The following is a 47696-nucleotide window of genomic DNA, read 5'->3' as shown; positions in this document are numbered from 1 at the left end:
CAACACCCCCAGAAAGTGCCTCGGCTTCCGTACCCCCGCCGAGGCATTCCAACTGTTGCACTTCGAATGTGAATCCACATGCTGACTTCCGTCAGCATGACGAAGGGTGAGATGTGGGTAGCGCCGCTGTCTCCGTTACCCAGCCGCGGCTCGCAATTTCGCTACCCACCTGCGTCATCCTGACGAAAGTCAGGATCCATTGCCGCAACGCTAAAGAGTCTCCGAGCCTATCGCCTCCGGAGCGACGCCGCAGCGCCCCCTCACCCCACCGCGGCGGCGGCCTCGATGATCGGCACGAACTTCTCCGCGGTCAGGCTGGCGCCGCCGACCAGCGCGCCGTCGACGTTCTCCACGCCCAGGATCGCCGACGCGTTGGCGCCGGTCACCGACCCGCCATAGAGGATGCGGATGCGGTCGGCGGCGTCGCCCACCATCATCCGCAGCTTGGCGCGCGCGATCGCGTGGATCGAGGCGATCTCGTCGAGCGTCGGGGTGCGGCCGGTGCCGATCGCCCAGCGTGGCTCATAAGATAGCGTGAACCAGTCGCCGTCGGCGTCCTCGGGCACCGACTTCTCGATCTGCGCCTGGACAACGCGTTCGGCGCGGCCAGCGTTGCGCTCGGCCTCGGTCTCGCCGACGCACAGGATCACGTCCATCGCCTGCTTGCGCGCCGCCGCCGCCTTGGCCCAGGCGTCGTGGCTGGTCTCGTTCTGGTCGGAACGCCGCTCCGAATGGCCGACGATCACCATCTGCGCCCCCACCTCGACCAGCATCGCCGCCGAGACGCAGCCCGTGTGCGGGCCATGTTCGTTCTCGTGGACGTCCTGCGCGCCGATCCGCACCGTGTCGGCATGCTCGACCGCCGCGGCGATCAGCGTCGCGGGGACGCACAGCGCGACGTCGACGTCCGGGTGGGCCGCGGCCGCCGCCTCGATCGCGGCGATCTCCTTCAGCTGGGCGCGTAGCCCGTGCATCTTCCAGTTGCCGGCCACCAGCTTGCGTCGCGTCACGCCCGTCTCCTCATGTCCCTGCCGCAGGCGATACCAACCCTTGCGTCGGGCACAAGCTTGAAGCCGCGCGACGGCCGCCCTAAAGCCACGCATTCTTTCTTCCGGCAGGACCAGCTCTTCGATGCTCGCATTCGTCAGGCGTCTTCTCAATTCGACCATCGGCAAGGTCGTCGCGCTCGCGTTTCTCGTCGTGATCGCGCTCGCCTTCGCGGCCGGCGACATCACCGGGCTGCGGCCGGGCGGCGCCACCAGCGACGTCGTCGCCAAGGTCGGCGGCTCGGCGGTGCGCGACACCGAACTCACGAAGCAGGTCCAGCAGGAGCTGCAGTCTGCCCGCCAGCGCAGCCCGAACGTCGACATGGCGCAGCTGGTCGCCGCCGGCGGCGTGGAGAACATCCTCCAGCGCATGATCACCTCGATCGCGCTCGAACGCTACGCCAACAAGGTCGGCATGGCGGTCAACAACAAGCTGGTCGACGGCCAGATCGCGAGCATCCCGGCGTTCCAGGGCTTCGACGGCAAGTTCGACCAGGCGACCTTCGAGCGCGCGATCGCCCAGCGCGGCATGACCCCGGCGGGTCTGCGCGAGGCGATCGGCCGCGATATGCTTGCCCAGTGGCTGGTCAGCCCGACCGTCGGCGCCAGCCAGCTGCCCGAGCAGCTCGCGCTCCCCTATGCCTCGCTGCTGCTGGAGAAGCGCGCCGGGCAGATCGTGCTGATTCCCGCCGCCGCGGTGCCGCAGGGCACGCCGCCGAGCGATGCGGAGCTTACCGCCTATTACGCCAAGAACCGCGCGCGCTACACCGTGCCGGAGCGCCGCGTGATCCGCTACGCGATCGTCTCGCCGACCGGCCTCGCCGCGCAGTCGACGCCGACCGACGCCGAGATCGCCCAGGCGTACCGCGCCGCGGGCAGCCGCTTCGCCGCCAGCGAGCGCCGCAGCGTTCGCCAGGTGGTGGTCGCCGACCAGAACGCCGCCAACCAGCTCGCCGCGCGCGTGAAGGGCGGCACCGCGATCGATGCCGCCGCGCAGGCCGCCGGCCTCGAAGCGGGCAGCTTCGCTGACCTCGACAAGGCCGGCCTCGCCGCGCAGACGAACCAGGCGATCGCCGACGCGGCGTTCGCCGCGGCCGAAGGCGGCGTCGTCGGCCCGGTTCGCTCGCCGCTCGGCTGGCACGTGCTGCACGTCGACAAGGTGACCAAGGCTCCCGCCAAGTCGCTCGAACAGGCGCGCCCCGAACTGGTCGCCGAGCTCAGCCGCAGCAAGGCGACGAGCGCGATCAACGACGCGCAGGAGCGGATCGACGGCGCGATCAACGACGGCGCGACCTTCGAGGAAGTCGCCAAGGAGGCCAAGCTCGACGCGAAGGCCACCGCCCCCGTCACCGCGGCGGGGATCGATCCCGACCAGCCGGGAAGCCCGGCCGATCCGGCGCTCGCGCGGGTGATCGAGGCGGGCTTCACCGCCGAGCAGGGCGACGCGCCGCAGATCGTCCAGCTGGAGGACGACGGCACCTTCGCCGTGGTCGGCCTCGAGCGGGTCGTGCCGGCCGCGCCGCGTCCGATCGCCCAGATCCGCGAGCAGGTGCAGAAGGCGTTCGTCGCCGAGCGCGCGCAGCAGGCCGCCCGCAAGGCGGCGGCGGCGATCCTCGCCAAGGTCAACGGCGGCACCCCGCTGGCGCAGGCGGTTTCCGCCTCCGGCCTGAAGGTGCCGGCGCCGACGCCGCTCACGGCGACGCGTGCGCAGCTCGCCGCGCAACAGGGCAACGTGCCGCCGCCGGTCGAGCTGATGTTCGCGATGGCGGCCAAGAAGGCGCGGCTGATCGCGGCGCCGAACAACGGCGGCTGGTTCGTGGTCTATCTCGACAGCATCACGCCGGGCGATGCGAGTGGCGACAAGCGGGCGATCTCGTCCGCGCGCGCCGGGCTCGCCCAGGGCGTCGGTGCCGAATATGCCGAGCAGTTCGCGGAGGCCGTCCGTCGCAACGTCGGCGTGAGCAAGAACGACGCCGCCGTCGCCCGCGTCCGCAGCACGCTGGCGGGCCAGGGCGGCGCCGCAGCCAACTGATGATCGAGGGACGCGACGCGGCGCGGGCGGCGCTGGCCGGAGGCAAGCCTGCGCTGCTGTGGCAGCGGCTGGTCGCCGATACCGAAACGCCGGTCGCCGCTGCGCTCAAGCTGATCGAGCCCGGTCGCGGCGACTTCCTGCTCGAATCGGTCGAGGGCGGATCGGTGCGCGGGCGTCACAGCCTGATCGGGCTGGCTCCCGACCTGGTGTTCCGTGCCCGCGGCAACGACGCCGCGCTCAACCGGGAGTGGCTCACCGACCGCGAGGCGTTCGCGTCCTGCGCCGAGCCGGCGCTCGACGCGCTGCGATCGCTGGTCGCGTCGTGCCGGATGGACGTGCCGGAGGCGCTGCCGCGCGCGCTCGCCTGCCTGGTCGGCTATTTCGGCTACGAGACCATCGGCCTGGTCGAGAAGCTCGACCGACCGGCGGCCAACCCGCTCGACCTGCCCGACATGATGTTCGTGCGGCCGACGCTGCTGATGGTGTTCGACCGCCTGTCCGACGCGCTGTTCCTGGTCGCGCCGGTCTGGCCCGACGCGGCCGATGCGGCCGATGCGGACGGCGCGATCGCGGCGGCGATGGGCCGGATCGAGGACGTCGCCGCGCGGCTCGCGCGCACGCCGCTGCCGGAGCCGGTGCGCGCAGTGCCGCAGGAGATCGCGCTCACTCCGACCCTCGCCCCCGGCCGCTATGCCGAGATGGTGGCGAGCGCCAAGGAGTACATCGGCGCCGGCGACATCTTCCAGGTGGTGCTGGCGCAACGTTTCACCGCGCCGTTCGCGCTGCCGCCGTTCGAGCTCTATCGCGCGCTGCGGCGCGTCAATCCCTCGCCGTTCCTGTACCATCTCGACCTTCCGGGCTTCGCGCTGATCGGGTCGAGCCCCGAGATCCTGGTGCGCGTGCGTGACGGCGAGGTGACGATCCGGCCGATCGCCGGCACCCGGCCGCGCGGTGCCACGGCCGTCCAGGATGCCGAGAATCGCGAGAGCCTGCTCGCCGACCCCAAGGAGCGCGCCGAGCATCTGATGCTGCTCGACCTCGGCCGCAACGATGTGGGCCGGGTCGCCGAGGCCGGCAGCGTGCGGGTGACCGACAGCTACGGCATCGAGTTCTACAGCCACGTGATGCACATCGTGTCGAACGTCGTCGGCCGGCTCGCGCCCGATCGCGACGCGCTCGACGCGCTGTTCGCGGGCTTCCCTGCCGGCACCGTCAGCGGCGCGCCCAAGGTGCGCGCGTGCCAGGTGATCGCCGAACTGGAGGAGGAAACCCGCGGCGCCTATGCCGGAGGCGTCGGCTATTTCTCGCCGGACGGATCGATGGATTCGTGCATCGTGTTGCGCACCGCGGTGGTGAAGGACGGCACCATGCACGTCCAGGCCGGTGCCGGCATCGTCGCCGACAGCGACGCCGCCTACGAACAGCGCGAATGCGAGGCCAAGGCCGGCGCGCTGTTGGCAGCGGCCCGCGAAGCGATCGCGCGGGCGGGCGAGGCAGGGTTCGGCCAGTAGCAGCCGTCCCTGTCCAGGCTCCTGCGCAGCCGGGCGCCCGCTCTTACCGAAGCCACCAACTCGTCGTCATCCTGACGAAAGTCAGGATCCATTGCCGCTCCGTCTGGGATCGCACGCGTAGCGCGAATGGATGCGGACCTCCGTCAGCATGACGAAGAAGGGGGGCGAGCGCCGCCGCCCCCCGCTACCCCAGCCTCAGTCCCCCTGGCCGGGATACTGTTCCGCTTCCTTCTGCGCCTTGCGCTCCAGATACCATTGGCGGAGCATCTGCTGGGTGCAGCCGGTCTGGCCGCCGCTGCCGACCGGCGAGCAGCTGTTGGGCAGTCCGACCTTGTTGACCTCCATCATCGTCTCGGCGCGGTTGGCCCAGCTCTGCGCCGCGGCTTCCTGCGACGGGGGATCCCGCAGTTCCTTGGGGATGCGGAAGCGCTCGCTCTCGTCCTTGCGCGCGCAGACCACGACCTCGTTCTCGGACTCCGCCTTGGGGCAGGCCTCGTCGCCATAGACGGTGACGCTGCGGGTGCGCTGGGGTGGCGCGTTGCTCGCCTGCTCGGCCTGCGGCTGTGCCACGGCCGGCGATGCGGCGAGCGCCGCGACGAGAAACCAACGAACCATACCAACCTCCTGAACGCAAAACACGGTGCCACCAACGATCGGGCGCGGGACAGCGTTGCGCCAGACTGCGGCGGCGCTATGGCAAAGCCATGATCCTCGTCATCGACAATTACGACAGCTTCACCTGGAACCTCGTCCATTATCTGATGGAGTTGGGCGCGCCGGTGAAGGTCGTGCGCAACGACGCGCTGACCGCAGCCGAGGCGCTGGCCAGCAATGCGGCGGGCTTCCTGATCTCGCCCGGCCCCTGCACCCCCAACGAAGCGGGGATCTCGCTCGATCTGGTCGCCGCCTGTGCGGAAGCCGGACGCCCGCTGCTCGGCGTGTGCCTGGGCCATCAGGCGATCGGCCAGCATTTCGGCGGCAAGGTGGTGCGCGGCGGACTGATGCATGGCAAGACCTGCCCGGTCGAGCACGACGGCACCGGGCTGTTCAAGGGGCTTCCCTCCCCGTTCACCGCCACCCGCTACCATTCGCTGATCGTCACCGACGCGCCCGACGCGCTGGTGGTCAACTGCACCGCCGGTGACGCGAGCGTCATGGGCTTCCGCCACGCGACGCTGCCGATCCACGGGGTGCAGTTCCATCCCGAAAGCATCGCCACCGAGCACGGCCATGCCATGCTCGCGAACTTCCTGACGATCGCGGGCCTGACCCCGCAGGCACGGGCGGCGGCATGACCACCACCGTATTGCTGCCCTCCACCGAATCGCCGCTGTCGCGTGAAAGCGCGGCCGAGGCGTTCGCGGCGATCCTGGACGGCAAAGCCTCGGAAGAGGCGATCATCGCCTTCCTCGTCGGCCTCACCGAACGCGGCGAGACCAGCATCGAGATCGCCGAGGCCGCGCGCGCGCTGCGCCATCGGATGCTGCCGATCGACGCCCCTGCTGGCGCGATCGACGTCTGCGGCACGGGGGGCGACGGCCATCACACGCTCAACGTCTCGACCGCGGTCAGCCTGGTGGTCGCCGCCGCCGGCGTGCCAGTCGCCAAGCACGGCAACCGCGCCGCCTCCAGCAAGGCGGGCGCCGCCGACACGCTGGAGGCGCTCGGCCTCGACATGGCCCGCGCCGGGGCGCTCGCCGAACAGACGCTCGCGGACATCGGTATCGCCTTTCTGTTCGCGGGCAACCACCATCCGGCGATGCGGCGCATCCAGCCGATCCGCCAGAAGATCGGCCGCCGCACGGTGTTCAACCTGATGGGTCCGCTCGCCAACCCCGCACATGTCGAGCGCCAGCTGATCGGCATCGCCCGCCCCGACTATGCGCCGATCTATGCCGAGGCGCTGGAAAGCCTGGGCGCGACCGCCGCGGCCGTCATCTCGGGCGAGGAGGATCTCGACGAGATCTCGATCGCAGGCCCGACCCGCGTCGTGCGCATCGGCTCGGTCGCGCTGCCCGATCGCATCACGCCGGCCGACGCCGGCCTGCCGGCCAGCCCACTCGACTCGCTGCGCGGTGGCGACCCGGCGTACAACGCGCTGGCGTTGCGCCGGCTGCTGGCGGGCGAAGAAGGCGCGTACCGCGACGCGGTGCTGCTCAACGCCGCCGCCGCGCTGGTGATCGCCGACAAGGTGCCCGACCTAGCCGAGGGCGCCACGCTCGCCGCCAACACCATCGATTCCGGTGCCGCCCGGCGCCTCCTCGACGCATGGATTGCCTACGCATGAGCACGATGCTTTCGAAGATCCTCGACACAAAGCGGGTCGAGGTCGCCGCGCGCAAGAGCCTGGCGGGCGTGCAGGAACTCGACCGCCGCGCCACCCAGCAGACGCCGCCCCGTGGGTTCCGCGCGGCACTGGACGCGCGTCCGGGTCCGGCGCTGATCGCCGAGATCAAGAAGGCGAGTCCGTCGAAGGGGCTGATCCGCCCCGACTTCGATCCGCCCGCCCACGCCCGCGCCTATCAGGCGGGCGGCGCCGCCTGCCTGTCGGTGCTGACCGACGAGGAATATTTCCAGGGCTCCGACGCCTATCTGGTCGCGGCGCGTGCCGCCTGCGAGCTGCCGGTGCTGCGCAAGGACTTCACCATCGATCCGTGGCAGGCGGCCGAGGCGCGCGCGCTGGGTGCCGACGCGATCCTGCTGATCGTCGCGGCGCTGGAGGATCGGCAGATGGCCGAGATCGAGGCGGCGGCGCTGGAGCGCGGGCTGGACGTGCTGGTCGAGGTTCACGACTTCCCCGAGCTGGAACGCGCGCTCAAGCTCAAGACGCGGCTGGTCGGCGTCAACAACCGCGACCTGCGCGACTTCTCGGTCAGCTTCGAGCGGACCTACGAACTGGTGTCGCACGCCCCGGCGGACTGCACCTTCGTCGCCGAAAGCGGCATCACCGGCCGTGCCGATCTCGACGCGATGGCCGAGCACGGCATCCACTGCTTCCTGGTGGGCGAGGCGCTGATGCGGCAGGACGATGTCGAGGCGGCGACCCGCGCGCTGATCGGATGAGCGGCCTCACCCACCTCGATGCCGGGGGGCATGCCCGCATGGTGGACGTGGGCGCCAAGGCGGTGACCGCGCGCCAGGCGACCGCGACTGGTCGCATCGCCATGTCGGCCGAGGCGTTGGCGGCAATCCGCGACGGGCTGGTGAAAAAGGGCGATGTGCTCGCCGTCGCGCGCGTCGCCGGGATCATGGCGGCCAAGCGCACCAGCGATCTCATCCCGCTGTGCCACCCGCTTCCCCTCACCCGCGTGGCGCTCGACCTCGCGATCGAGGGCGACGGCATCGCCGCCACCGCGACCTGCGCCACCGAAGGCAAGACCGGCGTGGAGATGGAGGCGCTGACCGCCGTCTCGGTCGCGCTGCTCACCGTCTACGATATGGCCAAGGCGCTCGACCGCGGCATGGCGGTCGAGGGCGTGCGGCTGCTCGCCAAGTCGGGCGGCAAGTCCGGCACCTGGCGCGCCGAAGACCCCGCGTGAGCCTGCTGCCGCTCGAAGAGGCCCAGGCGCGGGTGCTGGGGCTCGCCGGCCCGGTTGCGGGCGAGACGGTGCCGGTGCACGACGCGATCGGCCGCTGGGCGGCGCGCGACATCGTGGCGCTGCGCACCCAGCCCGATCGCGCGCTGTCGTCGATGGACGGCTATGCGATCCGCTTCGCCGACCTGCCCGGCCCGTGGGAGGTGATCGGCGAGTCCGCCGCCGGCCGGCCGTTCGCCGGCCAGGTCGGCGCGGGCCAGACGACCCGCATCTTCACCGGCGCGGCGCTGCCCTCCTGCACCGACACCGTGCTGGTGCAGGAGGAAGCCGCGCGCGACGGCCTGCGGCTGACGCTCGCCGGCGAAGGCCCATCGGGTGTCGGCAGCAGCGTACGCGCCGCCGGGCTGGACTTCTCGGCGGGCGACCGGCTGGTGGCCGCCGGGGCGCCCATCACGGCTGCGGCCGCCGCGCTGCTGGCAGTGGGCGGGCACGGCGCGGTGCCAGTACGACGCCGGGTCCGCGTCGCGGTCGCCGCGACCGGGGACGAGCTCGTGCCCCCCGGCTCTCCGCCCGACGCGGGTCTTCCCGAATCCAACGGCGTGCTGCTCGCCGGGCTGCTGGCGCGGCTCCCGGTCGAGCGCATCGACCTCGGCATTCTTCCCGACGACCGCGCGGCGCTCGCCGCCGCCTTCGCCGCCGTTCGTGCCGACGTGCTGGTCACCACCGGCGGCGCTTCGGTGGGCGACCACGACCTCGTCCGCCCGGCGCTCGAAGACGCCGGTGCTCGCATCGATTTCTGGCGCATCGCGATGCGGCCGGGCAAGCCGATGATGGCGGGGCGGCTCGGCGATGCGGTGGTGCTGGGACTTCCCGGTAACCCGGTCTCCGCCTTCGTCACCGCCACGCTGTTCCTGCTGCCGCTGGTGCGCTTCCTTGCCGGTGCCGCCGATCCACTGGCGCGCCGGAGGCGGGTACCGCTCGGCGCCGCGCTCCCCGCCAACGATCGCCGCGCCGATCACCTGCGTGCCGAACTGCGCGACGGGCGCGCCTGGCCCGCGCCCCGGCAGGACAGTTCGATGCTGCGCACGCTGGCGCACGCGGAGTGCCTGATCGTGCGTCCGCCGCACGCCCCTGCCGCCGCCGCGGGCGACTCGGTGGAAATCCTCGATATCGGTTGACAAGGCCCGTCAGCGTTTCCTAAAGGTTCCACGTCTGTTCCGACGGAGGACCGCATGCTCACGCGCAAGCAGCACGAGCTGATCTGCTTCATCGACGATCGGTTGAAGGAAACCGGCGTATCCCCCTCGTTCGAGGAGATGAAGGAGGCGCTCGACCTCAAGTCCAAGTCGGGCGTCCACCGGCTCATCAGCGCGCTGGAGGAACGCCAGTTCATCCGCCGCCTCCCCAACCGCGCGCGCGCGCTCGAAGTGCTGCGCATGCCCGAGCGGGGCGAGACGACCAAGAAGCCCGCCCGCGCCACCGCGCCGCGTCCGGCCCCGACGCCGCCGCCCGCCCCGGCCAACGACGTCCTCGAAATCCCGCTGCACGGCCGCATCGCCGCCGGCGTGCCGATCGAGGCGCTGGAGGGGCAGCAGATGCTGTCGGTGCCTGCCGCGCTGCTCGGCTCGGGCGAGCATTACGCGCTCGAGGTCGCCGGAGATTCGATGGTCGAAGCCGGCATCCTCGACGGCGACTATGCGCTGGTCCGCCGCACCGACGCCGCCCGCGACGGTGAGATCGTCGTCGCGCTGATCGAAGAGAATGAGGCGACGCTCAAATATTTCCGCCGCGAGGGCGCGATGATCCGGCTCGACCCCGCCAACCGCAGCTACGACCCGCAACGCTATCGCCCGGATCAGGTGCGGGTACAGGGCAAGCTGGCCGGGCTGCTGCGGCGCTACTGAAGTCGGCGGCGGGTTTCGGAGGCGGTCGGCAGGGTTTCGCAATCCTGCCGGAAGGTTCGACCGGCAGGCGGGCGCATCCCCCTACCTCGTCATGCTGACGGAAGTCAGCATCCAGATGCGCTACGCCGGCGGGGCGCGGCACATCGGGGTTGGATGAAGCCGTCCCACGGTGTGAGTACGGCGTTCCTCGCTGTGCAACAGGGGCGGATGTTCAGACACACCACAGCCGCGATTACCCGCAAAACAATGTTCGGCGGAGAACTCCAGCAGGACTGCCCCACCTTCTTCGTCATGCTGACGAAGGTCAGCATCCATACACGCCACCTTCGAGGCTTTGAGCGAGACGATGGCGGATACTACTTTTTTGGCATGACGCCGCCGCACCAGTTCGCCGAGCGGAGCGGAACCGCGCCCCGAGTTCCTCGTGGCTCAGAGGCGTAGCGGCAATGGATCCTGACTTCCGTCGGGATGACGAGTGTACCGGCGAGTGTGCGGCTTCCCCGCAGACGAAAAGCGTTCGCCCGACCGCGACGCGAGAATTACCGGCGACGATAATTGCCTTCTTTACGCGCCCGCTGCTGCCACCGCACGTTCGGCGTCGTCGTCGGCATCATCCACGGGTGCCGGTCGCCCGCCGGGCGGACGCGGCGGACTTCGGGCGGATCGAAGCGGATCGCGAGGCCGCCCGTCTTCTCCAGCGCCGGCCGGTCGAGCCGCAGCCAGCGCGGGGTGCAGCCGCGCGGCAGGCGGCGGTCGCTCACCACGATGTCGGCGCTGCGGCACGCCGCGATCAACTCGGCGGCGGGAAGGAGATAGCCGCTGCGCGTCGCGAGGATGCGCCAGCTGCGCCCTCCCCCGGCGACGTCGGCCAGGCAGACGTCGGCGGTACAGCGCGCATGGCGCTGTTCGGCCAGCGGCGGCAGTTCGCCGGCGACGCCGCCGCCCTCCCCCAGCGTGTCGCGCACATAGTCGCCGGCCCGGTCGCGCAGGATCGCCATGCCGCCGTCCGGCGTCCGCACCGCGAGATGCCGCCCGTCCCCGGTAACGAGCAGGTCGGGCGCTGGCGTCACCACCGCCCAGCCGGCGCCGACGAGGAACGGCGCCAGCCCCAGCAGCCGCAGCCGTGTTCGCCACAATGCCAGCCACAGCCCGCCCACGACCATCAGCGCGAATGCGCCCGTCGGCATCGACGGCAGCGCCGCGACCGACCCGGGTGCCGCGGCGGCGATCTCCGCGATCCACAGCAGCAGCGCCAGCGACCGCTCGACGATCCACCACAGCGGCGCACCGAGCCCCGCCACGTCGAGCAGCAGCGCCAGCGCCTCGGCCGGCATGACGACGAAGGTGGTGAGCGGGATCGCGACGAGGTTGGCGAGCGCGCCGTACAACCCCGCCTTGTGGAAGTGGAACAGGCCGATCGGCATCAGCACCGCTTCCACCGCGACCCCCGTCAGCAGCAGCGACCCGAGCCCGCGCAGCAGCCGCAGCCCCCAACTCTCGTCGCGCGCCTGGAACCAGCGGCGCACCGCCGGCTGCTCGTGCAGCGCGACGATTGCGGTCACCGCGGCGAAGCTCAGCTGGAAGCTCGGTCCGCTCAGCGCCTCGGGCAGCACCAGCAGCACCAGAAAGGCACCGGTCGCGACCAGCCGCAGCGTGATCGCCTCCCGCCCCATGGCCAGCGCGGCCAGCACCAGCAGCGCCGCGACACACGAGCGGACCGTCGGCACCTCGGCGCCGGACAACCAAGTATAGCCGATCGCCGCCAGCGCCGCGCCGCCCGCCGCCACCAGCGGCAGCCGCACCCGCAACGCCAGCGCCGGCACCAGCGCGAGCAGCCGGAGGAGGAGCAGCATCGTCGCGCCGACCACCGCAGTAACGTGCAGCCCGCTGATCGACAGCAGGTGGGCGAGGCCGGCGCGGCGCATCGACTCGTCCGCCGCCTCGCCGATCGCGCCACGGTCGCCGGTCACCAGCGCGGCGGCGACCCCGCCGGCGCTGCCCGCGACCCGCGCCTGGATGTGCGCGGTCAGCCGGTTGCGCAGGTCGGCCTCGGGTGCCGCCGCCGGACGGACCAGCGTCACCGGCGCGAACCCGCGCCCGGTCGCGCCGATCCCGGCGAACCAGGCGGTGCGGGTGAAGTCGTAGGCGCCGGGCACCGCGGGCGGGGGCGGCGGCACCAGCCGCGCGCGCAGCCGCAGCACCGCGCCGGGCGCGACGCCCGCGGGCACGACCGCTTCGGCCAGATTGACCCGCACCATCGGCGGCAGCGCCGGTGCCGCGATCGGCGCCAGCCGCAGCCGGACGAGGCCGCGTGCGGGCAGCGGCTCGACCCGCACGACTCGCGCGGTGAAGGCGAACACGCCCGGCCGGGCCAGTACCGGTGCCGCCACCCGCTCCGCCCGCCACCACACCAGCGCGCAGCCGAGCGCGGCGAGCAGCCCCGCCGCCATTATCACGCGTCCCAACCGGCCGGCCGCCGGCAGCGCCGCCCCCGCGAACGCCGTCCCCAGCGCCGCGAACAAAAAGGCGATCCACTGCGTCGGGTTCGGCAGCACGAACCAGGCGGCGATGCCCGTCCCCAGCGCCACCGGCATCCACAGCACCAACTGGTCGCGCTCCGCCTCCAGCCAGCGCTCCACCGCCGGCAGTAATTGCACCCGCCAGTGGATTTGAAGCCCCGGGAGGGGCGTGCTAGGGGCGGGCGCGGCTGACGTGGCCATGATCGATCGAGCTTGGGAGCAGGCGCTGTTGCGCGCAACTATGGATACCGGAACCTCGCCTGAAGGCGCTGTCGTCACGCGCTTCGCCCCCTCCCCGACGGGGTTCCTGCACATCGGCGGCGCGCGCACCGCGCTGTTCAACTGGCTCTATGCGCGCCATCACGGCGGCAAGTTCCTGCTGCGCATCGAGGACACCGACCGTGTGCGCTCGACCCAGCCCGCGATCGAGGCGATTCTCGACGGCATGCGCTGGCTCGGGCTCGACTGGGACGGCGACGCCGTGTTCCAGTTCGCGCGCGCCGACCGCCATGCCGAGGTGGCCCACCAACTGCTCGCCGCCGGCCATGCCTACAAATGCTTCGCCACGGCCGAGGAACTGGCCGAACTGCGCGAGCGGCAGCGCGCCGAGAGCAAGCCGATCCGCTACGACGGCCGCTGGCGCGACCGCGATCCCGGCGAAGCGCCCGCCGGCGCGCCTTACGTCGTCCGGCTGAAGGCGCCGAAGGACGGGGCCGTGACGATCGAGGATCGCGTGCAGGGTGCGGTCACCGTCGCCAACGCCGAGCTCGACGATTTCGTGCTGCTGCGCTCCGACGGCACGCCGACCTACATGCTCGCGGTCGTGGTCGACGATCACGACATGGGCGTCACCCACGTCGTCCGCGGCGACGACCACCTCAACAACGCCTTCCGCCAGCTCGCGCTGATCCGCGCGATGGATGCGGTCGAAGGCGGCTGGCCGGATCCGGTCTACGCCCACGTCCCGCTGATCCACGGCGCCGACGGCGCGAAGCTGTCGAAGCGCCACGGCGCGCTGGGCGTCGACGCCTATCGCGACGAACTCGGCATCCTGCCCGAAGCGCTCAACAACTATCTGCTGCGTCTCGGCTGGGGGCATGGCGACGAGGAGATCATCGCGCGCGACCGCGCGGTCGAGCTGTTCGACCTGTCGGGCGTCGGCCGCTCGCCGGCCCGCTTCGATCTCAAGAAGCTGGCGCACGTCAACGGCCACTATATCCGCGAGGCGGACGATGCGCGAATCGCCGATCTGGTCGCGGCGCGCCTGTCGCCTGCGCCCGACGCTGCGGGCGTCGATCTGCTGCGCCGCGCCATGCCGGCGCTGAAGCCGCGTGCGGCCGATCTCAACGAGCTTGCCGACAACACCGCCTTCCTCTTCGTCGCCCGGCCCCTGCCCGTCGAGGAGTCGGCGCAGCCGCTGCTCGCCGGCGAGGTGTCCGCGCTGCTTTCGCAGCTGCACACGGCGCTTGACGCGGTCGAGCGGTGGGATACGGAGACACTAGAACATGCGGTACGCAGCGTGGCGGACGCAGCCGGGGTGAAGCTGGGCGCAGTCGCGCAGCCGCTTCGCGCCGCTCTGACGGGTCGCCGCACCTCCCCCGGCATCTTCGACGTGCTCGAGCTGCTCGGCCGCGAGGAAAGCCTGGGCCGCATCGCCGACCAGATGGCCGTTCCGGCCAACCACTGAACGAAAGGACGACACCGATGAGCGATACTGCCAAGCTGCAGCTAGCGGGCAAGGACGGTGATTATCCGGTGCTCTCGGGCACGGTCGGGCCGGACGTCATCGACATCCGCAAGCTCTATGCGCAGACCGGCGCCTTCACCTACGATCCGGGCTTCACCTCGACCGCGAGCTGCGAGTCGGGCCTGACCTACATCGACGGCGACCAGGGCATCCTGCTCCACCGCGGCTACCCGATCGACCAGCTCGCCGAGCAGTCGAGCTTCATGGAAGTCAGCTATCTGATGCTGAACGGCGAGCTGCCGAACCAGGACGAGCTCGACCAGTTCACCCGCACCATCACGCGCCACACGATGGTGCACGAGCAGCTGGCGACCTTCTACCGCGGCTTCCGTCGCGATGCGCACCCGATGGCGATCTTGTGCGGCGTCGTCGGCGCGCTGTCCGCCTTCTACCACGATTCCACCGACATCACCGATCCGGTGCAGCGCAAGATCGCCAGCCACCGCCTGATCGCCAAGATGCCGACGATCGCGGCGATGGCGTACAAATATTCGGTGGGTCAGCCGTTCCTCTATCCGGACAACAAGCTGTCCTACACCGGCAACTTCCTGCGCATGACGTTCGGCGTGCCGGCCGAGGAATATGAGGTCGATCCGGTCATCGAATCGGCGATGGACAAGATCTTCATCCTCCACGCCGACCACGAGCAGAACGCCTCGACCTCGACCGTGCGTCTCGCCGGTTCGTCGGGCGCCAACCCGTTCGCGTGCATCGCGGCCGGCATCGCCTGCCTGTGGGGCCCCGCGCACGGCGGCGCCAACGAGGCGGCGCTCAACATGCTGCGCGAGATCGGCACCCCGGACCGCATCCCCGAGTACATCGCGCGGGCGAAGAACAAGGACGATCCGTTCCGCCTGATGGGCTTCGGCCACCGCGTCTACAAGAACTTCGATCCGCGCGCGAAGGTGCTGTCGCAGGCGGCGGCGGACGTGCTCGACAAGCTGGGCATCAGCGATCCGGTGCTCGACACCGCGCGCGAGCTCGAGCAGATCGCGCTGAAGGACGACTATTTCATCGAGAAGAAGCTCTACCCGAACGTCGACTTCTACTCGGGCGTCATCCTGTCGGCGATCGGCTTCCCGACCGAGATGTTCACCGTGCTGTTCGCGCTCGCCCGCACCGTCGGCTGGGTCGCGCAGTGGAACGAGATGATCTCGGACCCCGCGCAGAAGATCGGCCGTCCGCGTCAGCTCTACACCGGTCCGACGCAGCGCGACTATGTCGCGATTGGCCAGCGCTGATGCGCCCCGCCCGACGTGCGCTCCTGATCGCCGGCGCGGTCGCGGCGTTCGTCGGGCTGTTCTGGATCGGCCAGGGGACGGGAATCGTCCGCTGGCCGACCTCCAGCTTCATGATCGACCAGTATCGCTGGACCGTCACCGGCTCCGTCGTCGCGGTCGCCGGCTTGGTCGCGATCCTCATCGCCCGTCGGATGCGCGGCTGAAAGGTCTGACGGCGGAACCGCCCTGCACCTTCTCTCTGCGCTGCCGCGCTCATACGCCGCCGGTTGAAGCCGGGTGCGATGTCTGGAACTAATGGGAAGCGGGCTGGCGCCTTCTGCCGGACAGAGCTGGAGCGGCAGTCACTTACAGCGCCAGCGCTTACGTCGTTTGATGATGTACCTCACAGTCACCACCGTGCCAGCTAACCATGTTGCCAACATCCCAGCGACGAACGCTGCTGCCGATACAACTTCTAGCCCGAGATAAGTCGTTACGGTCAGCGACATCAGGGCTGCGGCCATTGTGAGGATGCCAGCCTTCAAAAGTCGCATCGAAGGCCCTTCCGTTGGTCACACGCCACTTGGATGTAGTTCATCGAACAGCATCAGCAGATCGGCGTATACGGCCACAAGCCCGGAGTCCTTCCGGAACGTACGGAGGGCGGCAGGCGTGGCGCCGTACACGCCGCGCGGCTAGTCGAGAAAGAAAAACAGCACCGTAAGCGCCAGAGCAAGGGCGCATAGTGCACGCTCGAAGGGCAGCGACACACCCGATCGTCTCCCGGAAGACGGAGGTACGCCCCCGCCGTTGCGTCGCTGCATGTCTTCCCGATGCATCTGCGCGATGAGGATCCCGGGATCCCCCTGCGGCTCCATCCGCCCCGGCGATCCGTAGAGCAGAGGCACCTCCGTCAAGAGGTCTTTTTCCAGACCCTTCGCTGCTTCGGCCCGCCTTCTCAGATCAGCAGCGAATTCGTCCGAGTTTTCGAACGATTGCGTCAAGAGGTACTCCCGGGTTGTTTCCTGCCAAGCGGCTGATCCTGATCGGAGGCGAACAGAAATCGCAGGATGCCGCCATTATGCCGCCTGCCTTGTACATTCGCGCATGCCACAGCGGCAAACATCCAAGGGGACTTCCGACTCTGGACACCCGCGATCCCCCGCCGCCTGCTCCGACAGCCGTTCACCCATCCACCGGCAGCGTCAGCACGAACCGAGCGCCTTCGCCGACGGCACTCTCGACGGCGATGTCGCCGCCCATCGCGCGGGCGAGGCGGCGGGCGATGAACAGGCCCAGGCCGCTGCCGCCCTGCTCGGTGGGATCGACGCGCTCGAACTTCTCGAAGATGCGCGCCTGATCCTCGGGGGCGATGCCCTTGCCGTGGTCCTGGACGATCGCGCAGGCCAGCGCCCCCTGCCGCTCCAGCCGGACGCCGACGCTGCTGCCGGGCGGCGAGTAGCGCACCGCGTTGCCGATCAGGTTGACCAGGATCTGAAGCGCGCGCCGGAACTCGCCGCGCGCGGGAAGCGTCGCCTCGGGCTCGAGGCGCTCGATCGTCACGTCGGCACGTTCCGCGCGCACGGCGAGCAGCCCGGCGGCGCGGCGCGCGACGTCGGCGAGGTCGAGCGGCTCGATCGCGACCGCGAAGTCGGGATCCTCGACCGCCTGCGCGTCCTCCAGGTCGTTGACGAGCCCGGCGAGATGGCGGCCGGCGCTGGCGATATCGCCCGCGTACCCCGCATAATCCTCCAGCAGCGGCCCGTCGGCGCGTGCGCTGATGCTGTCGGCATAGGCGACGATCCGATCGAGCGGATCGCGCAAGGCCTGCCGGAGCCGCCGGCCGAATGCCGGAGGCAGTCCCGCCTCGGCCTTCGCGTCCGGCTCCGGCTCGGTGGCGTGCGCCGCGCCGCTGAAGCCCGCGAAACGCCCCCCGGCATCGGTCCGTGGCATGCCCGACAGCAGCACCATGCGATCGGTGCCGCGCAGCGTGGCGTGCTGACCCTCGAACCGCTGGTGCGACGCCATCGCCGCGAGCATCGGGAACCCGCCTTCGCCGTCGTCCGACAACTGGAAGAGCCAGGTCAGCGGCCGCCCGAGGACATCGGCGGCGTCGAAGCCGAAGCGCGCCCCAGCGCCCGGCGAGACATAGGTGAGGTGCAGCCCGCTGTCGGCATCCCAGCGCCAGTCGGCAGCGAGTGCGTCCGCCGCGTCGTCCTGCTCATCGAGCACACCGTGCTCGTCCGGCAGCCGCCACGCACCCACCGTCAGCCGCAGCCCGTCCGCCTCCGGCTCGACCTGCACCCACAGCGTGAGATCGTCCTCGCCATCGGCGACAACGATGCGGCGCGCGACCTCGATTTCCAGTCGGCGGCTGATGCGGACCAGTTCGGCCATCGCGGGGACGGCGAGCGGCTGGCCGATCTCTCCGCCGGCACGTGCATTCAACCCAGCCAGCCGTGGCTCGGCGTGGCGCAGCCGCCCGTCGCCGTCGAGCATCGCCGAGGCCGGCGGATGGTTGCGATCGAAGGCCGTCATGCCGGGCGCGCCTCGGCGAGCGCCAAGAGCGCGGCGCGATAGCCCGACGGCAGCGCCATCGCCGCGACCGTCTGCCACGCCTGCTGCAACGGCACGGCGTCGACCTCGTCGAGCAACGCCGCAAAGCGATCCAGGTCGCGCAGCGGATCGGCCTCGCACAGCGCGAAGGCGATGCGGGCGCCGGTGCCGCGCGGCAGGTCGAGCGCACGCAACAGGATGCACAAGGGCGCCGGATCGCGCTCCAGCACCAGGTCGCGGACCGCGCGCGCGCCCAGCCCGCCGGCATCGGCGAGGAGCGCGACCGCCAGCTCGATCTTGCGGTCGGCGAGCGCCTGTTCGATCAGTTCGGGGACGGTCGCCTCGTCGCGGCGCAGCGCCCGCGCGAGCCGTACGGCCGGCGGTGCATCGGCATCGCGCCCGCGCAGCTCCTCGACGGCGGACGTCAGCGCACGATCGAGCAGCGCGCCTTCCTCCACATCCTCGACCCCCTCCCGCAACGCCGCGGCGATCGGCCACCACAGCCGGTCGGCGAGCGCGGCGGTGCCGGTACCGGCATCGAGCAGCAGCCGCTTGGCCGCGTCGGCGGTCGCGGCATCGTCCGACCGGGCGAGGCGCGCGAGCAGGCTCGGCTGGTCGGGCAGGAACGGCGCGCGCACCGGAAGCCCGGTGGCGAGCAGCGCCAGTCGAGTCTCCGCGAGCAGCTCGGCAAGCAGCGTCTCGTCCCACAGCGCCGGCACGGCGACCAGCCGCTCCCACACGCCGTCCGCGTCCACCCGCATGCGCGCGGCCAGTGCCGGTGCGGCATCCGCCTCCAGCCGCGCCGCGGCGCCCTGGGCGAGCTCGTCGGCAGAGGTGCGGACCAGCCGCTCGAGTCGCTCGGTCAGCGCCGCGCGCGTGCGGTCGTCGAGCTGGTCCTGCGCCGGCACGACCAGCGCGCTCGTCGGCGGAACCGCCCGCGCCTGCGCGCGCATGCCGCGCGCCGCCGCATGGGCGCGCAGCGCTGCGGGATCGCTATCCTGTTGGGTCGAACCGGCGGCCATGCGTCCTCGCTAGCGGCGGGTGGTTAAGACCCGCCTAAGCCTTGTGCCGGATCGCCTCCACCGCGGCGGCAAGGCTGGCGACCGCGTGCAGCGTCGCCGCGGCCAGCCCCAGTGTCGCCAGCCCGACGAGCGCGAAGGGGGTGAGCAGCAGCACCTGCGACGCGGCACTGGCATACCAGGGTCGCGGCCGCACCGGCACGCGATCGGCGATGGTGTTGCTCGCCACGGCCCATAGCGCCAGCACGAACGGCGTCGCATGCCCCGCGGCGAGCGAGGCGGTGGCGCCGAGCAGCAGCGCCGACAGCATCGCGAGCAGCAGGATCCCCTTTTCCTGCTGGCTGGCGCGCAGCTTGTCGCCGCGCAGCCAGCTGAGCAGCGCCCCGGCCGACAGCAGCACCACGGCGAGCAGCGCCAGCAGCATGCCGGCGGCGGGATGCCCGAGGCCGAGCGTCAGCAGCGCGACGACGCCGGCGACCCCGCCCGCGATCGCCGTCGCCCAGGGCGGCACCTCACGCCGCACCAGCTGCGGCAGCAGGAAGCGCGTGATCGGCGTGAAGAACCAGCGGTCGGCCCAGCCGGTGCGCTGGTTGGCGAGCGCCGCGAGCACGTCGTTGCTGCGGCCCGCGAGCACGCCGGCATCGCGCTCGACGCCGTGGCCGGAGCGGCGTGCCGCCGTCGGCAGCGGAACGTGCCGCGCTCCCGCCTCCACCGCGATCCGCAACACCGTCGACTGGAAGTCGTACTCGCGCGGCAGCGCCGCGACTTCGGCCAGCCGCCGCGCGGACAGCGTCGCAACCCCCGCCCAGCACTGGCCGCGGTCGAGCCGCTCGACCGCGCCGCTCGCCTCCGCCTCGGGCGTCACCAGGATCGCGTCCGGCGCTTCGTCCGCCATCGCCAGCAGCATCGAATCGGTGGTGACCAGCCCGTCGGCGATCACCACCACGGTCGCGAGCGGATGGACCTTGGCAGACGCCTCTTCGGCCGAACGGACCAGATCGACCGCGATCTCGCGCTTGGCGATGCGGCTGATCGCGCCGAGCAGCGCGGGGGTGACCCGGCCGACCGCCACCACGATCTGGCCGACACCGGCGGCCGCCAGCAGCCGCGCCTGATATTCGATCAGCGTCATGCCGCCGAACGGCAGCGTCGCCGCCAGCGTCCCGGCGCGCCCCTCGGCGTCCTCCGTCGCGAAAATAAGCCCTGCTAGCATGGGCATCGGGTTAGGCGGCCGCGCGGGCGCTGCCAAGGGGCGCGAGGCCCGCGGACGCACGGAAATCCGCAACTTCTCGACTTCGCGCGCCCCTTGCGGCTAGGGAAGGCGCGAAAACTCCATCTTGGCCGAGCGATGACCAGCTACACTTCCGATCTTCTCCGCCTGCTCGACGAGCGCGGCTACATCCATCAGGTGACCGACGCGGCGGCGCTCGACGCGCTCGCGTCGAAGCAGATCGTGCCCGGCTACATCGGCTTCGACCCGACCGCGCCGTCGCTGCACGTCGGCAGCTTGGTGCAGATCATGCTGCTGCGCCGCCTCCAGCAGGCGGGGCACAAGCCGATCGTGCTGATGGGCGGCGGCACCGGCAAGATCGGCGATCCGAGCTTCAAGGACGAGGCGCGGCGGATGCTGACGCTCGAAACGCTCGCCGACAACGTCGCGTCGATCAAGACGGTGTTCGAACGCTTCCTGACCTTCGGCGACGGCCCCACCGATGCGGTGATGGTCGACAACGCCGAATGGCTCGACCGGCTCGAATACATCCCGTTCCTGCGCGACGTCGGCCAGCACTTCTCGGTCAACCGCATGCTGAGCTTCGATTCGGTCAAGCTGCGGCTCGATCGCGAGCAGTCGCTGAGCTTCCTCGAATTCAACTACATGATTCTTCAGGCCTACGACTTCCTGGAACTGTCGCGCCGCGCCGGCTGCCGCCTGCAGATGGGCGGGTCCGACCAGTGGGGCAACATCGTCAACGGCATCGAGCTGTCGCGCCGGATGGACGGGACCGAGGTGTTCGGCGTCACCACTCCGCTCATCACCACCGCCGACGGCGCCAAGATGGGCAAGACGCTGGCGGGCGCGGTGTGGCTTAACGACGACCAGCTTTCCGCATACGATTACTGGCAGTTCTGGCGGAACACCGACGACCGCGATGTGGGCCGCTTCCTGCGGCTGTTCACCGATCTGCCGCTCGACGAGATCGCGCGGCTGGAAGCGCTCGAAGGTGCCGAGATCAACGAGGCCAAGAAGGCGCTGGCCGACGCCGCCACCGCGATGTGCCGGGGCGACGCCGCCGCAGCCGAGGCGGCGGAGACCGCGCGCCGCACCTTCGAGGAAGGCGCCGCGGGCGACGCGCTCCCGACCCACCCGGTCGAGGGCGGCAGCATCGCCGCGGTGGACGCCTTCGTCGCGCTCGGGCTCGCCGCATCCAAGGGCGAGGCGCGCCGCCTGATCAAGGGCGGCGGCGCCCGCGTCGACGGCGAGAAGATCACCGACGAGGCAATGCAGATCGCGGTGTCGGCGCCGGTCCGCCTGTCCGCGGGCAAGAAGCACCACGGGCTGCTGACGCCGGCGCCCTGATCTCGCGGGCGATCGCACAAGCAACGTCGCCCCTTCTTCCTTTCGCGCCCCCGCCGATGCTGCTAAGTACTTGGCGCAAGGGGGCGCCATGAACGAGAAGTTCGGGCAGATCGGACCGGGGGCGGTCGACCCGTCGCAGGTCCGCGACGAAGTGCAGTTCGAGGCGCGCGGCTTCGGCCCGGCCGCGGAGGCGTTGCAGCTGCGCGTCCTCAACCTTTCCTCGCATGGGCTATCCGCCCGTACGCAGCTGGCGCTGCAACCCCGCGACCGGCTGCGGCTGATCCTGCCCGTGGTCGGCGTCATGGCGGCCGAGGTGCGCTGGGCCAAGGGCCGGCGCTTCGGCTGCGTGTTCGACGTGCCGATCGACCGGGCGAGCTATTTCGAGCTGCTCGCCGCGGTGCTGGAGCCGCTGCCGCCCTCCGGACCTCAGCCCGAGCGCAGCAGCCCGACTGCCGCGTCGCGCTCGAACAGGTAGAGCGCGAGCCGCGCCGCCTCGCCGCGGGGGCCCTGCAGTCCGCCGTCGCGATCCACCAGCAGCCGCGCGTCGCCGTTGGCCGCCGGCATCAGCTCGCCCAGCATCTCCGGCGTCGCGATGCGGAACTGCATCTCGCCCGACTGGCGCGTGCCCAGGATCTCGCCCGCGCCGCGCAGCCGCAAATCCTCCTCCGCAATCCGGAAGCCGTCGTTGCTCTCGCGCATTAGCGCCAGCCGCGCGCGCGAGGTTTCGCTGAGCGCATTGCCGCGCAGCAGCAGGCAGCGCGACGTCCCCCCGCCCCGCCCGACACGCCCGCGCAGCTGGTGAAGCTGGGCCAGGCCGAAGCGATCGGCCGCTTCGATCACGATCAGCGTGGCATTGGGCACGTCGACACCGACCTCGATCACCGTGGTCGCGACGAGCACGCCGGTACGCGCCGCCTGGAAATCGGCCATCGCCGCGTCCTTTTCGGCCGGCTTCATCCGGCCGTGGACCAGCCCGACGCGGTCGCCGAAGCGGCTCCGCAGCCCTTCCGCCCGCGCCTCGGCGGCGGCGAGGTCGCTCTTCTCGCTCTCCTCGACCAGCGGGCAAACCCAGTACGCCTGCCCACCGTTCGACAAGTGGCGGGCGAGCGCGTCGACCACCTCGTCCAGCCGCTCCTCCGACAGCACGCGGGTCTCGATCGGCTCGCGCCCCGGCGGCATCTCGTCCAGCCGGCTGACGTCCATCTCGCCATATTGCGCGAGCGTCAGCGTGCGCGGGATCGGCGTCGCCGTCATCACCAGCAGGTGCGGCGGACGCTGCGCCTTGGCCTGGAGCATCATCCGCTGGGCGACGCCGAAGCGGTGCTGCTCGTCCACCACCACCAGCCCCAGGTCGCGATAGCCGACACCTTCCTGGAAGATCGCATGGGTGCCGACCAGGATGTCGATCGATCCGTCGGCGAGCCCCATCAGCGTGGCCTCCCGCGCGCGTCCCTTGTCGCGCCCGGTCAGCACCGCGACGTGGACGCCGATCGGCGACAGCAGCCGGGTAAGCGTCTCGCCATGCTGGCGCGCCAGGATCTCGGTGGGTGCCAGCAGCGCGCCTTGCGCGCCCGCCTCGACCGCGATCAGGAGCGCCATGATCGCCACCAGCGTCTTGCCCGCGCCGACGTCGCCCTGCAGCAGCCGCAGCATCGGCTGGACCTGCGCCAGATCCCCCTCGATTTCGCCAATGGTGCGCGCCTGCGCCCCAGTGGGGGCGTACGGGAGCTTGAGCTTCGCGCGCACGCTGCCGTCGCCGGTGAGCGGCCGCCCGCGCTTGGCGCGCGCCTCGCCGCGCACCAGCAGCAGCGCCAGCTGGTTGGCGAACACCTCGTCGTAGGCGAGCCGCTGGCGCGCCTTGGCATCGGCGGGATCGGCGTGGACGCGCGCCAGCGCCTCGCGCCAGCTCGGCCAGCCGCGGGTGGAAAGCAGGCTCGGCTCGATCCACTCGGGGAGCTCGGGCGCACGTTCGATCGCCTGCTCCACCAGTCCGGCGACGCGGCGCGAGGTGAGCCCCTCAGACAGCGGATACACCGCCTCGCGCTCCGGCAGGCCGGTGGCTTCCTCCAACGGCAGCACCTGGTCAGGGTGGACGATCTGGAGCGTCTGGCCATAGGTCTCGAGCTTGCCCGACACCCGCCGCGGCTCGCCCAAGGGCAGCAGCTTCTTCACCCAGCCCGAGTTGCCGCCGAAATAGACGAGGCTGACGACATTGCCCGCCGCGTCCTGCGCCTGCACCCGCGTCGGCCCCCGTCCGGCGCTCAGCCGATAGTCGGTGGGCGTCAGCGTGATCGCGATGATCCGCCCCGCGTCGGCCATGTCCAGCGTGTCGCGCGGCAGCCGGTCGACCCAGCCGCTCGGCAGGTGAAAAGCGACGTCGACCACGCGCGACAGGCCCAGCCGGTCGAGCGGCTTGGCGACGGCGGCGCCGACACCTTTCAACGCGGTGACCTCGGCGAACAGCGGATTGAGAAGTTGGGGACGCATGACTATCTGCTGCCCCTACCGCGTTTCGGCCCGTGTCGGGAAGCGGCGTCGTACTGACCCGCCGACGGCCGTTCGCGTCCGCCGGCTCCTTGCCGTTGGAGATCCCATGGACCGCGAAACCCGCCTCAAGCGCCTGCGCTTCCGCGCCTGGCACCGCGGCACCAAGGAAGCCGACCTGATGATCGGCGGCTTCTTCGACGCGCACGGGCAAAGCTGGAGCGACGTGGAGATCCTGTGGTTCGAAACCTTCCTGGAGGAACAGGACGTCGACATCATGGCCTGGGCGATGGGAACGCAGCCCGTGCCGCCGCAGTTCGAGGGCACGGTGATGGCCGCGCTTCAGACGCTGACCTACGTGCCGATCGCCCGCTGATCCCCTTTTTGAACGGACCCTCCCGCCGCCTATGCCCGACCTCCAGACGATCCTGTCCGCCAGCCGTCCGCTGACCCTTTCGGGCGTGGCGGCGGGGTTCCTGCCCAGCCTGCTCGCCGATCTGGCACGGGCAAGCGGCGGCGGCGTGGTCTATGTGGCGCCGGACGAGGCGGCGATGCGCGCGGTGGCGGCGACCGCCCCGTTCTTCGCGCCCGAGCTGGAGGTGCTGAGCTTCCCGTCGTGGGACTGCCTCCCCTACGACCGCGCCTCGCCGACGCTGCGCGCCATGTCGGAACGGCTGGCGACGCTGCACGCGCTCCAGACCCCGGGCAAGGCGCCGCGGCTGCTGGTCACCACGGTCAACGCCGCCACCCAGCGCGTGCTCACGCCGTTCCGTATCCGCCAGCTGGTGGCGCGGCTGGCGCCGGGCGAGCGCATCTCGCTCGATCGCCTGGCCGAGCTGTTGCAGGGCAACGGCTATGTCCGCGTCGAGACGGTGCATGACGCCGGCGAGTTCGCGGTGCGCGGCGGGCTGGTCGATCTCTTCCCCTCGGGCTCCGACCAGGGGCTGCGGCTCGACTTCTTCGGCGACGAGATTGAGAGTGTGCGCACCTTCGACCCCGCCGACCAGCGCACCAGCGGCCGCATCGACGGCTTCACCCTGCTGCCCGCGTCCGAGGCGCTGCTCGACGAGGACAGCGTCAAGCGCTTCCGCGCGCGCTATCGCGAGACCTTCGGCGCGACCGCGACCGGCGACCCGCTCTACCAGGCGATCTCCGACGGGCGCCGCCTGTCGGGCATGGAGCATTGGCTGCCGCTGTTCGAGGAACGGCTGGAAACGCTGTTCGAGCACCTCCCCGCCGACGCGGTGATCGTGCGCGACGCCGGCGTGCCCGGCGCCGCCGAGGCGCGGTTCGAGGGCATCGCCGACTATCACGCCAACCGCGCCCGCGCGCAGTCGGCAGATCCGGGCAGCTACCGCCCGCTGCTCCCCAACCAGCTCTACCTCAATTCCGAGGAATGGACGCGGCGGCTGGACGAGGCGGCCGCGCATCAGGTGACGCCGTTCCACGAGCCGGAGAGCGCGACCGTGCTCGACTTCGGCGTCGACGGCCCGCGCGACTTCGCGCCCGAGCGTACCGCCGGCAACAACGTCTATGAGGCGGTGGTCGCGCATCTCGCCAAGCTGAAGCGCGAGGGCCGCAAGGCCATCCTCGCCAGCTATTCGCCGGGCGCGCGTGAGCGGCTGACGGGTCTGCTCGCCGACCACGGCCTCAAAGGCGCGATCGCCGCCGACGGCTGGCAGGAGGCGCTGGGCGCCGCCGAGCGCGGACCGGCGCTGATCGTCCTGCCGCTCGACCACGGCTTCACCGCGCCGCACATCGCGGTACTCACCGAGCAGGACATGCTCGGCGACCGGCTGGTGCGCCGGGCCAAGCGGCGCAAGAATACCGACGCGTTCCTGCAGGAACTGGCGACGCTCTCGCCCGGCGACCTGGTGGTGCACAGCGAGCACGGCATCGGCCGCTACGAGGGGCTGACCCAGATCCCGGTCGCGCGCGCGCCGCACGACTGCGTCGCACTCTCCTATTCGGGCGGCGACAAGCTCTACGTGCCCGTCGAGAACCTGGAGGTGCTCACCCGCTACGGTTCGGGCGAGGAAGGCGCGAGCCTCGACAAGCTGGGCGGCGAGGCATGGCAGCGGCGCAAGAGCCGCATGAAGGAGCGCATCCAGGCGATCGCGGGCGAGCTGATCGCCACCGCCGCCAAGCGCGCGCTGCGTCCGGCCGAGGTCGCCGAGCCCGACCCCAACGGCTACCCCGCCTTCGTCGACCGCTTTCCCTATCAGGAGACCGAGGACCAAGATCGTGCGATCGGCGACGTGCTGGAGGATCTGGGCGCCGGCACGCCGATGGACCGGCTGGTCGTGGGCGACGTCGGCTTCGGCAAGACCGAGGTCGCGCTGCGCGCCGCTTTTGTCGCCGCAATGGCGGGCATGCAGGTGGCGGTGGTGTGCCCCACCACGCTGCTCGCGCGCCAGCACCACATGAACTTCACCCAGCGGTTCGAAGGCTTCCCAATCAACGTCGGCCGCCTCTCCCGCCTGGTTCCCGCCGCCGAGGCGAAGCGGGTCAAGGACGGGCTCGCCGACGGCACGATCGACGTGGTGGTGGGCACCCATGCGGTGCTCGCCAAGACGATCGACTTCAAGCGCCTGGGACTCGTCATCGTCGACGAGGAACAGCGGTTCGGCGTCACCCACAAGGAACGGCTGAAGGCGCTTAAGGCCGACGTCCATATGCTGACGCTGACCGCGACGCCGATCCCGCGCACGCTGCAGATGGCGATGTCGGGCCTGCGCGAGCTGTCGGTGATCCAGACCCCGCCGGTCGATCGCCTCGCAGTGCGCACCTACATCATGCCGTGGGACCCGGTGGTGGTACGCGAGGCGCTGCTGCGCGAGCATTATCGCGGCGGCCAGGCCTATTTCGTGACGCCGCGCATCGCCGACCTGCCCGACATCGAGGCGTTCCTGCGCGACGAAGTGCCCGAGGTCCGCTACGTCGTCGCCCACGGCCAGATGAGCCCGAGCGAGGTCGAGGAGCGGATGTCCGCCTTCTACGACAAGCGCTACGACGTGCTGGTGTCGACCACGATCGTCGAAAGCGGCCTCGACATCCCCTCCGCCAACACGCTCGTCATCAACCGCGCCGACAAGTTCGGCCTCGCCCAGCTCTACCAGCTGCGCGGGCGCGTCGGCCGCGCCAAGACTCGTGCGTACGCCTATATGACCACCGCACCCGAGCGGCAGATGACGGAAGCGGCGGACAAGCGCCTGAAGGTGCTGTCCGACCTTGAGTCGCTGGGCGCCGGCTTCCAGCTCGCCAGCCACGATCTCGACATTCGCGGCGCCGGCAACCTTTTGGGCGACGAGCAGTCGGGGCACATCAAGGAAGTGGGCTACGAACTCTACCAGTCGATGCTGGAGGAGGCGATCCTCGACGCCAAGGCCGGGGGTCTGCGCGACGACAAGCCCAAGGACTTCTCGCCCCAGATCACCGTCGATGCGCCGATCCTGATCCCGGAGGACTATGTCCCCGACCTCGACCTGCGCATGGGCCTCTACCGCCGCTTGAACGACGTGGAGGACCGCGCCGGTATCGACGCGTTCGCGGCCGAGCTGATCGACCGCTTCGGCAAGCTGCCCGAGGCGACCGAGAACCTGCTCAAGCTGATCGAGACCAAGCTCAACGCCAAGCGCGCCTGCATCGCCAAGATCGACGTCGGCGCCCGCGGCGCGATCGTGACGTTCCACGAGGACAATTTCCCGAACGTCACCAACCTGCTCGCCTATGTCGACCGCCTGGGCGGCGCGGCGAAGCTCCGCCCCGACATGAAGCTCGCCATCTCCCGCGCCTGGCCCGACCCGGCCAGCCGCCTGCATGGCGCGCTGCAGCTGTCGCGGGGGCTGGCGAAAGCGGCGGGGTGAGCCTTGCAACGGCACGCCACCCTCCCCTTACGTCATCCAGAGGGGCTGCCTCGGATCCTTCAGTCCTGATCGCGCGTGATATCGGCCGACTGACTCGTCTCGCCCGCCGCTTTCTTCCGCTGCGTCAGCGTAACGGCGAAGATCGTCCAGAACGCGCCGACGAAGACCACGCCCAGTGCAATCCAAACTGCAGTCATGATGCCCCCGCTATACGTTCGCAGGGCCGCAATACTGGTGAGCGGAAGGCAGCCGGTCAACCCGGTGCTTAAAGGCGCTACCGCCGGCCCCTCCGCCAAGATCGGGTCTTCGGCAGAGCGAAAGCGCTCGAAATGTCGGCCCGACCGTTCCCGCGGACAACCGTCCTCACACGCCTACCCGATCGGCCCGATGCTGAACCCCCGACGATAGTTCATCGTCACCGTGATGCGGTTTGCGCCCGCTCGGACCGGCACCGCCACCTTGTCGAAGTCCGGCTCCAGCCGGAGCAGCGACAGCTTGGGGTCGCGGGAGAAGCCGCCGCCGTCGTTCCAGTCGGACTTGCCGTTGCCGTTGGCGTCGTGGCGCACCGCGACGCCATAGTCGCCCGCCCGCGGCACTGCGATGCACACGGCGATATCGCGGGTCGCCGCCGGGACTTCGACGCGGCCGATCCAGCGGCCCTTCTTCAGGAAGCCGGCACCGTCGTAGAGCTGAACCCGCACCGTGCCGGTCGCGTTCTTGAGACCGCGGATGACGACGGTCAACTTCACCGGCGTGGCGGCGGTGCAGGCGCCGGTGCGCCCGCGGTCGGTCGATTGCGCCGCGGCGGGGCTGGCGATCAGCAGGCCGCCCAGTGCGGCCGCAAGCATGGCGTTCCTCATCGTAGGGAATCTCCTGTTGCGCGGGCGCGCCGACGCCCGATGCGAAAACGGGCGCCGTTGCGGGCGCCCGTTCCGTGTCGTTGGTGAAGGGCGCCGGCGATCAGGCCGCGTCGCCGGCCTTCTGCTTTTCGGCATAGACGCGAACCGGTTCCTTGCGGCCCTCGATCACGTCCTTGTCGACCACCACCTCGTCGACGCCGTCCATGCTGGGCAGGTCGAACATGGTGTCGAGCAGAATGCCTTCCAGGATCGAACGGAGGCCGCGCGCACCCGTCTTGCGGTCGATGGCCTTCTTCGACACCGCGACCAGCGCGTCGTCGTTGAAGCCGAGCTGCACGCCCTCCATGTCGAAGAGCTTCTGGTACTGCTTGACCAGCGCGTTCTTCGGCTCGGTCAGGATCTTGACCAGCGCCTCGATGTCGAGGTCCTCGAGCGTCGCGATCACCGGCAGACGGCCGACGAACTCGGGGATCAGGCCGAACTTGAGCAAATCCTCCGGCTCGGTCTGACGCAGCACCTCGCCGGTCCGGCGCTCCTCGGGAGCGGCCACATAGGCGCCGAAGCCGATCGACTTGCCCTGCAGGCGGTCGCCGATGATCTTTTCGAGCCCCGAGAACGCACCGCCGCAGATGAACAGGATGTTCGTCGTGTCGACCTGCAGGAACTCCTGCTGCGGATGCTTGCGCCCACCCTGCGGCGGAACGGACGCGGTGGTCCCTTCCATCAGCTTGAGCAGCGCCTGCTGCACGCCCTCGCCCGAGACGTCGCGCGTGATCGACGGGTTCTCGGCCTTTCTGCTGATCTTGTCGATCTCGTCGATGTAGACGATGCCGCGCTGCGCCCGCTCGACGTTGTAGTCGGACGCCTGGAGCAGCTTCAGGATGATGTTCTCGACGTCCTCGCCGACGTAGCCGGCCTCGGTCAGCGTCGTCGCGTCCGCCATCGTGAACGGCACGTCGAGGATGCGCGCCAGCGTCTGGGCGAGCAGCGTCTTGCCGCAGCCGGTCGGGCCGACGAGCAGGATGTTCGACTTCGCCAGTTCGACGTCGGCGCCCTTCTGGCCGTGGTTCAGGCGTTTGTAGTGGTTGTGGACCGCCACCGACAGCACGCGCTTGGCCTGCTTCTGCCCGATGACATAGTCGTCCAGCACGTCGCAGATCTCCTGCGGCGTGGGAACGCCTCCGTCCTTCTTCGACACCAGCGCGGACTTGGTCTCCTCGCGGATGATGTCGTTGCACAGCTCCACGCACTCATCGCAGATGAACACGGTGGGGCCGGCGATGAGCTTGCGCACCTCGTGCTGGCTCTTGCCGCAGAAGGAGCAGTAGAGCGTGCTCTTGGAGTCACCGCCGCTGAGCTTGGTCATTCACTTCTCTCCCGCGCCCGTGGCGCGTTGCACCGCCCGCCAGTCTACACGCGGGCACCTATCCGGCAAACCATAAAACAGCTTGTTTGTCAGACCCTTGCCCGCACCGCCGGATTCCGGTGCGGGGGTCCTGCCCGGCCGCGTCAGGCGGCCGGAGCGTCCTCGGCCGGCTGCGGCCGCTTGTCGAACACCTGGTCGACCAGCCCGAACGCCTTCGCCTCGTCGGCCTCCAGGAAGGTGTCGCGGTCCATCGCCCGCTCGATCTCTTCCAGCGGCTTGCCGGTGTACTTGGCGTAGAGGTCGTTCATCCGCCGGCGGATGCGCAAAATTTCCTTCGCCTGGATCTCGATATCCGACGCCATGCCCTGCGCGCCGCCCGACGGCTGGTGGACCATGATGCGGGCGTTGGTGAGCGCGACGCGCATCCCCGGCTCGCCGCTGGCGAGCAGGAAGCTGCCCATCGACGCGGCCTGGCCGATGCACACGGTGCCGACGCGCGGACGGATGTACTGCATGGTGTCGTGGATCGCCATGCCGGCGGTCACCACGCCACCCGGCGAGTTGATGTACATCCAGATGTCCTTCTTCGGGTTCTCGGACTCGAGGAAGAGCAGCTGGGCGGTGATGAGCGACGCCATCTGGTCTTCGACCCCGCCGGTCACGAACACGATCCGCTCGCGCAGCAGGCGCGAGTAGATGTCGAAGCTGCGCTCGCCGCGGCTCGACTGTTCGATGACGATGGGGACGAGGGCGTCGTGGATGTCCTGCATTGGGTTCCCGCTTGGTAAGGTTCGAGTGCCAACATCGGCGCTTGGGACGCCCGGCGCAAGGGGCCGGTGCGCGCGCGATGCGGCGGTTGCGTTCAGTTGCCAGGGGCCGGGTGCGAGAGATAGGCGAGCCGCCGCACCTCGACCCGCCCACGCACCACCGTGTCGAGGATCAGCCCCGAAACCCCGCACAGCGACGCCAGGATCATCAGGCCGGTCGCCAGGATCGCGGTCGGGAAGCGCGGCACGAGCCCGGTCTGAAGATAGGTGAGCACCAGCGGGATCGCGAGCACCAGCGCGAGCAGCGCCAGCGCGAGGCCGACCGCACCGAAGAACCACAAGGGCCGCTCGAACCGGTAGAGCGTCGCGATGGTGCGCGCGATCCGCAGGCCGTCGCGATAGGTGCTGAGCTTGGAGTGCGAGCCCTCCGGCCGGGCGAAATAGCAGGTCTCGACCTCGGCGACCGGCATCTTGAGCTCCAGCGCGTGGACGCTGATCTCCGTCTCGATCTCGAACCCCGCCGACAAGGACGGGAAGCTCTTGACGAACCGCCGCGAGAAAACGCGATAGCCCGAGAAGATGTCGGTGAAGCTGCGCCCGAACAGCCGGGCGAGCAGGCAGGTCATCGCGCGATTGCCGAGCCGGTGGCCGCGGCGATAGGCGTCCTGATGCTGCTCGACGCGCGAGCCGACGATCATGTCGAGCTGTTCGAAGACGAGCCGCTCCACCATCGCCGGCGCGACGCTGGCATCGTAGGTCGCGTCGCCGTCCGCCATCACATAGACGTCGGCCTCGACGTCCGCGAACATCCGGCGGACCACCGCGCCCTTGCCCTGGATCCGCTCGGACCGGACGATCGCCCCCGCTTCGCGGGCGACGGCCACCGTACGGTCGCGGCTGTTGTTGTCGTAGACGTAGATCGCCGCATCCGGCAGCGCCGCGCGGAAACTCGCGATCGTCTGCACGATGGCTGCCTCTTCGTTATAGCAGGGCAGTAGGACGGCGATCTTCATTCGGGTTCCGGCGGTGTCTCGACTGCGCCTGCGCCTACCGCCGTGGCCGATGGTCCGCCAGCACAAAAGGCGCGCTCGCGCCGGTCGCCCCGTACCGCCGCGGGGCATGCACCTGCCCCTACAGGCTACGCGGCCCCATCCCCACACTCGGAAAGAATTGGCAGCACCCGCGCGTTACGCGCGTGCAGCGCCTTCAACGCGACATCCGTTCCGGTGCAACTAAAGGACTCACTCGGCCGGCGCGGTCGCGCTGCACCGTATGGCGTGGATCCCTAGTGTCTCTGCAATCCTCTTCGCTTCTGCCACCAGCCGTGCCTGCGCGTCACAGGTGCCCGTGAAGTCCAAGAACATCGTGCCCCTGCCGCTCCCTGTCAGCCCCGACGTGCGGATGCGATCGCGATCCGCCGCATGGGCCGTAAGGTCGTCCACCAGTTTCCAGCCTTGTTCCTGTGATGGTGGGTCAAACAGAAGGTAGCCATGGGGTCCACTGTCGGGAGCCGGACCGCGCGCTTCCCCGCAGGCCGTCAACAGCAGCGCGACACTTGCTAGCACCCCCGCACGCCTCACCACCCGCGCCTTGCCTCGGCACCAAGTGCGGATTGTGGCCTGACTAGCCAACATGCTTCTCCCGGCGACGCACCGTATGGCAGCACAGACATGCTACTTGAGCAAGAGGCCTTTCTCCGGCTTTTGCGTGGCGGAGCTCCTTCACCGGTCCGAGCACCTACCGACCGACACCTGGCTTATTGAATGTGCCCGCGGCGGACCGCCTTTGCCTCTGCCTACCTCTCCCTTTCAGAAGCCCGTCAGCTTTCACGCGGAGGCGCTCGAACAACGAAAAGGGCTGCAGGTCCATCGACCTGCAGCCCTCATCCCGTCCGGCTGGAACTTCCGCTTACGCGGCGTCGTCGGCCTTCTTCTTCGCAGGCTTCTTCTTCGGCGCTGGCTCTGCAGCGGCGTCGTCGGTCGCAGCCTCGGCCTTCGGCGCCTTCTTGGTCGCGGCCTTCTTCTTCGGCGCGGCGGCTTCGGCCGACGCGTCGGCGGCGGCGGGCTCGACGTCGGCGTCGGTCACTTCGGTCGCCTTGGCCTTCTTGGCTGCCGGCTTCTTGGCGGGCTTGTCCTCGGACGACCCGGCGGCCTTCTTCGCCGACTTGCGCGGCTTGGGGTCGTCGTGGTCGTGGCTGTGGGTGCTGCTGGCGAAGCCGTCCTCGCTCTCGATCGCGGCTTCCAGCTCCTCGCGGGTCACTTCGCGGTCGGTCACCTCGGCCTTGTCGAACAGGAAGTCGACGACCTTGTCCTCATAGAGCGGCGCGCGCAGCTGGGCGGCGGCCATCGGCTCCTGCTGAACGTACTGGATGAAACGCTCGCGGTCCTGCGGCGAATACTGCTGCGCGGCCTGCAGGATCAGGCGCTGCATCTCCTGCTGGCTGACCTCGACGCCGTTCGCCTGGCCGATCTCGGACAGGAGCAGGCCCAGGCGGACGCGGCGCACCGCGATCGCGCGGTAATCCTCGCGCTCGCTCTCCAGCTCGGCCTTGGCGGCTTCCGGGTCGGCCTCGTGGGTCGCTTCGTGCTCGAGCTGCGCCCAGATCTGGTTGAACTCGGCCTCGACCATCGAGGGCGGAACCTCGAAGTCGTGGTCGGCGGCGAGCTGGTCGAGCAGCTTGCGCTTCATGTGGGTGCGGGTGAGGTTGTTGAGCTCCTGGCCCGCCTGATCCTTCAGGATGCCGCGCAGCTGCTCCAGGCTTTCCAGGCCCAGCGCCTTGGCGAACTCGTCGTCGGCGACGGTCTCGCCGGCCGGCACGCGCACGTCGGTGACCTTGAGGTCGAAGGTCGCCGGCTTGCCCTTGAGCGTGTCGACGCCGTAATCCTCGGGGAAGGTGACCTCGATGGTCTTCTCGTCACCCTTCTTCACGCCGACCAGCTGGTCCTCGAAGCCGGGAATCAGGCGACCCGAGCCGATCTCGATCGACATGCCCTCGCCAGTGCCGCCCTCGAAGGCGACGTCGTCGACCTTGCCGGCGAAGTCCATCACGACGACGTCGCCGGTTTCGGCGGCGTGGCCCTCGGGCGCGTCGTTATGCTGCTTGTTCTGGCTGGCGAGCTGCTGGATGCGCTCGTCGATCGCCGACTCGTCGGCGGGAACGGTCAGCCGCTCGAGCTTGATGCCCTCGATCGCGGGGGCCGGCACGTTCGGCAGCACCTCGAGCTCGACCTTGACCTCGGCGTCCTTGCCGGGCTCGTAGCCGTCGTTGAGCGACACCTGCGGCTGCAGCGCCGGACGCAGCTTCTGCTCGGCGAGCAGCGCCTGGACGCCGTCCTGGATCGAGGTGTTGAGCGCTTCCTGGGTCAGCGCCGGGCCGTGCATCTTGCGCACCAGGTTCGCGGGCACCTTGCCGGGGCGGAAGCCGGGCATGCGGATCTGCGGCGAAACGCGCTTAACCTCGGCATCGACCTTGGCGTCGATCTCGGCCGCGGTGATGGTGAGCGTGTAGGCCCGCTTCAAACCCTCGTTCAACGTCTCGACAGTCTGCATTCTCGACAGCTTTCGTCCAATAGGATCGGGATCACGGTGTCCTCAAGCTTCGCTTGCGAGAGCGAAGCTGGTGCGGGCGAAGGGAGTCGAACCCCCACATCTTTCGATACTGGAACCTAAATCCAGCGCGTCTACCAGTTCCGCCACGCCCGCGAGCGGACACCGCCGGCACGGCGGCGTCTATAGCAGTCGTGGAGACGGGAGCAAGCGCCGTGGCAACCTCCGGCCGAGCGCGTGCGTTCATAAGGCCGAACAAGGAGACACGCCATGCCCGTAGAGCCTCCCATCCCCGCCGCCCCGCCGGAGGCCCCGCCCCCGCCGAACACGCCCGGAAACCCCGGCGTGCCCGACGCGCCGCAGCCGGAAGCGCCGCCGCAGCCGAGCGAGCCGGGCCAGCCCGACGCCCCCCCGCCGGAGATCAACCCGCCGGGCCCCGACATCGACTATCCCAACCCCGGCGGCGACCCGGCGATCACGCCGGTGCCCGGCCAGCCGGTGATGTGACCCAAGGAGACGTTTCCATGAGCGACCGCGACCGCAGCCCCCATCCCGACAGCGACCCGGCTGCCGACACCGACACCCGCACCGACATCGAGAAGGCCGTGCAGGCACGCGCCGACGACGTCGAGCGGCTCGGGTCGAACGTCGGCACCACCTCCCCGCTCGAACCGACCGGCACTCCCGACGGCGTCGGCGGCACCGGCGGCGTCACCAAGAACCAGGACCAGACGGCGCAGTAACGCGCCCGGTGCGCTTCGCGGGCTCAGCCGGCGGAGCGCACCTCCGGTGCCACGTCGCACACCGACAGATCGGCACCCTTCTGCCGCCGCGCTGCGGCCACCCGGGCGGCAAACGCCCTCCCCCGCACATCCATCACCTGCAGCTTCGGCCGTTCGCCCGCCGGCAGATCCGCCGCCAATCGCGCGCGGACGATGCGCGCCGGCTCCGGCGCGACCTCGCCTTCCTTCAATCCCCGCAGCACCGCCAGTCCGGAGAGCACCCGGCCGATCGGGGTATAGTCGTGGTCGAGCCGCCGCCCGGCGGTGCGCATCACGAACAGCTCGCTGTTGGCGGTATCGATCGCCGCCTGCCGGCCCATGCCCGCCATGCCGGGGCAATAGGCGGCCCAGCCCCGCCGGCTGCCGTCCGCACGTGTTTGGGACACGAAGGGAAGGCTGCCGATCCATCCCTCGGCAACGTCGTTCGCGCTGCGGACGGTGGTCGCGCCGGTCGACGGCAGCTCGAAGAAGAACTCGGGCGCGAGGTCGGGCAACTCGGTGTGGCCGCCGTCGCGGTTGTTCGGATTGCCCGTCTGGATCAGCTCGGGGATGACGCGATGGACGAGCAGCCCGTCATAGGTGCCGCGCTTCGCGAGCACGCGCACCCGCTGCACCGCCTCGGGCGCGATCGCCGGTGCCAGCTCGATCACCAGCCGCCCGCGGTCGAGGTCGAGCACCAGCAGCTCGGCCGGATTCGGCGTGCGCCAGTCGCTCGACGTCGAGTCGCGTGCGACCGCCGCGGGGACTGCCAGCCAGAGCAGCGCCGCGGCGGTCGCGCGGATCACCCGAGCGTCTTCTTGAGCAGTTCGTTGACCACCGCCGGGTTGGCCTTGCCGCCCATCGCCTTCATCGTCTGGCCGACGAAGAAGCCGAACAGCTTGTCCTTGCCGCCGCGGTAGTCGGCGACCTTGTCGGCGTTCTTTTCCATCACCTCGGCGATCACCGCCTCGATCGCGCCGGTGTCGCTGGTCTGCTTGAGCCCGCGCTCCTCGACGATTGTGCCGGCGCCGTCGCCGGTCTCCAGCATGATCTCGAACACCTGCTTGCCCAGCGTGTTGGAGATGGTCCCGTCGGCGATCAGGCCGAGCAGCTCGGCGCCCTGCGCGGGGCTCACCGGGCTCTCGCCGATGCCCTTGCCCAGACGATTGAGCGCGCCGAACAGGTCGGAGATCAGCCAGTTCGCCGCGGCCTTGGCGACTTCGGCCTCGCCCTTCTTCTGCACCAGCGCGCTTTCGGCGAGCAGCGCCTCGAACCAGCGCGCCGTCTCCGCCTCGGCGGTCAGCACCGCGGCGTTGTAGGCGGAAAGCCCCAGCGCCTGCTCGTAGCGCTGACGCTTGGCATCCGGCAGCTCGGGCAGCGACTGGCGGCATTCCTCAAGGAACGCGTCGTCGAGTTCGAGCGGCAGCAGGTCGGGATCGGGGAAGTAGCGATAGTCGTGCGCGTCTTCCTTGGAGCGCATCGAGCGGGTCTCGCCGCGGTCGGGATCGAACAGGCGGGTTTCCTGGACGATGCGGCCGCCGTCTTCCAGCACGTCGACCTGGCGGCGTGCCTCATGCTCGATCGCCGCCATGACGAAGCGCACCGAGTTGACGTTCTTGGTCTCGGTCCGCGTGCCGAACGGCTCGCCGGGCTTGCGCACGCTGACGTTCACGTCGGCGCGCATCGAGCCTTCCTCCATGTTGCCGTCGCACGAGCCGACATAGCGCAGGATCGTGCGCAGCTTGCGGACATAGGCGCCGGCCTCGGCGGGCGAGCGCATGTCCGGGCGGCTGACAATCTCCATCAGCGCCACGCCCGAGCGGTTGAGGTCGACATAGGAGCGCGTCGGATGCTGGTCGTGCATCAGCTTGCCCGCGTCCTGTTCGACGTGGATGCGCTCGATGCCGATCTCCTTGGTTTCGGCGTCCGGATCCTTCTCGTCCAGGCTGATCGTCAGCCGGCCCTCGCCCACCAGCGGGTGGTAGAGCTGGCTGATCTGATAGCCCTGCGGCAGATCGGCGTAGAAATAGTTCTTGCGGTCGAAGCGCGACCATTTGTTGATCTGCGCGTCGATCGCCATGCCGGTACGCACCGCCTGGCGGATGCACTCGCGGTTCGGCGTCGGCAGCATGCCGGGCATCGCCGCGTCGACCAGGCTGACCTGGCTGTTCGGCTCCGCCCCGAACGCGGTCGCCGCGCCCGAGAACAGCTTGGCATTGGAGGTCACCTGGGCATGGACCTCCAGGCCGATCACGACCTCCCAGTCGCCGGTCGCGCCACGGATGCGGTAGGTGGAGTCAGTCATGGGTTGTTTCCGGCGTGATGAGAGGAAGGTCGGGAAAATAAGAGCGGAACCGGCGCGGATCGCGGGTCAGCACGGTGGCGCCGAGCGCCTGCGCATGCCCGCCGATCAGGAAGTCGGGCAGCAGCGACGACCGTTCGCCGCCGCGCCTGCGATACTCGCGATAGGCGCGACCCGCGAGCCAGGCGCCCTCGACATCCGCATCGACGAGTTCGATCATCAGCGCCTCCAGCCGGTGCGACAGCGCGTCCGGCGAGGCGAGATAGTGCCCGAACTCGGCAGCGACCACCGGCCCGGTCACGACGCGCCCTGCGTTGCGCGCATCTTCGAGCGCTCGAACCGACCAGTCGAACCAGTCGGCGTCGCCTTCGAGTATGTCCAGGACGATGTTGGTATCGACATAGATCACACGAACGGATCATCCCCCCGCAATTCGCGCATCATCTCGTCCGTCGTCATGCCGGTGTTGAGCGTGCCCGCCACCGACCGGATGCTCGCCTCGATCCGCGCGCGACGCTCCTCAGGCGTTTCCTTGCGGGTATCCGGCAGCACCACGGCCTCGCCCCGGTCGTTGATGCCGACGCGCACGCGCGAACCCGGCACCAGACCCAGCTTGTCGCGAATGACCTTGGGCAAAAGCACCTGGCCCTTGCTGGTCATGTTGACGCGGGCTTCGTCCGTGATGCGAGTCTGAATGTTCATCATCGTCTCCAGTGTTACCGAAAGTAACACTGGAGACGATAGGGTTCAATCACCACCACGCCTCCGGCCGTGCGGTGAAGCCGGCGCGCTCTTCCAGCGCGAGACCGGCGTTGAGCACGCCCTGCTCGTCGAGCGGCTTGCCGATCACCTGCAGGCCGAGCGGCAGCCCGCCCGCGTCCAGCCCGCCCGGAACACTCATCGCCGGCAGCCCGGCGAGCGACGAGGGCACGGTGAAGACGTCGTTCAGGTACATGGCGATCGGATCGGCCGACTTCTCGCCCAGCGCGAACGCCGCCGACGGCGCCGTCGGGGTGAGCAGCAGGTCGCACTGCCCCCAAGCCTTCTCGAAGTCCTGTGCGATCAGCGTCCGCACCTTCTGCGCCTGGGTGTAATAGGCGTCGTAGAAGCCGGCGGAGAGCACATAGGTGCCGATCATGATGCGGCGCTTGACCTCGTCACCGAAGCCGGCGGCGCGGGTGGCGGCGTACATGTCCTGCAGGTTCGCGCCGTCGGGCAGCTCGCGCTGGCCGTAGCGCACGCCATCGTAGCGCGCGAGGTTGGAGGACGCCTCCGCCGGCGCGATGATGTAATAGGCCGGCAGCGCGTATTTGGTGTGCGGCAGCGACACCTCGACGATCTCGGCGCCGGCATCCTTCAGCCAGTCGATGCCCTGCTGCCACAGCGTCTCGATCTCCGACGGCATGCCGTCGACGCGATATTCCTTGGGAATGCCGACGCGCTTGCCGGCGAGGTTGGACGAAAGCCCCGCCTCCCACTGCGGCACCGCAAGATCGAGCGAGGTCGAGTCCTTCGGATCGAACCCCGACATCGCCTCCAGCATGATCGCGCAGTCGCGCACGTCGCGCGCCATCGGCCCCGCCTGGTCGAGCGACGAGGCGAAGGCGATCACCCCCCAGCGCGAGCAGCGGCCGTAGGTCGGCTTGATGCCGCTGATGCCGGTGAAGGCGGCGGGCTGGCGGATCGAACCGCCGGTGTCGGTGCCGGTCGCCGCCGGGCACAGCCGCGCCGCGATCGCCGCGGAACTGCCGCCCGACGAGCCTCCGGGGGCGAGCGACGCATTGTCGCCGCCGCCGCGCCGCCACGGCGAGACCACGTTGCCGTACGCCGAGGTCTCGTTGGACGAGCCCATCGCGAACTGGTCCATATTGAGCTTGCCGAGCATGCCGGCACCCGCGTCCCATAGCCGCTGGGACACGGTCGACTCATAGGTCGGCGTGAAGCCTTCGAGGATGTGGCTCGCCGCGGTGGACGGCACGCCCTTGGTGCAGAACAGGTCCTTCATGCCGATCGGCACGCCGGCCAGCGGCTTCAGCGTCTCGCCGGCGGCGCGCGCGTCGTCGGCCTGCTTGGCGGCGGCGAGCGCATGGTCGGGCGTCTCCACCAGGAACGCGTTGAGCTCCTTGGCACGCGACACCGCGGTCACGAACGCGTCGGCGACGTCGCGCGCGGAAAAGGCGCCGGAGCGCACGCCGTCTCGGATGCCGGCGACGGTCAGGTCGGTAAGCTCGGTCACTATTCGATCACCTTGGGCACGGCGAAGAAGCCATGTTCGGCCTGAGGGGCGTTGGCGAGCACCGCGTCGCGCACGTCGCCGTCGGTGACGACGTCGTCGCGCAGGCGCAGCGTGTTGGGGATGACGGCGGTCATCGGCTCGACCGCGCTGGTGTCGACCTCCCCAAGTTGCTCGATCCAGCCGAGGATATTGCCGAGTTCGGGCGCGAGGCGCTCGGCCTCGGCATCGGTGATGGCGATGCGCGCGAGGCTCGCCACGCGCTTCACGGTTACGGTGTCTACGGACATGGCCCGCGGCTAGCATTCCCGCACCGCGGCGACAAGCAAGGGCTCCGCGAAACTCCCCTCCCGTCGCGCCGACGGCAGTCAGCGTCCGGGCGCTCGTCGCCGAGGCCATCAGCGCTGCGGCAATGGATCGTGACTTCCGTCAGGATGACGAGAACGTGGGTAGTAACCCATCCATGTCGCGACGACCTCATATCTGAAGCGCCCTCGCCTGCGTCCGGCCGCCCCGGCGGTTGCACAACGCGCACGCTTGCCGCAGGGCAAGGCGGTTGCATCGCCGGTCGCGTTGCTGCACTGCACAATGGAGAGCCCGGGTGGCCCGCAAATTCCTCTACGGAGTGGCAATTCTGGTCATGCTGGCGATCGGCAGCGTCTTCGCGTATCGGATGTTCGGCGCGGAGATCCTGCGCTGGAGCATGGTGCCGAGCACGCGCTTCACCGCGCAGCCGGCCGCCGCGCCCGACGCCTATGCCGACGAGGGCATGTGGCTGGCGCGGCCGGACATTCGGAACAACCCGGCGCGCTGGACGCCGCCCGGTATGGGCGTGCCGCAGACCGCACCGGCGGCGGTGTTCTTCATCCACCCGACCTCGTACCTGCGCAAGAACCAGTGGAACGCGCCGCTCGACGACCAGGAGGCGAACGGCCGCGCCGAACTGTTCCTGCGCGGACAGGCCAGCGCGTTTAACGCAATGGGGGACGTCTGGGCGCCACGCTATCGCCAGGCGACCTTCGGCGCGTTCCTCACCACCGCCGACGACGCGCAGCGCGCGCTCGACCTCGCCTATGCCGACGTGCTGCGCGCGTTCGATTCGTTCCTGAGCCAGGTCGACCCGAACCGGCCGATCGTCCTCGCCGGGCACAGCCAGGGCGCGCTGCACCTCACCCGCCTGCTGAAGGATCGCGTGGCGGGCACGCCGCTCGCCCGCCGGATCGTCGCGGCCTATGTGGTTGGCTGGCCGGTGTCGCGCACCGCCGACCTGCCGGCGCTCGGCCTGCCCGAATGCGCCGCTGCCGATCAGGCCGGCTGCATCCTTTCGTGGCAGAGCTTCGCCGAGCCGGCGGAGCCGAAGCTGATCACCGACACCTTCGACGCCACCACCGGCTTCACCGGCGCGAGCCGCCGCGGCACGCCGCTGGTCTGCACCAACCCGATCACCGGCACGCCCAACGCGGCGGCGCCGGCGAGCGCCAATCTCGGCACGCTGTTCCCCGACGCGAACCTCACCACCGCCACGCTAGAGCCGGGCCGCGTCGGCGCGCGCTGCGATTCACGCGGCTTTCTGTTGATCGGCACGAACCCGCCCGAGCTCGGCGGCTATGTGCTGCCGGGCAACAACTATCACGTCTACGACTACAGCCTGTTCTGGGGCAGCGTGCGCGCCGACGCCGCGCGCCGGCTGAAGGCGTGGCAGGCACGATGACGGGGCGCGCGATGATCACCACCGACCCCGGCGTCTTCCGCGCCGCGCTCCCCGCGGGCGGCCGCCTGCTCGGGCTCGACGTCGGCACCAAGACGATCGGCACCGCCGCCTGCGACGCCGGCTGGAGCTTCGCCAGCCCCGCGCTGCTGATCCGCCGCACCAAGTTCACCAAGGACCGGGCCGCGCTCGTCGCGTTGATCGCCGAGCGGCAGACGGTCGCGCTGGTGATCGGCCTCCCGCTCAACATGGACGGCAGCGATTCGCCGCGCACCCAATCGACCCGCGCCTTCGCCCGCAACCTCCAGGATCTGGGGCAGCCGATCCTGCTGTGGGACGAGCGCTGGTCAACCGTCGCGGTCGAGCGGGTGCTGATCGAACAGGACATGAGCCGGGCCAAGCGCGCGGAAGCGGTGGACAAAATGGCCGCGGCGCATATCTTGCAGGCTGCGATCGACGCGCTGGTGAACCACTAGCCGCCCGGCTCCGCCGGGGCTCGAAGAACGAACCACAGGACGAACGACATGGCCTCCCGCAGCAGCAGTTCCGCCCGCGATTTCAGCTGGCTCGTCACCATCGACGGGGCGGCGGTCCTCGGCAGCTTCGCGCTCGCCTGCATGACGCCATTCGCCGCGATCGCGGCCGCCGCCGCGCTCACCCTGCCCCGCCGCAGCGGCGTGCTGGCGGTGCTCGGCGCCTGGGGGCTGAACCAGATCATCGGCTTCGGCTTCCTCGGCTATCCGACCGATCCCATGACGATCCTGCGCGGGGTGGCGATCGCGGTCAGCGCGCTCGCCGGCTTCGCCGTCGCCGCCACGGTGCGCGGCCACACCGGCACGCTGTCGCTCACGCGCATGGTCGCGGCGCTCGCCGGCGCGTTCGTCGCCTACGAGGTCGTGACCTACCTCACCGCGATGGTGCTGGGCGGGACCGAGAACTTCACCCCCGCGATCGTGTGGATGCTCGCGCGCAACGACGCGCTGTGGTTCGCCGGGCTTATGGCGCTGTATCTGGCGCTCACCGCCGGGCTGCCGGCGCTGTTCGGGCGCCGTCCGCAGCTTCGCCTCGCCTGATCGTCCGCAGGCACGCCTTGCGCGTGCCCGCCGCGGCCGTTAGGCGAGCGCTTCGATGCAACCTTCCGATCATCGTCCCGCCGCCCAGATCCCGGACGGCGCCGTCTTCCCGCACCGTCACCTGACCGGTATCGAGGGGCTCCAGCCGCACGAGATCCTGTTCCTCCTCGACGAGGCGGAGCAATGGGTCGAGGCCAACCGCTCCCGCGCCAAGAGCGACCGGCGCCTGGACGGCATCACCCAGATCAACGCCTTCTTCGAAAACTCGACGCGCACGCTGCTGTCGTTCGAAATCGCCGGCAAGCGGCTCGGCGCCGACGTCGTCAACATGCACGCGGCGCAGTCGAGCGTGAAGAAGGGCGAGACGCTGATCGACACCGCCGTCACGCTGAACGCGATGCGCGCCGACGTGATCGTCATCCGCCATTCCGCCTCGGGCGCGGTCAAGCTGATCGCCGGCAAGGTGGACTGCCCGGTGCTCAACGCCGGCGACGGCTGGCACGAGCATCCGACGCAGGCGCTGCTCGACGCGCTCACCATCCGCCGCCGCACCGGCGCGATCGCGCACCGCAAGGTCGTGATCTGCGGCGACATCCTCCACAGCCGCGTCGCGCGCTCCAACATCCTCGCGCTCACCGCCCTCGCCGCCGAGGTGCGCGTCGTCGCCCCCTCGACGCTGATGCCCGCGGAGATCGAGCGGATGGGCGTCACGCCCTTCACCGACTTCGACGCGGCCCTCGACGGCGCCGAGGTGGTGATGATGCTCCGCCTCCAGAACGAGCGCATGAACGGCGGCTTCATTCCCTCCACCCGCGAGTATCACATGCGCTACGGCCTCACCTCCGAACGGCTGAAGCGCGCCGCCCCCGGCACGCTGGTGATGCACCCGGGCCCGATGAACCGCGGCATCGAGATCACCTCCGAAGTCGCCGACGACCTCGATCGCTCGGCAATCACCGAACAGGTCGAGATGGGCGTGGCGGTCCGCATGGCCTGCCTGGACGTGCTGACCCGTCGCTCGCGCGGCGTGGAGGGCTGGGCATGACGGTCGCCTTCGTCAACGCGACGCTCGTCTGCCCCGCAAACGGCGTGTCGAAGGGCACGTTGCTGATCGACGGCGACCGCATCGCCGCCGCCGGCGACGTGGCGGTGCCCGAGGGGGCCGAGCGCATCGACCTCGCCGGCAAGCTGCTCGCGCCCGCGATCGTCGATCTGGGCGTGTTCGCGGTCGATCCGGCGGCGTTTCGCGCCGGCGGCATCGTCCGCGTCGGGCTGATGCCGGACCAGTCGCCGGTGCTCGACGGCCCCGGTATCGTCGAGCGCGCCGCCAAGGCGGGCAAGCCCGACCTGTGGATCCACCCCATCGCCGCCGCCACCCGCGGCCTCGAAGGCACCGACCTCGCCGAAATGGCGATCACCGCCAGCGCCGGCGCGCGCGCGGTCGCGACCGGCCGCCGCTGGATCGCCGATACCGGCGTGATGCACAAGGTGCTGCGCTATGCGCACGACTGCGGACTGACGCTGATCGCGCATGCCGAGGATGGCGGGCTCGCCGCAGGCGCGATTGCCACCACCGGCGAAACCGCGACCCGTCTCGGCCTCCCCGCCGCCCCCGCGGTCGCCGAGGCGCTGGCGATCGCGCGTGACCTGATGCTGGTCGAACAGACCGGTGCCGCGATCCATTTCCGCCAGGTGACCACCGCCGCCGGCTTCGACCTGGTCCGCCGGGCCAAGGCGCGCGGACTGCCGGTGACCTGCGGCATCACCCCGGCGCACCTGCTGCTCTCCGACAATGCGCTCAGCGACTATCGCACCTTCGCGCATCTCTCGCCGCCGCTGCGGGCGGAGAGCGACCGGCAGGCCGCGCTCGCCGCCGTGCGCGACGGCACCGTCGACGTGCTCTGCTCGGGCCACGACCCGCGCGGGCCGGAGGAGAAGCGGCTGCCCTTCACCGACTCGAGCGAGGGCATGGCCGGCGCCGAGACGCTGCTCGCGCTCGGACTGGGGCTGGTGCGCGACGAGGTCCTCTCGCTGGAGCGGCTGTTCGCGATGCTTGCGGCCAATCCCGCGCGGGTGCTCGGGCTCGACACCGGCACGCTCGCGGCCGGCAGCCCCGCCGACCTGCTGGTCGCCGACGCCGACGCGCCGTGGCTGGTCTCCGCCGAGAAGATGGCCGCCAAGGCCGGCAATACCCCGTTCGACGGCCTGCCCGTCCAAGGCAAGACGCTGCGCGTGATGAAGGGCGGGCGCTTCCTCTAGCCGCGCTCAGCGCGCGGCGAGCTGCGCGCCCGGCGCGGTCCAGCTAGCAACGGCGTCGCCCGCGCGATCGCGCACGAAGCAGCGGCCGCCCTGCCCGCGCAGCCGTCGGCACAGCGCCAGCGCCTCGCCCCGTGCGAATCCGCCGACCGACAGGCGGTAGTAATCGTCGCCGCCGACCCGCGCCTCGGCGCCCGACGGCGTGAGCCCGGCCAGCGCGCGATAGCGGCGCCGCGCCGCGTCCCAGGCATCGTGCGCAACCGCGCTGCTGTCATACGCGCCGAGCTGGACGTAATAGCGTCCCCGCGTCGGAGCGGGCACCGGCGCTGCGGCTGCACTCTGAACGACGCGCGGTGCGACGGGTGTCCCGGCACTCGGCAGGATCGCCGCGGCGATGCCGGCGATCGGCTGGACGATCTCGCGCAACGGCGCGAAGCGTACCCCCGCCACCACGACGGAGCCGTCGTTCGCGGACGCCCCCGCCGCTTCGATCGCCGGCTCCGGGGAAACCGGCTCGACGGAAGGCACGGCCGCTTCGGCCACCGCCGTCGCGGGCGTCGTGCGTACGAGCGCGAGCGCCGCAGGCTGGCCGGCATCCTCCACCGCCTGCACGCCGAGCAGCGTCGCGACTTGCTGCGACGAGGTCGTCGGCCGCACGAAGGTCATCCATTTCTGCATGCGCTGCTCGAGCTGGTCGGCCGGCACATCGACGGCCGCGACGGCACGCGCTTCGGGCCAGCGCCCGGCGAGCGCCAGCGCCAGCGCCAGGTTCTGCCGCGCGGTCGCCGTTCCGGTGGGGCCTCGCGCCTCCTGCCCGATCAGCGTCGCGCCGCCGATCGGATCGCCGGCCAGCGCCAGCGTCAGCCCGCGGTCGGCAGGCGAGAGGATCTCGGCATAGGTCGCCAGCGTGCTGCGCGCCGCCGTCCAGTCGCCGAGCGCGGTCTGCGCCAGCGCCAGGTCGAGCGCGGCGCGGCCGTCGCGCGGATCGAGGCTGAGCGCATCGCCGCACGCCTGCGCTGCCGAGGCGAAGCGCCCGGCATGGAGATAGGCATGGCCGAGCAGCGAGCGATAGCGCGGATCGGCCGGGTCGAGCGCGACCGCGCGCTCGGCGTAGCGCACCGCGGCCGCGCCCTTGCGCCGGGCGATCGCCGCCTCCGCCTTCGCGGCCAGCGCGGCGCTGCGCGCGTCGACGCGCGCGGTCGCGTTGGCATCGGCCACCCGCTTCGGATCGACGGCGGTACAGCCGACGGTCAGCCCGCCGAACAGCAGCGCGCTGAGGCCGATCGACAGCGCCACGCGGCCGGTCGTCGCCGTGCCTTCGTCTCTGCCGTCGTCGCTTCGCACATCCATGTCCCCGTTGTTGCGCGAACACCCTGGCGTCTTCGCCATCAAGATTAGGTTAATGCCGTCACCAGGCGCATGGTGCGGACCGCCGCAAGTCGGTGCCGCAAGGGTGGCGTACGGCGCCGAGCGACGATAAGCGGGCAGCCACGCGGAAGGATGAAGACGATGCGAGGCAAGGTTTTTCTCGGAAGCGCAGCGCTGCTGCTGCTCGCCCAGCCGGCGTTCGCCGACGTCAAGGACGGGGTGGACGCCTGGACGCGCGGCGATTTCGCGCGCGCCGTGCAGGAATGGCGCGGCCCGGCGGTCAAGGGCGACCCCGATGCCCAGTTCAACCTGGCGCAGGCGTACAAGCTCGGCCGCGGCGTCCCCGCCGATCCGGCGCAGGCGGAGCAATGGTACGCCAAGGCGGCGGCGCAGGGCCATCCGCAGGCGGTGACCAACTACGGGCTGATCCTGTTCCAGAACGGCCGGCGTCAGGAAGCGGCCAAGTGGCTGGAACAGGCGTCCGCGCGCGGCGAGGCTCGTGCGCAGTTCGTGCTCGGCACGATGCTGTTCAACGGCGATGCCGTCGGCAAGGACTGGGTGCGCGCCTATGCGCTGATGACGCGGGCGTCGAGCTCCGGGCTGCCGCAGGCGTCGCAGACACTCGCCCAGATGGACAAATACGTCTCGCTGCAGGATCGCCAGCGGGCGATGGAAGTGGCGCGCACGATCGAGGCGCAGGCGTCGCGCCCGCAGCTCGGCACGAATGCGGTGGCGGCCGCGCCGATGACGGTGTCGACCACCCCGCCCGGATCGGGCACCGCAACCGTGCAGCCGACCCCGGCGCGCACCGCGACCGTCCAGCCCACACCGGCACGCACCGCGACCGTCCAGCCGACCCCGGCACGCACCACGACGGTTCAGCCCACGCCGGCGAGGCCCGCGGCCGCGCCGCAGCCTGCCCCAGCCCGCGCGCCCACTGCAGCGGCGCCGGTCCGCACCGCGGCACCCGCCAGTGGCGCATGGCGCGTCCAACTCGGCGCCTTCCGCGAGGCGGGCGGCGCCCAGTCGCTGTGGTCGCAGGTGCGCGGCAAGTTCCCGGGCCGCAGCCCCGAATACGTCAAGGCCGGCACCGTCACCAAGCTGCTGGTCGGCCCCTACGCCTCCAGCGCCGAGGCGAGCCGCGCCTGCTCGGCGGTCAAGTCCTGCCTGCCGGTGAAGCGCTGACTCGCCCGGGCTCCTGCAGAGGCAGGGGCCCGCGGTAGCCCGGCGCGACGTCGACACCGCCACGGATCCCAGTCCTTTGCGGAACCCTTTTCTTCCGTCATGCTGACGGAAGTCAGCATCCAGACACGCAGCGTCAGAGTCGCAAGCGCTGCGGCAATGGATCCCCCGAGTTCACAAACGAAGTGCAACACCAGGTTGAGGTGTTGCGATGGGAACCAGGTACCGACAGCTCTCGTATGCGGAACGGTGTGCG

The 47696-nt window shown here is 70.3% G+C and carries 44 protein-coding genes and 1 tRNA gene; 23 read left to right on the top strand and 22 right to left on the bottom strand.

What is annotated here, in order from left to right; genetic code table 11:
• Positions 1 to 260: 260 nt before the first annotated feature.
• Positions 261 to 1010: a triose-phosphate isomerase gene (tpiA, locus tag ACBY01_RS13210; RefSeq protein WP_416461357.1), complete on the bottom strand. Its 750-nt coding sequence runs from the start codon at positions 1008 to 1010 to the stop codon at positions 261 to 263.
• A 121-nt stretch (positions 1011 to 1131) separates the two neighbouring features.
• On the opposite strand from tpiA, the gene ACBY01_RS13205 reads away from it, so the two are divergent.
• Positions 1132 to 3078, top strand: coding sequence for a peptidylprolyl isomerase (locus ACBY01_RS13205; RefSeq protein ID WP_416461356.1), 1947 nt, complete (start codon positions 1132 to 1134; stop codon positions 3076 to 3078).
• Positions 3078 to 4589, top strand: a complete 1512-nt coding sequence (gene trpE / locus ACBY01_RS13200; RefSeq protein ID WP_416461355.1) for an anthranilate synthase component I — start codon at positions 3078 to 3080, stop codon at positions 4587 to 4589. The genes ACBY01_RS13205 and trpE overlap by 1 nt, the downstream gene beginning before the upstream one ends.
• A gap of 195 nt (positions 4590 to 4784) precedes the next feature.
• Here trpE and ACBY01_RS13195 read toward each other — a convergent pair whose 3' ends face one another.
• The gene (locus ACBY01_RS13195; protein ID WP_416461353.1) at positions 4785 to 5204 is read right to left on the bottom strand and encodes a hypothetical protein; all 420 of its coding nucleotides are present in this window, start codon (positions 5202 to 5204) and stop codon (positions 4785 to 4787) included.
• Between the two features lie 89 nt (positions 5205 to 5293).
• Here ACBY01_RS13195 and ACBY01_RS13190 point away from each other — a divergent pair, with 89 nt between their 5' ends.
• From ACBY01_RS13190 to lexA, 6 genes are read left to right on the top strand one after another with little or no spacing between them, the layout of a single operon-like run.
• Positions 5294 to 5884, top strand: a complete 591-nt coding sequence (locus ACBY01_RS13190; RefSeq protein ID WP_416461351.1) for an anthranilate synthase component II — start codon at positions 5294 to 5296, stop codon at positions 5882 to 5884.
• Positions 5881 to 6876 (top strand): anthranilate phosphoribosyltransferase, encoded by a 996-nt coding sequence (gene trpD, locus ACBY01_RS13185; RefSeq protein ID WP_416461350.1) that lies wholly within the window; start codon positions 5881 to 5883, stop codon positions 6874 to 6876. Before ACBY01_RS13190 ends, trpD begins: the two co-directional genes overlap by 4 nt.
• Entirely contained in the window at positions 6873 to 7652 is a 780-nt protein-coding gene (gene trpC / locus ACBY01_RS13180; RefSeq protein WP_416461349.1) for an indole-3-glycerol phosphate synthase TrpC, read from the top strand. Before trpD ends, trpC begins: the two co-directional genes overlap by 4 nt.
• Complete coding sequence (gene moaC / locus ACBY01_RS13175; protein ID WP_416461348.1) at positions 7649 to 8128, top strand: cyclic pyranopterin monophosphate synthase MoaC; 480 nt, start codon at positions 7649 to 7651, stop codon at positions 8126 to 8128. Before trpC ends, moaC begins: the two co-directional genes overlap by 4 nt.
• Positions 8125 to 9303 carry a molybdopterin molybdotransferase MoeA gene (locus ACBY01_RS13170; protein ID WP_416461346.1) on the top strand — a complete coding sequence of 393 codons (1179 nt, stop codon included), beginning with the start codon at positions 8125 to 8127 and terminating at the stop codon, positions 9301 to 9303. The genes moaC and ACBY01_RS13170 overlap by 4 nt, the downstream gene beginning before the upstream one ends.
• A gap of 54 nt (positions 9304 to 9357) precedes the next feature.
• Positions 9358 to 10029 (top strand): transcriptional repressor LexA, encoded by a 672-nt coding sequence (gene lexA, locus ACBY01_RS13165; RefSeq protein WP_416461345.1) that lies wholly within the window; start codon positions 9358 to 9360, stop codon positions 10027 to 10029.
• A 539-nt stretch (positions 10030 to 10568) separates the two neighbouring features.
• Here the strand turns inward: lexA and ACBY01_RS13160 are convergent.
• Positions 10569 to 12623, bottom strand: a complete 2055-nt coding sequence (locus tag ACBY01_RS13160) for a ComEC/Rec2 family competence protein (RefSeq protein ID WP_416461359.1) — start codon at positions 12621 to 12623, stop codon at positions 10569 to 10571.
• Positions 12624 to 12789: 166 nt separating this feature from the next.
• On the opposite strand from ACBY01_RS13160, the gene gltX reads away from it, so the two are divergent.
• Genes gltX through ACBY01_RS13145 form a run of 3 tightly spaced genes read left to right on the top strand, consistent with a single transcriptional unit; the run spans position 12790 to position 15739 of the window.
• Positions 12790 to 14235, top strand: a complete 1446-nt coding sequence (gene gltX, locus ACBY01_RS13155; protein WP_416461358.1) for a glutamate--tRNA ligase — start codon at positions 12790 to 12792, stop codon at positions 14233 to 14235.
• Between the two features lie 17 nt (positions 14236 to 14252).
• Complete coding sequence (locus ACBY01_RS13150) at positions 14253 to 15536, top strand: citrate synthase (protein ID WP_416461344.1); 1284 nt, start codon at positions 14253 to 14255, stop codon at positions 15534 to 15536.
• The gene (locus ACBY01_RS13145) at positions 15536 to 15739 is read left to right on the top strand and encodes a hypothetical protein (RefSeq protein WP_416461343.1); all 204 of its coding nucleotides are present in this window, start codon (positions 15536 to 15538) and stop codon (positions 15737 to 15739) included. The genes ACBY01_RS13150 and ACBY01_RS13145 overlap by 1 nt, the downstream gene beginning before the upstream one ends.
• Positions 15740 to 16210: 471 nt before the next feature.
• On the opposite strand, the gene ACBY01_RS13140 is transcribed toward ACBY01_RS13145, so the two are convergent.
• The 4 genes from ACBY01_RS13140 to ACBY01_RS13125 all read right to left on the bottom strand — a co-directional run bounded on the left by ACBY01_RS13140 (position 16211) and on the right by ACBY01_RS13125 (position 20303).
• The gene (locus tag ACBY01_RS13140) at positions 16211 to 16519 is read right to left on the bottom strand and encodes a hypothetical protein (RefSeq protein ID WP_416461342.1); all 309 of its coding nucleotides are present in this window, start codon (positions 16517 to 16519) and stop codon (positions 16211 to 16213) included.
• A 181-nt stretch (positions 16520 to 16700) separates the two neighbouring features.
• Positions 16701 to 18053 carry a sensor histidine kinase gene (locus ACBY01_RS13135; RefSeq protein ID WP_416461340.1) on the bottom strand — a complete coding sequence of 451 codons (1353 nt, stop codon included), beginning with the start codon at positions 18051 to 18053 and terminating at the stop codon, positions 16701 to 16703.
• A complete protein-coding gene (locus tag ACBY01_RS13130) occupies positions 18050 to 19093 on the bottom strand; it encodes a DUF2336 domain-containing protein (protein WP_416461339.1) in 1044 nt (347 codons plus the stop codon). The genes ACBY01_RS13135 and ACBY01_RS13130 overlap by 4 nt, the downstream gene beginning before the upstream one ends.
• Before the next feature lie 34 nt (positions 19094 to 19127).
• On the bottom strand, positions 19128 to 20303 hold the full coding sequence (locus tag ACBY01_RS13125; protein ID WP_416461338.1) for a hypothetical protein: 1176 nt from the start codon (positions 20301 to 20303) through the stop codon (positions 19128 to 19130).
• Between the two features lie 135 nt (positions 20304 to 20438).
• Between ACBY01_RS13125 and tyrS the strand changes: the two genes are divergently transcribed.
• Both tyrS and ACBY01_RS13115 read left to right on the top strand, forming a co-directional pair.
• Positions 20439 to 21668: a tyrosine--tRNA ligase gene (gene tyrS / locus ACBY01_RS13120; RefSeq protein WP_416461337.1), complete on the top strand. Its 1230-nt coding sequence runs from the start codon at positions 20439 to 20441 to the stop codon at positions 21666 to 21668.
• An 88-nt stretch (positions 21669 to 21756) separates the two neighbouring features.
• On the top strand, positions 21757 to 22143 hold the full coding sequence (locus tag ACBY01_RS13115) for a PilZ domain-containing protein (protein WP_416461336.1): 387 nt from the start codon (positions 21757 to 21759) through the stop codon (positions 22141 to 22143).
• Here the strand turns inward: ACBY01_RS13115 and recG are convergent.
• Positions 22095 to 24155, bottom strand: coding sequence for an ATP-dependent DNA helicase RecG (gene recG / locus ACBY01_RS13110; protein ID WP_416461335.1), 2061 nt, complete (start codon positions 24153 to 24155; stop codon positions 22095 to 22097). The two genes, ACBY01_RS13115 and recG, sit on opposite strands and share 49 nt — an antisense overlap.
• Before the next feature lie 106 nt (positions 24156 to 24261).
• Between recG and ACBY01_RS13105 the strand changes: the two genes are divergently transcribed.
• Positions 24262 to 24528, top strand: coding sequence for an FAD assembly factor SdhE (locus tag ACBY01_RS13105; RefSeq protein ID WP_416461334.1), 267 nt, complete (start codon positions 24262 to 24264; stop codon positions 24526 to 24528).
• Between the two features lie 31 nt (positions 24529 to 24559).
• Entirely contained in the window at positions 24560 to 28018 is a 3459-nt protein-coding gene (gene mfd / locus ACBY01_RS13100; RefSeq protein ID WP_416461333.1) for a transcription-repair coupling factor, read from the top strand.
• Positions 28019 to 28077: 59 nt separating this feature from the next.
• On the opposite strand, the gene ACBY01_RS13095 is transcribed toward mfd, so the two are convergent.
• From ACBY01_RS13095 to ACBY01_RS13065, 7 genes are all read right to left on the bottom strand, one after another.
• Entirely contained in the window at positions 28078 to 28215 is a 138-nt protein-coding gene (locus tag ACBY01_RS13095; protein WP_416461332.1) for a hypothetical protein, read from the bottom strand.
• 174 nt (positions 28216 to 28389) lie between these two features.
• Positions 28390 to 28878 (bottom strand): DUF2141 domain-containing protein, encoded by a 489-nt coding sequence (locus tag ACBY01_RS13090; RefSeq protein ID WP_416461331.1) that lies wholly within the window; start codon positions 28876 to 28878, stop codon positions 28390 to 28392.
• Between the two features lie 100 nt (positions 28879 to 28978).
• Positions 28979 to 30244, bottom strand: coding sequence for an ATP-dependent Clp protease ATP-binding subunit ClpX (gene clpX, locus ACBY01_RS13085; protein ID WP_416461330.1), 1266 nt, complete (start codon positions 30242 to 30244; stop codon positions 28979 to 28981).
• Between the two features lie 143 nt (positions 30245 to 30387).
• Entirely contained in the window at positions 30388 to 31014 is a 627-nt protein-coding gene (locus ACBY01_RS13080) for an ATP-dependent Clp protease proteolytic subunit (RefSeq protein ID WP_416461329.1), read from the bottom strand.
• A 92-nt stretch (positions 31015 to 31106) separates the two neighbouring features.
• Positions 31107 to 32024 carry a glycosyltransferase family 2 protein gene (locus ACBY01_RS13075; RefSeq protein WP_416461328.1) on the bottom strand — a complete coding sequence of 306 codons (918 nt, stop codon included), beginning with the start codon at positions 32022 to 32024 and terminating at the stop codon, positions 31107 to 31109.
• Between the two features lie 895 nt (positions 32025 to 32919).
• The gene (gene tig, locus ACBY01_RS13070) at positions 32920 to 34560 is read right to left on the bottom strand and encodes a trigger factor (protein ID WP_416461327.1); all 1641 of its coding nucleotides are present in this window, start codon (positions 34558 to 34560) and stop codon (positions 32920 to 32922) included.
• A gap of 68 nt (positions 34561 to 34628) precedes the next feature.
• Positions 34629 to 34713, bottom strand: a tRNA-Leu gene (locus ACBY01_RS13065).
• A gap of 114 nt (positions 34714 to 34827) precedes the next feature.
• On the opposite strand from ACBY01_RS13065, the gene ACBY01_RS13060 reads away from it, so the two are divergent.
• Both ACBY01_RS13060 and ACBY01_RS13055 read left to right on the top strand, forming a co-directional pair.
• The gene (locus ACBY01_RS13060) at positions 34828 to 35064 is read left to right on the top strand and encodes a hypothetical protein (RefSeq protein WP_416461326.1); all 237 of its coding nucleotides are present in this window, start codon (positions 34828 to 34830) and stop codon (positions 35062 to 35064) included.
• Between the two features lie 17 nt (positions 35065 to 35081).
• On the top strand, positions 35082 to 35300 hold the full coding sequence (locus ACBY01_RS13055; RefSeq protein WP_416461325.1) for a hypothetical protein: 219 nt from the start codon (positions 35082 to 35084) through the stop codon (positions 35298 to 35300).
• Positions 35301 to 35323: 23 nt separating this feature from the next.
• On the opposite strand, the gene ACBY01_RS13050 is transcribed toward ACBY01_RS13055, so the two are convergent.
• Genes ACBY01_RS13050 through gatC form a run of 6 tightly spaced genes read right to left on the bottom strand, consistent with a single transcriptional unit; the run spans position 35324 to position 40143 of the window.
• A complete protein-coding gene (locus ACBY01_RS13050) occupies positions 35324 to 36124 on the bottom strand; it encodes a peptidylprolyl isomerase (protein ID WP_416461324.1) in 801 nt (266 codons plus the stop codon).
• Positions 36121 to 37623: an Asp-tRNA(Asn)/Glu-tRNA(Gln) amidotransferase subunit GatB gene (gene gatB / locus ACBY01_RS13045; protein ID WP_416461322.1), complete on the bottom strand. Its 1503-nt coding sequence runs from the start codon at positions 37621 to 37623 to the stop codon at positions 36121 to 36123. Before gatB ends, ACBY01_RS13050 begins: the two co-directional genes overlap by 4 nt.
• The gene (locus tag ACBY01_RS13040; RefSeq protein WP_416461321.1) at positions 37616 to 38029 is read right to left on the bottom strand and encodes a type II toxin-antitoxin system VapC family toxin; all 414 of its coding nucleotides are present in this window, start codon (positions 38027 to 38029) and stop codon (positions 37616 to 37618) included. Before ACBY01_RS13040 ends, gatB begins: the two co-directional genes overlap by 8 nt.
• Positions 38026 to 38325 carry an AbrB/MazE/SpoVT family DNA-binding domain-containing protein gene (locus ACBY01_RS13035; RefSeq protein ID WP_416461320.1) on the bottom strand — a complete coding sequence of 100 codons (300 nt, stop codon included), beginning with the start codon at positions 38323 to 38325 and terminating at the stop codon, positions 38026 to 38028. The genes ACBY01_RS13040 and ACBY01_RS13035 overlap by 4 nt, the downstream gene beginning before the upstream one ends.
• A gap of 46 nt (positions 38326 to 38371) precedes the next feature.
• On the bottom strand, positions 38372 to 39856 hold the full coding sequence (gene gatA, locus ACBY01_RS13030; protein WP_416461319.1) for an Asp-tRNA(Asn)/Glu-tRNA(Gln) amidotransferase subunit GatA: 1485 nt from the start codon (positions 39854 to 39856) through the stop codon (positions 38372 to 38374).
• Positions 39856 to 40143 (bottom strand): Asp-tRNA(Asn)/Glu-tRNA(Gln) amidotransferase subunit GatC, encoded by a 288-nt coding sequence (gene gatC / locus ACBY01_RS13025; protein ID WP_416461318.1) that lies wholly within the window; start codon positions 40141 to 40143, stop codon positions 39856 to 39858. Before gatC ends, gatA begins: the two co-directional genes overlap by 1 nt.
• Before the next feature lie 311 nt (positions 40144 to 40454).
• On the opposite strand from gatC, the gene ACBY01_RS13020 reads away from it, so the two are divergent.
• From ACBY01_RS13020 to ACBY01_RS13000, 5 genes are read left to right on the top strand one after another with little or no spacing between them, the layout of a single operon-like run.
• Positions 40455 to 41564, top strand: coding sequence for a DUF3089 domain-containing protein (locus tag ACBY01_RS13020; RefSeq protein ID WP_416461317.1), 1110 nt, complete (start codon positions 40455 to 40457; stop codon positions 41562 to 41564).
• An 11-nt stretch (positions 41565 to 41575) separates the two neighbouring features.
• On the top strand, positions 41576 to 42037 hold the full coding sequence (gene ruvX / locus ACBY01_RS13015) for a Holliday junction resolvase RuvX (protein WP_416461316.1): 462 nt from the start codon (positions 41576 to 41578) through the stop codon (positions 42035 to 42037).
• Between the two features lie 48 nt (positions 42038 to 42085).
• The gene (locus ACBY01_RS13010; RefSeq protein WP_416461315.1) at positions 42086 to 42634 is read left to right on the top strand and encodes a hypothetical protein; all 549 of its coding nucleotides are present in this window, start codon (positions 42086 to 42088) and stop codon (positions 42632 to 42634) included.
• 55 nt (positions 42635 to 42689) lie between these two features.
• Positions 42690 to 43679 carry an aspartate carbamoyltransferase catalytic subunit gene (locus ACBY01_RS13005; RefSeq protein ID WP_416461314.1) on the top strand — a complete coding sequence of 330 codons (990 nt, stop codon included), beginning with the start codon at positions 42690 to 42692 and terminating at the stop codon, positions 43677 to 43679.
• Complete coding sequence (locus ACBY01_RS13000; RefSeq protein ID WP_416461313.1) at positions 43676 to 44893, top strand: dihydroorotase; 1218 nt, start codon at positions 43676 to 43678, stop codon at positions 44891 to 44893. Before ACBY01_RS13005 ends, ACBY01_RS13000 begins: the two co-directional genes overlap by 4 nt.
• Positions 44894 to 44899: 6 nt before the next feature.
• Here the strand turns inward: ACBY01_RS13000 and ACBY01_RS12995 are convergent, their stop codons facing one another.
• A complete protein-coding gene (locus tag ACBY01_RS12995; RefSeq protein WP_416461311.1) occupies positions 44900 to 46240 on the bottom strand; it encodes an SPOR domain-containing protein in 1341 nt (446 codons plus the stop codon).
• A 159-nt stretch (positions 46241 to 46399) separates the two neighbouring features.
• Between ACBY01_RS12995 and ACBY01_RS12990 the strand changes: the two genes are divergently transcribed.
• Complete coding sequence (locus ACBY01_RS12990) at positions 46400 to 47443, top strand: SPOR domain-containing protein (RefSeq protein ID WP_416461310.1); 1044 nt, start codon at positions 46400 to 46402, stop codon at positions 47441 to 47443.
• The last annotated feature ends 253 nt before the right edge of the window (positions 47444 to 47696 follow it).

Source organism: Sphingomonas mangrovi, from assembly GCF_047975845.1.
Classification (GTDB): Bacteria; Pseudomonadota; Alphaproteobacteria; order Sphingomonadales; family Sphingomonadaceae; genus Sphingomonas.
This window is presented reverse-complemented; position numbering and strand designations above follow the sequence as displayed.

Coding starts and splice junctions, on each gene's coding strand:
- ACBY01_RS13205 (WP_416461356.1), top strand. CDS start 1,132: ATGCTCGCATTCGTCAGGCGTCTTCTCAATTCGACCATCGGCAAGGTC.
- trpE (WP_416461355.1), top strand. CDS start 3,078: ATGATCGAGGGACGCGACGCGGCGCGGGCGGCGCTGGCCGGAGGCAAG.
- ACBY01_RS13195 (WP_416461353.1), bottom strand. CDS start 5,204: ATGGTTCGTTGGTTTCTCGTCGCGGCGCTCGCCGCATCGCCGGCCGTG.
- ACBY01_RS13190 (WP_416461351.1), top strand. CDS start 5,294: ATGATCCTCGTCATCGACAATTACGACAGCTTCACCTGGAACCTCGTC.
- trpD (WP_416461350.1), top strand. CDS start 5,881: ATGACCACCACCGTATTGCTGCCCTCCACCGAATCGCCGCTGTCGCGT.
- trpC (WP_416461349.1), top strand. CDS start 6,873: ATGAGCACGATGCTTTCGAAGATCCTCGACACAAAGCGGGTCGAGGTC.
- moaC (WP_416461348.1), top strand. CDS start 7,649: ATGAGCGGCCTCACCCACCTCGATGCCGGGGGGCATGCCCGCATGGTG.
- lexA (WP_416461345.1), top strand. CDS start 9,358: ATGCTCACGCGCAAGCAGCACGAGCTGATCTGCTTCATCGACGATCGG.
- ACBY01_RS13160 (WP_416461359.1), bottom strand. CDS start 12,623: ATGCCGGTGGCGCTGGGGACGGGCATCGCCGCCTGGTTCGTGCTGCCG.
- gltX (WP_416461358.1), top strand. CDS start 12,790: ATGGATACCGGAACCTCGCCTGAAGGCGCTGTCGTCACGCGCTTCGCC.
- ACBY01_RS13150 (WP_416461344.1), top strand. CDS start 14,253: ATGAGCGATACTGCCAAGCTGCAGCTAGCGGGCAAGGACGGTGATTAT.
- ACBY01_RS13145 (WP_416461343.1), top strand. CDS start 15,536: ATGCGCCCCGCCCGACGTGCGCTCCTGATCGCCGGCGCGGTCGCGGCG.
- ACBY01_RS13135 (WP_416461340.1), bottom strand. CDS start 18,053: ATGACGGCCTTCGATCGCAACCATCCGCCGGCCTCGGCGATGCTCGAC.
- ACBY01_RS13130 (WP_416461339.1), bottom strand. CDS start 19,093: ATGGCCGCCGGTTCGACCCAACAGGATAGCGATCCCGCAGCGCTGCGC.
- ACBY01_RS13125 (WP_416461338.1), bottom strand. CDS start 20,303: ATGCTAGCAGGGCTTATTTTCGCGACGGAGGACGCCGAGGGGCGCGCC.
- tyrS (WP_416461337.1), top strand. CDS start 20,439: ATGACCAGCTACACTTCCGATCTTCTCCGCCTGCTCGACGAGCGCGGC.
- ACBY01_RS13115 (WP_416461336.1), top strand. CDS start 21,757: ATGAACGAGAAGTTCGGGCAGATCGGACCGGGGGCGGTCGACCCGTCG.
- recG (WP_416461335.1), bottom strand. CDS start 24,155: ATGCGTCCCCAACTTCTCAATCCGCTGTTCGCCGAGGTCACCGCGTTG.
- ACBY01_RS13105 (WP_416461334.1), top strand. CDS start 24,262: ATGGACCGCGAAACCCGCCTCAAGCGCCTGCGCTTCCGCGCCTGGCAC.
- mfd (WP_416461333.1), top strand. CDS start 24,560: ATGCCCGACCTCCAGACGATCCTGTCCGCCAGCCGTCCGCTGACCCTT.
- ACBY01_RS13095 (WP_416461332.1), bottom strand. CDS start 28,215: ATGACTGCAGTTTGGATTGCACTGGGCGTGGTCTTCGTCGGCGCGTTC.
- ACBY01_RS13090 (WP_416461331.1), bottom strand. CDS start 28,878: ATGAGGAACGCCATGCTTGCGGCCGCACTGGGCGGCCTGCTGATCGCC.
- clpX (WP_416461330.1), bottom strand. CDS start 30,244: ATGACCAAGCTCAGCGGCGGTGACTCCAAGAGCACGCTCTACTGCTCC.
- ACBY01_RS13080 (WP_416461329.1), bottom strand. CDS start 31,014: ATGCAGGACATCCACGACGCCCTCGTCCCCATCGTCATCGAACAGTCG.
- ACBY01_RS13075 (WP_416461328.1), bottom strand. CDS start 32,024: ATGAAGATCGCCGTCCTACTGCCCTGCTATAACGAAGAGGCAGCCATC.
- tig (WP_416461327.1), bottom strand. CDS start 34,560: ATGCAGACTGTCGAGACGTTGAACGAGGGTTTGAAGCGGGCCTACACG.
- ACBY01_RS13060 (WP_416461326.1), top strand. CDS start 34,828: ATGCCCGTAGAGCCTCCCATCCCCGCCGCCCCGCCGGAGGCCCCGCCC.
- ACBY01_RS13055 (WP_416461325.1), top strand. CDS start 35,082: ATGAGCGACCGCGACCGCAGCCCCCATCCCGACAGCGACCCGGCTGCC.
- gatB (WP_416461322.1), bottom strand. CDS start 37,623: ATGACTGACTCCACCTACCGCATCCGTGGCGCGACCGGCGACTGGGAG.
- ACBY01_RS13035 (WP_416461320.1), bottom strand. CDS start 38,325: ATGATGAACATTCAGACTCGCATCACGGACGAAGCCCGCGTCAACATG.
- gatC (WP_416461318.1), bottom strand. CDS start 40,143: ATGTCCGTAGACACCGTAACCGTGAAGCGCGTGGCGAGCCTCGCGCGC.
- ruvX (WP_416461316.1), top strand. CDS start 41,576: ATGATCACCACCGACCCCGGCGTCTTCCGCGCCGCGCTCCCCGCGGGC.
- ACBY01_RS13010 (WP_416461315.1), top strand. CDS start 42,086: ATGGCCTCCCGCAGCAGCAGTTCCGCCCGCGATTTCAGCTGGCTCGTC.
- ACBY01_RS13005 (WP_416461314.1), top strand. CDS start 42,690: ATGCAACCTTCCGATCATCGTCCCGCCGCCCAGATCCCGGACGGCGCC.
- ACBY01_RS13000 (WP_416461313.1), top strand. CDS start 43,676: ATGACGGTCGCCTTCGTCAACGCGACGCTCGTCTGCCCCGCAAACGGC.
- ACBY01_RS12995 (WP_416461311.1), bottom strand. CDS start 46,240: ATGGATGTGCGAAGCGACGACGGCAGAGACGAAGGCACGGCGACGACC.
- ACBY01_RS12990 (WP_416461310.1), top strand. CDS start 46,400: ATGCGAGGCAAGGTTTTTCTCGGAAGCGCAGCGCTGCTGCTGCTCGCC.